The sequence below is a fragment of the Streptomyces sp. Tue6028 genome (assembly GCF_002300165.1).
Taxonomy (GTDB): domain Bacteria; phylum Actinomycetota; class Actinomycetes; order Streptomycetales; family Streptomycetaceae; genus Streptomyces; species Streptomyces siamensis.
Map to the genome: position 1 here is coordinate 39,378 of NZ_MLCE01000020.1, position 51,254 is coordinate 90,631.

Genomic DNA, 51,254 nt, shown 5'->3' on the forward strand with positions numbered 1-51,254 from the left:
CCGCGGCCTCCACCGGCCCGCGGCATCCCCGCCGCACGCAGCCCGGCCCGACAGCGTCCCTGCCGGCCCCTCGGCCTCCGCGGCGGGAGCCTGGCCCCGCCCCGCAAACGCAAGCGCCCCCCACGCACCCGCCAGAGCCGACCTACCCTTGCTGCCTTCCGGCCCTGGGGGAGTTCAGTCAGATAGCGCCACGTGAGGGGCTCCGCACAGGGTACAGGATCCTGACCGGGGGAACGAGTTCGCGAGCACTCCTCAACGTCTTGTATTGTTTGCCGCGGAGGATTCGCCTAGAGGCCTAGGGCGCACGCTTGGAAAGCGTGTTGGGGGCAACCCCTCACGAGTTCGAATCTCGTATCCTCCGCCAGTGCCTCACCGGGCACGATGTCGAAGGGCCCCACCGTTCGCGGTGGGGCCCTTCGACGTTGTCCGGCCGGGAACCGGGTCTCAGTTCGTGCAGCCCGCGATGGCGATGTTGCTGCCGGCGCAGTTGGTGGGCCGGTTGTTCCTGACCCAGGAAGAGATCAGGTTGACGGTACCGCTGATGTTGTTCGGCTCGGGGGTGCTGAGGACGCCGCCGGGCGCCACGTCGGCCGTGTTGGCGTTGACGTTGGTGTCCTTGATCGTCGTCGTGCCGCCGTCGATGTCGGCGACGCCGCCGGCCCTGTCGGCATGGTTCTCGTTGATGTCGGAGCGCACGATGTTCAGCGTGCCGTCGTTGGCCACTCCCCCGCCGACCCCGTTGCCGGACACGGCGCCGGCCGTGTTGCCGATGAGGCGGCTGTTGAGGATGGTCATGTTCCCGTCGTTGGCGACGCCGCCGCCGTTCACCTTGGCGGTGTTGCGCTGGATGGTGGTCCTCTCGATCCAGGTGGTGCTCCCGGAACCGCCGCCGATGGCGCCGGAGTAGGTGGCGTGGTTGTCGCGGAACACGCTGTCGGTCACGTGCAGCACGCCGCGGTTGGCGATGCCGCCGCCGAAGTCCGGGGCGTCGCCGTTGGTGATGGTGGCGTCGCTGATCGAGAGTTTTCCGCCGGAGGCGACGGAGAGGATGCCGAAGGAGGCCGTGGACGACCGTGTGAGGGTGCTGTGCCGGGCGTTGACGGTGATCGTGCTGGTGATGTCCGGCAGCGGCGTGGTCAGCGCGTAGGTGCAGCCCGGCGCCAGCACCAGGTCTCCGCCTTGCGCGCCGTTGGCGGCGGCGATGGCGGCGGACAGGGCGGTCGCACTGCACGGGACGATCGTCTGTGCCGACGCGGGAGTGGCGGTGACCACGACCGTCGCGACGGCTCCGGCACACATGGCCTGGGCGATGAGCGCTGACGACTTACGGGTGAACATGGGCAGGTCGCTCCTTCGAAGTCCCGGATCCGCAGGGTGCTCCCGGCATCGGAGCGGGCAGCGCCGCAGGCTCGGGGGAGCGGAGTCGATGTTCCCCCGCCGGTCTCCGGCGGTTACGGGCACGCGGGGCGCTCCCCCGGACGGTGCAGCCGTTTCCGTCCGACGGCCGACAGGAGCACGCCGTCGGGGCTCCTCGAAGTCGGCCGTCCTGGTGAGGCGTGTCACACCTTCGCGCGGCTCAGCCGATCTTCACGGACTTCTCGACCGTGACCTGGTCGATGTCGGTGGTGCGCACGGTGACCTTCATCGTCCAGGTGCCGGCGATCGGGAGGGTGACGCCGTCGGTTCCCCAGTAGCCGCCCTTGTCGGTGAGCTCCGCGTCGATGGGGCCGACCTGCTGCGCGGCGAGGGTGAAGGTGAGCCGCAGCTCGGGGACGGTCGAGATGCCGCCGTCGGGGCCGAGGACGACGGCCTGCACCGTGTTCTCACCGACCCCGGCGGGACTCATCTCGATCTGCACCTTGCCGTGCCCGCCCGGCGTGCCGACGTCGAAGGGCACGAGGGTCGTGGACGACGTCGGGCGGTCCGCGGCGACGGTCGCGGCAGCCGTCTCGGTGGCCGCCCGGCCGGGCTGCGTGCCCGTCAGCACGGTCGTGACGACCAGGACGAGGACGGCGACGGTGACCTCGGCGAGGACCGAGCGCCGCAGTCCGCGGCGGTACACGGCCGCCCGGTCGCCGGCGTCGGTTCCGTCCGGGGCGTCCGGGGCGGTCGTGGTGTCGGTGAGGGGCGGGCCGCCGACCGGCTCCGGCACCCGGGCGGCCGGGACCGTGGCCTTCGCCCCGGTGGACACGCGCTGCCCGGCCGCCGTCTCCTGGCCGTCCGTGAGTGCCCACCGTCGTGTCCACCGCCGCGAGTACGCCGCTCCCGCCAGCAGGAGCAGGACCGCGCACAGCTTGACGACGAGGAGCCGGCCGTACGACGTCGACGTCAGGGCGTCCCAGGAGCCGAGGCCGCGCCACGACTGGTAGAGGCCGGTCGCGGCGAGGACGGCGACCGAGCCGAGGGCGAGCCGGGAGAAGCGGGCGACGACCGTCCGGGGGAGGTGCTCGGCGGGCCGGTGGAGCGCGAGGAGCAGGGCGGTCAGTCCGCCGAGCCACACGGCCATGGCGAGCAGGTGCAGCACGGAGGACACCATCGCCGCGGGCACCTGGATGCCGGCGGACGCGTGTTCGGCGACGGCCCAGGTGACGGCGAGGCCGAGGGTGAGCAGCCCGCCGAGGACGACGACGGCCCGTTCCCTTCCGGGCGCGGATCCCGGCGCGGGACGCCGTGCGCCGCCCGTCCCCGCGTCCCCGGCGTCACCGGTGTCCGGGGCGTCCGCCGCGGTCCCGCGCAGGACCGCTCGGACGGGGAGGAAGGCCGCCGCGCCGAGCAGCACCAGCCGGACCACCAGTGCCACACCGGGCCGGCCGGTGAGCGTCGCGCGCAGCACGTCCGGGTCGAAGGCGGCGGCCGGGCCGATGCCGCGTTCGTACGGGCCGCGCAGCAGGAGCAGCGCCAGCGTGGCCGTCAGCAGGGTCCACCAGCCGGTCAGCAGCAGGCGCCGTACGTCGCCGGGGTAGCCGCACGCCAGCGTGAAGGCCGTCGCGCCGATGAGCAGGGCCAGACCGGTGTACGCGGCGTAGCGGGCGATGTCGTAGAGGGTCTTGGAGGCGGGGTTCTCGGTGGCCGGCAGCGCGACGGCCGTCTCGGAGGGTTTGCCGACGGAGAAGGTGAAGGCGCCGGAGACGGGGTGGCTGTCGGCGGAGACCACCCGCCAGACCACGGTGAACGTGCCGGTGCCCAGGCCGCGCGGCAGCGTCACCCGGGCGGTGTCGGACCGTCCGTCCGCGTGCCCGGTCCTGCCCGTGTGCAGGCGCCGGTTGTCGGGGCTCAGCACGCGGAAGGAGTCGTCGAGCAGACCGACGGACTCGCTGAACGTCAGGGTCAGCTGACGGGGCGCCGTCTTCAGGACGCTGCCGTCCCGCGGGTCGGTGCCGGTCAGCGCGGCGTGCGCGGACGCGCCGCCCACGCCGCCGAAGAGGACCAGCAACAGGACGCCGCCCAGCAGCGCCAGGCCCCGGACGAGGTGCCGCCGTCGGTCTCGCTGTCCGCTCACACGCCGTCTCCGTATCCGCGTTCACAGGCTCTCGGACAGATACGGACGCGTGCGGTGCGGTGCTCACCGCGGCGCCGGAGAACCCTCTCCGAAGGCCGCCGCCCGTGTCAGGAAGGCGAGTCGGGCGCGTTTCTCCGGCAAGTAGACCTCGGGAAGGTCGATTTCGGGAAGCACGATCTCCCCGGCGGGGACGAAGCCCTGCCGGGTCAGGCGGGCGATCGCCTTGGCGTTGCGGGCATCGGGTTCGACCACGATCCGCTGCCGGTCGAGGCCGATCAGCGCGTACGTCGTGAACGCGCCCAGCAGGGCGGCCGACCAGCCCGGCCGGCCGCCTCCGGGTCCCGCCGGCCCGATCAGCAGGTGGACGCCGATGTCGCCGGGCCGCACCTCGTAGCACTCGCTGACGCGGTCGGCCTCGGGTTCGTAGGTCTGGAAGAGGGCCGCCGGCACACCGTCCTTGACCATGAGGAAGGCGTGGTGGGTGTCGAGGGAGTCCAGGTGCAGATAGGTCTCCAGGACCTGCTCCTCGGTGAGCCCGTTCATCCCCCAGTGGACGGCCCGCTCGTGCGTGACCCAGCGGTGGACGACGTCGAGGTCGGCGCGCGGGTCGAGGGGCAGGACCCGCAGCGTGCCGAAGCCGTCGACCAGTTGCTCGTGCACGGCCTCGCGGTCGTCGCCGTACCGGTCAGTCATCGTGGTCCTCCGTGTTCTGCCGGGTCGTGCCGCCGTCCGCCATGAGCCGGTCCCAGTCCGTGCACACGGGGGCGAGTTCTCCCGCGATCCACAGGGGGAGCTGGTCGCGGTGGTGGTCCGAGCCGGGCACGCCGTCGGCGCCGAACGGCACCACCCAGAGGCTGTTGTCCCGGTCGGCGAGGTCCCACACGTACCGGGCGGCGGGGCCCCGGGCGCTCAGGTCGGTGACGCCGGGCACCGCCGACGTGCACAGCACGCAGTCGTGGTCGCCGGAGAGCCCCGGCTCGTCGTACGGGGTACCGGGGACGGCACGCCAGGGCGCGAGCCGGTGGGTGTCCCCCCAGGTGCGGGACGTCCGCCGGGCGGCCACCTCCTCCAGAGCCTCCCGGACCACGGCGTCGCGGTCGATGCCGTACAACTCCTGTGCCCGCAGCAGGTTCTCGAGGGCGAAGCCGACACGCGGGGTGAGGGCGAGCCAGGGGAGGAAGATCTCCGGGTACGCGGGCGGGTCGGCGAGGACGGCGAGCGCGGGGTGCGCGGCGAGGCGCCGTACGACCGCGTCGCGCAGCGCCGCGTAGGCCGCCGCGTCGGCGCTGCCGGCGTCCATGTGCCGGTCCCAGCGCAGGAGCCGGTCCCGCAGCGCGACCGCGTCGGTGCCGAGGTCCTCCCCGATGCCGGGCAGGCGGTCCAACAGGGCCGCGGCGGAGGCGAGACGGGTGTCCATGTGCACGGCGGGCATGTCCTGTGCGGACCACGTCCGCGCCCCGTCGAGGAGCTGCCGGATGCGGCGGGCGCGGTGCGGCGGGGCGAACTCCACGCCCAGCGGGGTGGCCGGGCCGCGCTGGTTCGCCATCACGGCGAGGCCGTCCTCGACCGGGCCGTACGGCATCTCGTGCCAGCCGTGCCACTCGTGTCCGGCTTCCCAGGCGGGCACGACCCGTGTGCGGTTGTCCTCGCCGCGGACCGGGACCCGTCCCGCGACCCGGTGCAGAAGACCGCCCTCGGTGTCGGCGGCCTGCACGACGTTCACGGGCTCGGCCCACCGCTCGAACGCCCGGTCCACGTCCGCGACCCGGCGGGCGCGCAGCAGGGGGAGGAGCGCGCTGAAACCGAGGTCCTCCGTCACCCGGGGCGGGCAGCGCAGACTGATGGTGTCCTCCGCGCCGACCCCGCCGACGACCACGGGCCCGCGCTCCGTCTCGATCACCTCGACCTCGACGGGCTCGCCGCCGGCCACCTCGACGATCTCCACGTGCCGCGCCACGGCCCGCCACGCGCCGTCCGGGCCCAGGGCCTCGACGGTCTCGCGGGGACCGGCGCCGGACGCCGCGTCCCCGTCGGCCGGGCCGCCGGGCGCCCGGCGCAGACGTTCGCGGTACAGGTCCTGGTAGTCGGCCATCGCGTTCGTGATGGCCCAGGCGACCGATCCGGTGTGGCCGAAGTGGGCGATGCCGGGCACACCGGGGACGGCGAGTCCGACGACGTCGAACTCGGGGCAGGCCAGACGGATCTGCTGGTAGACGCCCGGGGCCTCGACGAAGCGGTGGGGGTCACCGGCGATGACCGCGTGCCCGCTGACCGTGCGGGCGCCGCTCACCAGCCACCCGTTGCTCCCGGACGTGCCGGGCCCGTCCGTGGCGAACAGGGCGACCGCGTCGGCGCCGAGCCGCCGTACGACGTGCTCGCGCCACAGCTTCGCGGGGAATCCGGCGAACAGGATGTGCGTCCCCAGCCAGACCCCGAGCGGACTCCACGGTTCCCAGCGGCCGGGGGCGAGCCCCGTCGTGGTGAACTCCGGCGCCCTGCGCGCCCCTTCGGCGAGCCCTTCGTTGACCCCGGCGACGTACGCGCGGATCCAGTCGGCGGTATCCGGGTCGTTCTTCTCCAGGGCCGCGAAGCAGCGGCGCGCGGTGTCGTCGAGGCGGGCCTGCCGGGCGAGGCGGTCCCACGCGACGGCCTCGGCGCCGAGGAAGGCGGCCGAGGTGCCCCGCGAGCGGTGGCGTTCGACCTCCAGCTGCCAGGCCCGGTCCACGGCGGTGACGCGGCCCTGCGCGTGGGCGAGTTCTCGCACGCCGGTGGCGCGCAGATGGGGGATGCCCCAGGCGTCACGACGGATCTCGACGGTCACGGACCATCCCCACTTCCCTCAGGTTAGGCTAACCTAACTCATTCGCTGCGGAATCGTACGTGCGGGGTGGAGAGTGCGTGCGCCGGGGCCACGACCGCGCGGCCCCGCCGCGTACGCGGGATCATCGGTCCATGGACGTCACCCTTCACCTCGCCCAGCAGCCCGAGGCCGACGAACTCCTCGGCCGCAGCCCGCTCGCGGCCCTCGTCGGCATGCTGCTGGACCAGCAGGTGCCCATGGAGTGGGCCTTCGCGGGGCCGTACACCATCGCCCAGCGGATGGGGGCGGACGACCTCGACGCGCACGAGATCGCCGCGTACGGCCCGGAGGAGTTCGCCGCGCTGCTGTCCGCCAAACCCGCCGTGCACCGGTACCCCGGTTCCATGGCCAAGCGCATCCAGCAGCTGTGTCAGTACCTCGTGGAGCACTACGACGGCGACCCCACGGCGCTGTGGAAGGACGTCGCCACCGGCGACGAACTGCTCCGGCGCCTCAAGGACCTCCCCGGCTACGGGCCCCAGAAGGCGCAGATCTTCCTCGCCCTCCTCGGGAAGCAGCTCGGGGTGCGCCCCAAGGGCTGGCGCGAGGCCGCCGGCGCCTACGGCGAGGCGAAGTCGTACCGCTCCGTGGCCGACATCACCGGACCCGAGTCGCTCGCCAAGGTGCGCGCGCACAAGCAGGAGATGAAGGCCGCCGCCAAGGCCGCGAAGGCCTCCGGCAACTGAGCCCGGCGTCGTGACCCCCGGCGCCGGGCCCGACCACACGGTCGCCGGCGGCTGAGCCCCGCCTCGTGACCCCCGGCGCCGGGCCCGACCGCGCGACCCCTGCCGGCTGAGCCCGGCCTTGCGGCCCCGGCAGCTGAGCTGGAGTCCCGGGCGTCCGGATCCGCGGCCCGGATGCGGAGAGACGGCGGCCGCGGGGCCCGCAGGTACGCCAACAGGGCGGATCTGCCGCTCGGACCGGTGCGGTGACGGGGTCCGAGGGGGACATGACCTCTCATGAGTCCCTTCCCGCGCCCCCCGCACCCGCTGCGCCGGTGCGCGCGGGCGCGGGAAGGGACTCGGGCCCGCCGCTGCGCACGACTCCTCGTCCTGCTGGTCGTCGCGATGCTCGCGGCCGGACCCCACCCCGAGTCCCTCGCCGCCTCCGCGCCCAGCATCACCGCCGAACCCGGCGCCGCCGAGCACGACGTACTCGACACCGCTCTGCGTCCGCCGGTCCGCCAGGGACACGGCACGCTCTCCCCGCTGCGCGTACCCGCCGTCGCGGGACTCCCGGAGCCGGAGCACCGGCTCGTCCTCCTCCCGGCCCCCGCGCCGGCGTCGCACTCCCCCGCCCTGCGGTCCCTCCGCTGCGTGGTGCTGCGCTGCTGACGGTCCCGGCCCTCGACCGGTCGCCCACCAGCGCGAACAAGCACACACACGAAGGACTCAGGACACAGCCATGCCCAGCGACCCCTACGCGGTGCTGCGCGCCCTGCTGCGCGCGGAGGCCGTACGCAACGCACCGAAGCCGGAACCCCGGACCGAGCCGGACGCACAACTGCCGGACGGGCCACCCCCGCACACACCCCCTAAGGAACAGGGCGGCGACTGACCGAGCCGGCGGTCGCCCCTGCCCGACCCGGCGGTCGCCCTGCCCGGGGCGGCCGCCCTACCTACGGCGCCGGGCCGTCCCGAAGATCGACCGGGTGATCTCGCGCCCGATCTGCGTCCCCACCGACCGGGCCAGCGACTTGAACAGACCGCTGCCGACGACCTGTTCGACGACCGAGGCCTCCTCCTTCGGACGGCGTCCGCCGCCGGACCGCGCGGCCCGCGGCGCCTCCCGGACGGCGTCCCGCTCCGCCGCCTGCGCGGCCTGCGCCGCCGTGAGCTTCTCGTACGCCGACTCCCGGTCCACCGCCTGCGCGTACCGCCCGTACAGCGGCGACCCCTGCACCGCCCGGTCCAGTGCCCCGTCCTCGACCGGCCCCATCAGGGACCGCGGCGCCCGCAGCCGGGTCACCGCCACCGGCGTCGGCGCGCCCTTCTCGCTGAGCACGGTGACGACCGCCTCGCCGGTGCCGAGACCGGTGAGGACCTCCTCCAGGTCGTACGCGGAGTCGGGGAAGGTCTTCACGGTGGCCTTCAGCGCCTTCTGGTCGTCCGGCGTGAAGGCCCGCAGCGCGTGCTGGACGCGGTTGCCGAGCTGGGCGAGGACGTCGCCGGGGACGTCCTTCGGGGTCTGCGTCACGAAGAACACGCCCACCCCCTTGGAACGGATCAGGCGCACGGTCTGCGTGATGGAGTCCAGGAAGGCCTTCGAGGCGTCGTTGAACAGCAGATGGGCCTCGTCGAAGAAGAAGACGAGCTTCGGTCTGTCCGCGTCGCCGACCTCCGGCAGATCGTGGAAGAGGTCGGCGAGCAGCCACATCAGGAAGGTCGAGAAGAGCTGCGGCTTGTCCTGGACCGCGAGGAGTTCGAGCACGGACACGACGCCGCGCCCCTCGGACGCGGTGCGCAGCAGCTCGCTCGTGTCGAACTCGGGCTCCCCGAAGAACGGGCTCATGCCCTGCGCCTCGAACGCCGTGAGGGACCGGAGGATCACCCCGGCGGTCGCGGTCGACAGCCCTCCGATGCCCTTCAGTTCCTGCTTGCCCTCGTCCGACGTCAGGAAGGCGACGACCGCGCGCAGGTCCTTGAGGTCGACGAGCTCCAGGCCCTTCTGGTCCGCGTAGTGGAAGATCAGGCCGAGCGACTGCTCCTGCGTCCGGTTGAGCTGGAGCACCTTGGACAGCAGCACCGGGCCGAAGCTGGTGATCGTGGCGCGTAGCGGGATGCCGTGGCCCATGCCGCCGAGCGCGTAGAACTCGGCGGGACAGCCGGCCGGCGCCCACTCCTGGTGGACCTCGCTCGCACGCTCCTGGACCTTCGCGCCGGGCAGGCCGGGGGCCGAGACGCCGGAGACGTCGCCCTTGACGTCGGCGAGGAAGACGGGCACACCCTGGGCCGACAGCTGTTCCGCGATCAGCTGGAGCGTCTTGGTCTTGCCGGTACCGGTGGCGCCCGCGACGAGGCCGTGCCGGTTGAGCATCGGCAGCGGGACGCGGATCTGCGCGTCGGGCAGGCACCGACCGTCCCAGATCAGGGCGCCCAGATCGAGAGCGGGACCGGAGAACGCGTACCCGGAGGCGATCTTCAGGGCCTCCTCGGGGAGCGCGGGTGCGCCGCCGGTCGCCTCCGGGTGCCCCTCGGGAGTGGTGCCCGCAGTCCGGGGAGCGGCGTCCGGTGCGCCGCCCGTCGTCGCAGCGGCTGGGGCGGGATCCGTCCGGGGTCCGGTGGCCGCCGGCACGGTCTCACTGTCGCTCATATCGGACCCCTGTTCCCCATTTGCACGGATTTACGGCGCCTTTTCCAGCGTCGCACTCCGTCGCCATGGCTGCGCCCGGAAGCTCTTGGCCGGTAGGCTTTCCGTGTGATCTTCAAGCGCATCGGAAACGGCCGGCCGTACCCCGACCACGGCCGGGAAAGCACCCGGCAGTGGGCGGACGTCGCGCCGCGCCCGGTCCGCCTCGATCAGCTCGTGACGACCAAGGGCCAGCTGGACCTGGAGACCCTCCTCGCCGAGGACTCCACCTTCTACGGCGACCTCTTCGCGCACGTCGTGAAATGGCAGGGCGACCTGTATCTGGAGGACGGCCTGCACCGCGCCGTCCGCGCGGCGCTCCAGCAGCGCCAGGTGCTCCACGCGCGCGTACTCGAACTCGACTGACGCGACCGGCCGGTCCGGCGGGAGCGACTCGCCCCACGGACCGCTGCAGCCGACGGCCGTCCGCACCTCCCGGCCGATCCGGCCGCCCGGAGCGACACGGCCGCCGGCTCGGGTGCGCCCGTACGGCCCCGGAAAACCCCGCGTCGACCTGGCGCCGCTCCGAACATTGACCCTTTTGGGTTGGACTGAGCTCCGTATGATGATCGTTTAGTAGGCATCATGGTCCGGGCGCACTACGCTGCGCCCATGAGCATGCTGACTCCCCCTGGCATGGGCGGCCAGTACCGGATCACGGGGGACAAGTACCCGCGGATGCGCCGACCCCGAGGGCGCCGCAGGCTCGCCTTCCTCGTCGTCGCCTCCGTCACCGCACTCGGGCTGATCGGGTGGGGGACCCTGCAGCTCATCGACGTCTTCACGGGCGGCGACAAGGCCTCGGCGAGTTCCGCGGGCTGCACGAAGAAGACCGGCGCCGCGGCCGAGGCGTCCCCGGCCGCCCGGACCTCCACGACGTCCGCCGCCGCCGGGGCCGTGCCCGAGCCCGGCCGGATCACCGTGAACGTCCTCAACGCCACGCCCCGCAGCGGGCTCGCCAAGAAGACCGCGGACGAGCTGAAGAAGCGCGGCTTCAAGATCGGCGACGTGGGCAACGCGACGGCCGCGTACGACAAGAAGGTCAAGGGCCCCGGGCTGCTGCTCGGCTCGAAGGCGGCCTACGCCACCGTGCTCCCCGTCCTCGGCACCCAGCTCTCCGGCGCCGAGCTGAAGACCGACGGACGCGCGAAGGCCACCGAGGTCGACCTCATCATCGGTACCGCCTTCACCTCGCTGACGAAGAAGGCGGACGCCGACAAGGCCCTGGCCGTCCTGGCCCAGCCGACGCCGGCGCCCTCCGCCTCCAAGAAGAGCTGCTGATGCGAGAAGCCGCCGCCGGCCCGAGGGCCCGCGGCGGCTCCTGGAAACCCGCTGCCTACTCCGCGGCGCCGTACATCCGGTCACCCGCGTCGCCCAGCCCCGGCACGATGTAGCCGTGCTCGTTGAGCCGTTCGTCGACCGACGCGGTCACGACCGTCACCGGCGTGCCGGCGAGCTCGCGCTCCATGACCTCGACGCCCTCGGGAGCGGCGAGCAGGACCACGGCGGTGACGTCGTCCGCACCGCGCTTGATCAGCTCCTGGATCGCGGCGACGAGCGTGCCGCCGGTGGCCAGCATCGGGTCGAGGACGTACACCTGACGGCCGGACAGGTCGTCCGGCATACGGGTGGCGTACGTGGAGGCCTGGAGCGTCTCCTCGTTGCGCACCATGCCCAGGAAGCCCACCTCGGCCGTCGGCAGCAGCCGCACCATGCCGTCGAGCATGCCGAGGCCCGCCCGCAGGATCGGCACGACGAGCGGGCGCGGGTAGGAGAGCTTGACGCCCGTGGTCGAGGCGACCGGGGTCGTGATGTCGACCTGCTCCGTGCGCACGTCGCGGGTGGCCTCGTAGGCGAGCAGGGTGACCAGCTCGTCGGCGAGCCGCCGGAAGGTCGGGGAATCGGTGCGCCGGTCGCGCAGGGTGGTGAGCTTATGGGCGACCAGGGGGTGGTCGACGACGTGGAGACGCATGTCCACAACAGTAGCCGGGGTCCGGCACCCCGCCACTGCCCAGCCCGGCAAGGCCCCGCCCGTACGTTCGCCCGGATGCTGGCATCAAACCGCCCGTCGGAGGGAAAGTGGGAGGGACTGACCTGGGGTGGTGTGTCTATGCGGAACCGGGACGAGGAGCCCGCCGAGCAGCCCGAGACCGACGCCGAGCGCAGGAGGCGGCGCGCCCAGTTCCTCCGCGACCTGGCCGAGGCACGCGAGTTGCGCGACCGGGTCCAGCCCCGCCGCGCCAAGGCCGCACGACTGCGCCACGCCATGCGCATGCGCACCTTCCGCTGGTAGCCGACCGCTCCGAACCGGTGTCCCGCCCACGCCGTGTGACCTCGTGTCCGGACGAAGAGGTGCCCGCACGACGCCGAGGGCCGCGTACGATCCGCTGTTAGCGATCAAAAGAGGCAGACACAGCAGGCCGAAGACGTCCCCTGAACGCTCTGTTTCTGCCACGATTCCGAGTGGGTGGGGCTCGGAGCTGCACGCCCCGCCCACAGCCTCCGCCGGGGGGACCCCCAACCGGCACGCCTATGACCAGTGGGAGAGTCACGGTGTACTTCGCCGCACTGCTCGCGCGCACCGAAGACGGGTGGGAAGCGAGCGACACAGAGCTCGACGATGTGGAAACCCTGTCGGATCTGACCGACCTGGCCCGTGAGGCCTCGGACGAGGACACGGTTCTCGTGCTCATCGAGCAGGAGGACGCCTGGTTCGGCGTCGTCCGCGTGGACGGCGAGGAGGACCCTCGTATCTACGTCTCGGACGCCGCCGCGGCGTCTCGCAGCTCGTACGGCGAGATCCTGCTCACGGACGAACTACTAGGACGGGAGCCCGGCGACGACGACGCCGACCTGGACTCCCTCGACCTCGACGGCACGGAGGACGGCGAACCCGAGTCCTCCGACGACGAGGAGGAGGACGAGAACGAGGCCGGCGACGCCGTGTCGCACAGCCCCGTCGGGGACCGCGACATCCTCGCGGACCTCGGAGTGAGCGAGAAGGAACTGCTCGCCCTGGACGAAGGCGACGCGCTCAGCACGATCGCCGACGCCCTGGGAGCGGCCGAGGTCCTGGAGACCGTCCGCTAGGTTCCCCCGGTGAGCACCACTTATCAGGCACCCCGACCCGACCCCGTGCGCGACCGCTGGCGGGCCGCGATGCGGCTCGCCCTGGACGAGGCCCACCGGGCCGTCCGGGGCGGGGACGTTCCCGTCGGCGCCGTCGTGCTGTCCGCGGACGGTACGACGGTGCTCGCGACCGGGCACAACGAGCGCGAGGTCACCCACGACCCGACGGCGCACGCCGAGATTCTCGCGCTGCGCCGTGCCGCCGCCGAGGTCGGCGAGTGGCGGCTGTCCGGGTGCACGCTCGTCGTCACCCTGGAGCCCTGCACGATGTGCGCGGGCGCGCTCGTGCAGTCCCGGGTGGACCGGGTCGTGTACGGCGCCCGCGACGAGAAGGCGGGCGCGGCCGGCTCCCTCTGGGACCTCGTGCGCGACCGCCGGCTCAACCACCGCCCCGAGGTGATCGAGGGCGTCCTCGCGGACGAGTGCGCCCGGCTGCTCACCGAGTTCTTCCGCGACCGCTGACGGCTGATCGACGAGGCCCCGGAAACGGATTTCAGACCACGGCCCACCTTGGGGTAGTGTCTCCCTCGGTAGCGTGTCCGAGCGGCCGAAGGAGCTCGCCTCGAAAGCGAGTGTGGCGCAAGTCACCGAGGGTTCAAATCCCTCCGCTACCGCTTGAGAAGGGCCTCGTCGCAAGACGGGGCCCTTCGTGCGTCCCGCATCCCTTCGGCGTCCGGCCGCACACGCCGTGCCGTCGTGTCCGCGCCCGGGCCGTCGTACGGAAGAGCCCCGGCGCCGCTCAGTCGCCGGGGCTCTTCTTTCCCTCGCCCGAGGAGAACGGGGGAAGCGGCATCGGGGGGACAAGCCGCTTCCCCCGACGGAGAGGACCCACAAGTCCACGCCGCGCCATCGGGGAAGCGGCGGCGGGGACCCCGCAGTGGAGTCCGTCCCGGCCCCGCGGACTCCTGCTGGAACCGCCGGGCACCTTCCATCCTGGGCCGCGGCGCGCCCGGACCGGCCCGGCAAAAGGCCTGGACCAGCGGGCCGTTGGTCCTTAAAAGCGGCGTGAAGGTTACACTCGCCGCCGGCAACAGGGGGCCCACCGGGCGCAGAAGTCACAGGGAGGCCGCGATGGCGGTGAACTCGAAGAAGATCGCCATCTATGTGCTCGTGGTCTTCATCCTGTACGTGATCATCACCGATCCGGCCAAGGCCGCGGACTACGTGCAGATAGGGTTCGAGGGCATATCGAGCGCCGCTCAGGCCATCGGCGACTTCATGACGTGGATCGCCGACGGGGCGAAGAACTGAGAAGAACCGGGCCGACGGGCGGCGCACAGAACCGCACCACCAGGGAGTGCCCGTGATCCGCCATCTGGTCCTCTTCAAGCTCAACGAGGGCGTCGAGCGCGACGACCCGCGCGTCGTCGAGGGTGTCGCCGCTTTCCGCGCGCTCGGCGACCAGATCCCCGAGCTCCGGTTCTGGGAATGCGACTGGAACATCACCGACCGGCCCATCGCGTACGACTTCGCGATCAACTCCGCCGTCGAGGACACCGACGCCCTGAAGCGCTATCTGGAGCACCCTGCCCACCAGGCGGGTGTCACTCTGTGGCGTGAGTTCGCGACCTGGGTGATCGCCGACTACCCCTTCTGAGCCCTCCCGGCGGCCACGGCTCCCCGGCCGTGCTCCACCCACACTCCACCTCCTCCTCGGCCCCCTCGCCACCTCGTCGGCCCCTCGCCGCAACGGGCGGGGGGCCTTTCGCGTACCGCACCTCAACTCACCCTCAACACGGGGTTATGCGGTGCTTGCACACAGTGCACATGTCTTGTGATGCTATGACCGCTTTTGACGGAGAGTTGACGGATGAGTTGACGGATGAAGAGGTGGCGTTGACCGTGTCGGCCAGTACTGCGCCGCCCCAGGAGGGGGCCTCGGCTCCGGCCCAGGCGCCACCCCAGGACGTCACGCCGGAACGGCGCCGCGGCGCCGACACCCGGGCCCTCACTCAGGTCCTCTTCGGCCAGCTCAAGACCCTGGAACCGGGTACGCCGGAGCACAACCGCGTACGCGGGGCGCTCATCGAGGCGAACCTCCCGCTCGTGCGGTACGCGGCCGCCCGCTTCCGCTCCCGCAACGAGCCGATGGAGGACGTCGTCCAGGTCGGCACCATCGGGCTGATCAACGCGATCGACCGCTTCGACCCCGAGCGGGGCGTGCAGTTCCCGACCTTCGCGATGCCGACGGTCGTCGGCGAGATCAAGCGGTACTTCCGCGACAACGTCCGCACCGTCCACGTACCGCGCCGCCTGCACGAACTGTGGGTGCAGGTGAACAGCGCGACGGAGGACCTGACGACCGCCTTCGGGCGCTCGCCGACGACGGCAGAGATCGCCGAGCGGCTGCGCATCAGCGAGGACGAGGTGCTCTCCTGCATCGAGGCGGGGCGCTCGTACCACGCCACCTCCCTCGAAGCGGCCCAGGAGGGCGACGGCCTGCCGGGCCTGCTCGACCGGCTCGGCTACGAGGACCCGGCGCTCGACGGAGTCGAACACCGCGACCTCGTACGGCATCTGCTCGTACAACTGCCCGAACGCGAGCAGCGGATCCTGCTGCTGCGCTACTACAGCAACCTCACCCAGTCCCAGATCAGCGCCGAACTGGGTGTCTCGCAGATGCATGTGTCAAGGCTGCTCGCCCGCAGCTTCGCGCGTCTTCGATCCGCAAACAGGATCGAGGCGTAACCGACAAGAGCGAATCGCTCAACGGCGCCTTTTCCGACAGTTGAGTGCTGAAAAACCGTCAGACCCCCTCTTTCCAGGGCCGATTCACCTTCTCCATGTCGACATGTCACTACAGCGTGTTGCCGACATGTGACATTCTGCCGGAAGCGCGTTTGCCGCGGCCCCGCCTCCGGTATTCAGGTGGAGGCTGCGTTCCTCCGACGGGAGCGACTGCCGCGACCGTCCGCGACCCAAAGGGGGTGGCATGTCCGCAGACCAGGGCAGCTCGAAGGTGCTCACGCTCACGAAGAGCGAGGCAGCGCCCGAGGCGCACGACGCGCTTCACGACGTCCCTGCCGCCGAGGCCCCGGAAGCCGTCACGGCCCTCCCGGCCCCGGAAGCCATCGACACCCGCACCCTGTCCCGCTCCCTGTTCCTGCGGCTGAGCGCGCTCGACGAGAACAGCCCCGAGCGCGCCTATGTCCGTGACACCCTCATCGAGCTCAACCTCCCGCTCGTGCGGTACGCGGCAGCCCGCTTCCGCTCCCGCAACGAGCCGATGGAGGACATCGTCCAGGTCGGCACCATCGGCCTGATCAAGGCGATCGACCGCTTCGACTGCGAACGCGGCGTGGAGTTCCCGACGTTCGCGATGCCCACGGTGGTAGGCGAGATCAAACGGTTCTTCCGCGACACGTCGTGGTCGGTCCGCGTCCCGCGCCGCCTCCAGGAGCTGCGCCTGGCTCTCACCAAGGCCAGCGACGAGCTCTCGCAGAAGCTCGACCGCTCCCCGACCGTCACCGAACTCGCCTCCGTGCTGGGCGTGTCCGAGGAGGACGTGGTCGACGGTCTCGCCGTCGGCAACGCGTACACCGCCTCCTCCCTCGACTCGCCGGCCCCCGAGGACGACGGCGGCGAGGGCTCCCTCGCCGACCGCCTCGGCTACGAGGACACGGCTCTGGAGGGCGTGGAGTACCGCGAGTCGCTCAAGCCGCTGCTGGCCAAGCTGCCGCCCCGCGAGCGCCGGATCATCATGCTGCGCTTCTTCGCCAACATGACCCAGTCGCAGATCGGCGAGGAGGTCGGCATCTCGCAGATGCACGTCTCGCGACTGCTGACCAGGACCCTGGCGCAGCTGCGCGAAGGCCTCATCTCGGACTGAAGCCCCGACCGAGGGTTCATAATTGACGGATCGTCAGCCACACTGGCGCGATGCGTCGAGAGTCGATACGCGGTCGCCGTGGTGCCCTTGTGGCCGCCTCGGCGACCGTGGTCTGCCTGGGTGCCGTCCTGGCCGCCTGCGGGAGCGGCGGGGACGGTGACGGATATGTCGCCGTAGGGGCTGCCGGAGGGACGCCCGGTGCGTCCGGGGCCGTCGTGGCCCCCACGGGAGACGTGTCGCTGATGCCGCTGGACGGCGCGGCCGAGGGTTCCGGGACGGCCGGCGGCAAGCGGAGTGCGGAGTCCGGGGGAGCGGAGGCCACGGCATCGGCCCCGGGCTCGGGCTCGTCCGGCGCGCTTCCGGGCCCCGCCGCCTCCGGTCACTCCGGGAGCACACAGACCCCGCCGTCCGGGACCGGCGGACCCGGACGTACGGGCACGGGTTCGGGCGGGACTTCGAGCCACGGCCCGTCGTCGCCCGCCGCGCCCCCGTCCGGATCGTCCACGGCACCCGCCGGCCCCGCGGCACTCGACGTGGGCGATCCCAGGCGCGAGGCCACCGATCGGCGGTGGTGCGAGAAGGTGACCGTCTCCTTCCGCAACACCGGTGGGACAGCGGTGCGTTCGGGCACGGTGACCTTCGGGACGCACATCATCGGGGCACTCGGGATCGACTGGGCGACGATCGAGTCGTCCGACGACCTCCCCGCGCCGATCGCCGCCGGCGCGAAGAAGGACAAGACGTGGACGGTGTGCGTCGACGCCTGGCGCGTGCCCCTGGGCATGCACATCGAGACGCAGGACGTGTCCGTCCACTGGAAGTAGGCCGAGGCGGGCCCGGCCGCACGCCAGGCCCGGCCGTCAGGGCGCGAGTGCGCGCCCGGGCCGTTGCGCAGCCCTCCCCGGGCCGTCCGTCCGGCCCGGGACGGCTGTCGGCCGGACTACTTGAGCGCGAGCCACGCCACGGCGGCCACGACCACCACGGCGAGGACGACGCCGACGATCAGACCGACGCGGGGACCCGCCGGAGCGGCCGCCTGCTGCTGCCGGCCCTGGGGGGCCTCGTCGACGAAGGCGCGGAACATCTGGGTGCTGCCCGCGGGGTCGTAGTTGCCCTCGGGGCCCTGGGTGTTAGCCATGAGCCAGGACCCTAGCGAATACGCGGGGCCTGCCCAAGTGCCGGGTTCCCCTTCATCGCACGTGACGCGCTTCCCGGCCCTGGCGCCGGCCGCCCCGTCCGCCGGGACGGCCCGCCGGGCCGCCGGTGGGGCCCACAGCGGGGCCGAACGAAGGCACCCGGCCCCACCTGCGGGTTTACGTTCGCCAATACTTGCCTTTGCCAAGTTTTTATCCCGGTGGGCCCCATTTAGTTTGCCTGCGGCAACCAACCTTCTTATGGTTGCCCTAAGCAACGAATACGGGAGGTGCGATGGCCGAGCAGGAGCAGTACGAGGAATTGGCTCGTCAGCTCAGCGCCATCGGTGCCGTGAAGAGGGACATGGGCCGCATCCTGCCGCCCGACTGCCCAGGGGGGTCCGCAGCCGTGCTCACCCTGCTCGGACACAACGGCGAGATGCGGATGAGCCGGCTCGCGGAGCTTCTCTCCGTGGACATGTCGGTGACCAGCCGCCATGTCGCGCACGTCGCCGACCGGGGCTGGATCGAACGGTTCCCCGACCCGGCCGACAAGCGCTCACGCATCCTGCGCCTCACCGTCGCGGGCCAGGAGCAGCTCGACGAGCTGTCCCTGCGCACGTCACGACTCCTCGCCGACCGGCTGAGCGACTGGTCCGACCACGAGGTCGGACTGCTCATCGCACTCATGGGCCGGCTGCGCGAGAGCTTCGGCGACTGCCGGGCCACCCCGCGGCCTCCGCACCCGCATGCGACAGACGCAACAGAACTGACCACCCGTACACCCGCGTAAGTACGTAAGAAAAGGAAGCCCATGGCAACGACCACACCAACCGGTGTGCGGGGCTCTCACGCCAAGCACGGAGGCGCCGCCGACGGCGCTCCGATGACGCACCGGCAGATCATGGAGGCGCTCTCCGGGCTGCTGCTCGGCATGTTCGTCGCGATCCTGTCGTCGACGATCGTCTCCAACGCGCTCCCCGAGATCATCGGTGACCTGGGCGGCGGCCAGTCCGCCTACACCTGGGTCGTCACGGCCGCCCTGCTGTCCATGACCGCGGCGACGCCCCTGTGGGGCAAGCTCGCCGACCTGTACAGCAAGAAGGCGCTCGTCCAGATAGCACTGATCATCTATGTGCTGGGCTCGGCCGCGGCCGGTCTCTCCCAGAACGCCGGCATGCTCATCGCCTGCCGTGTCGTCCAGGGCATCGGCGTCGGCGGTCTGTCCGCCCTCGCGCAGATCGTGATGGCCGCGATGATCTCCCCGCGTGAGCGCGGCCGCTACTCCGGCTACCTCGGCGCCACGTTCGCCGTCGCAACCGTCGGCGGCCCGCTGCTGGGCGGTGTCATCACCGACACCAGCTGGCTCGGCTGGCGCTGGTGCTTCTACGTCGGTGTGCCCTTCGCGGTCATCGCGCTGATCGTGCTCCAGAAGACCCTGCACCTGCCCGTCGTGAAGCGCGAGGTCAAGGTCGACTGGGGCGGCGCGTTCTTCATCTCCGCCGCGGTCTCGCTGCTGCTGGTCTGGGTCACCTTCGCCGGTGACAAGTACGACTGGATCTCGTGGCAGACCTACGCGATGGTCGGCGGCGCGGTCGTCCTCGGCCTGCTGTTCATCCTGGTCGAGTCGAAGGCCAGCGAGCCGATCATCCCGCTGCGGCTGTTCCGCAACCGCACCATCACCCTGTCCTCCCTCGCGTCCCTCTTCGTGGGTGTCGCGATGTTCACCGGCACGGTCTTCTTCAGCCAGTACTTCCAGCTGGCCCGCGACAAGTCCCCGACGATGTCGGGCGTCATGACCATCCCGATGATCGGCGGCCTGTTCGTCTCCTCCACGGTCTCCGGCCAGATCATCACCAAGACCGGCAAGTGGAAGGTCTGGCTGGTCTCCGGCGGCCTCCTGGTCACGGCGGGCCTCGGCCTGCTCGGCACCATCCGCTACGACACGACCTACTGGCACATCGCGATCTTCATGGCGCTGCTGGGCCTCGGCATCGGCATGATGATGCAGAACCTGGTGCTCTCCACGCAGAACCAGGTGACGCCGGCCGACCTCGGCGCGGCCAGCTCCACGGTGACGTTCTTCCGTTCCCTCGGCGGTGCGATCGGCGTGTCCGCGCTCGGCGCGATCATGGCCCACCGGATCACCGACTACGTCAAGGACGGCCTGACCGACCTCGGCCCGAAGTACGCCTCCCTGGCCGGCTCCGGCTCCGACGCGAGCATCCCGGACATGGACAAGCTGCCCCGGCCGCTGCGCACCGTGATGGAGAGCGCGTACGGCCACGGCATCGCGGACGTCTTCATGATCGCCGCGGGCATGGCGCTGATCGCCTTCCTGATCGTGCTGTTCATCAAGGAGGTCCCGCTGCGGACCTCGGGCGCGCTGGCCCAGGCCGCGGCCGAGCAGACCGGCACCCCGGCCGCCGAGACCCCGGCCGCCGCTGCGGCGCCCGCCGTGGAGGCCCCCGCCGAGAAGATCCCGAGCTGGGCGTCGGCCGTCGCCGGGTCGGATGCGGAGACCGCCCTCGAGGGCACCCAGCGGCTCGCCGCCGTCGCCACCGCGACGCAGGGGACCACCCCGCTGCCCGCGTCCGGCGGCATCCCGGTCCGCGGCTACGTCCGCGGCGCGGAGAGCTCCCCCGTCCCGCAGGCCGCCGTCACGCTGATCTCGCTCGCGGGACGCCAGCTGGGCCGCTCGGTCGCACAGCTCGACGGCTCCTACGCGCTCGACGCTCCCGGTGTCGGCTCCTACGTCCTGATCGCGTCCGCCGACGGCTTCCAGCCGCAGGCCTCGACGATCGTCGTACACGACGAGCCGGTCGCCTACGACATCCTGCTGAGCGGCACGAGCGGGCTGAGCGGTGTCGTGCGGGCCGCCGACAGCGGCACCCCGGTCAAGGACGCCATGGTCATCGTGACCGACGTGCGTGGTGACGTGCTGGCCACCGGCACCACCGGCCAGCAGGGCGAGTTCACCTTCGCCGAGCTGGTCCCGGGTCCGGTGACCATCGCGGTGAACGCGGCGGGCCACCGTCCGCAGGCCCTGCCCGTCGAGGTCGGCGGCACCGGGGTCACCCGGGTCGAGGTCGAGCTCAGCGCGGGTGCCCAGGTCCAGGGCGTCGTACGGGCGCCGTTCGGTCCCCTCGCGGACGCCCGCGTGACCCTGGTGGACGCGGCGGGCAACGTGGTCGGCACGGCCAGGACCGGTGCGGACGGCGCGTACGCCTTCACCGACCTGGACGGCGGCGAGTACACCGTCATCGCCACGGGCTACCCGCCGGTGGCCACGGCGCTGACCGTCAACGGCTCCGGCGTCGACGACCACACCATCGAACTCGCCCACCCCGGCGAGTAGTTCGAACCCCGGCCCGTGGGGACGCGCGCACTCTGAGCGGAGGAGCGCCCCCACGGGCCGGTCTCATTGCTGGATCGCAAGGAGTTTGACCATGGGACTGACCGCGAAGATCCGTACGCGGGACGGATGGGCCGTGTCGCACGCGGTCGTCACGGTGACCGACACGACGGGCAGCCAGGTGGTGCGGGCCGAGGCCGACGCGGACGGAGCCGTGCAGGACACCACCGCCCTGGCCCCCGGCGCCTACACCGTGATCGTCACCGCGGTCGGATACGCGCCCGCCGCGTCCAGCGCCATCGTCACGGCGAGCGGCCGCGCCGAGATCGGTCAGGTCACCCTCGCCCGGCAGGGCGGCACCGAACTCCCGCCGCCCGGCCCCTGGACCATCGACCCGGCCCACTCCTCCGTCGGCGCGGTGGCCCAGCACCTCGGGATCTCCAGCGTCCACGGCCGCTTCACCGACTTCTCCGGCACGATCGAGATCGCGCCCGACCACGTGGCCGGGTCCCGGGTCGAGGCGACGATCTCCGCCGCCTCGATCGACACCGGCAACGGCATGCGCGACGGGCACCTCAGGTCACCGGACTTCCTCGACGTCGAGCAGTACCCGGTGATCACCTACCGGTCGGTGGGGGTGAGCCCCGCCGGCTCCGACCGCTGGACGGTGCACGGCGAGCTCACCATGCACGGCGTCGTCCGCCCGGTCGATCTCGACCTCGCCTACCTCGGAACCGGCGCCGACCCCTGGGGCGGCACGCGCGCCGCCTTCCGGGCCACCGCCGAGCTCCACCGGGAGGACTTCGCCATGAACTACAACCAGGTGGTCCAGGCGGGCATCTCGGCGATCGGTACGACGCTCAAGGTGGAGCTGGACATCCAGGCGGTGCAGGGCGAGTCGCTGCCGGCCGCCTGAGCCGCCGGGCCCGGCTCACGCGTCGCCCCGGCCCGCGTCGACGATCCGACGAGCCAGTTCGCGCAGCTTGACGTTCTCCCGCTGGGATATCCGCACCAGACTGTCGAAGGCCTCCGCCGCGTCGGTGTCGAGGCGCTCCATGAGGATGCCCGTGGCCTGCCCGATCAGGTCGCGGGTGCGCATGGCCTCGGTGAGCTGTTCGCGCACCGTCGCCGACTCCAGGGCGATGCTGACGTGCGCGGTGAACAGCCGGCCGATCCGGGTGGCCGAGTCGTCGAAGGCCCGCGGCTCGCGCGCGTACGCCGTCAGTACGGTGATCCGGCGCCGGTCGGCACGCAGCCGCAGCGACAGCACCGAGCGCAGCCCGAGACCGGAGAGCCCGAGCTCGTCCGTGGACGCGCTGTCCTCGATGCTGGCGACGGGCGCGGTCCACAGCCGGCTCCAGTACGGATGGTCCTCCCGGCCGGTGTTCAGGGAATCGGCCAGACGCACGACCTCGTCGGTCCACACGAGGGTCCGGTGCGTGTCGCGCTCGATGACCGAGATCCCGGCGTGCTCGGCGCCGGGCAGCAGGTGCACGGCGAGCCGGGCCGCGGTGCGCAGGGTGCCGTGGGGGCTCGGCGTCTCGTGCAGTCGCTGAGCGGCCGCCGTCAGCGCATCGGCCAGCTCAACACCCGCCGTAAAGCGGGACAATTCAGAAAACTCGGACGCAGTCACCACGAACCTCTTCGGCATGCACGGCCGAACGGCCGTGCGCAGGAGAGCTCCGCAGCACATTCCTGACTGCGAGCATTAGGACGAGCAGCACTTTAGCTGTTCCGACGCGGCTGGGCGCGACCCGCCGGGTGGCTGCCACGGCCGCCGTCCACGCCCGCGCCGTAGGCTGTCCGCATGGCTCCCAACATCGCGACGAACACCGCTGTCTCCCGGGACGAGTTGCTGGACTTCGTGCGTCCCCGGCACCGCGCCATCCTGCTCACCCGCCGTGCCGACGGAAGCCCGCAGGGCTCGCCTCTGACCTGTGGTGTCGACGACTCGGGCCGTATCGTCGTGTCGACCTACCCGGAGCGGGCCAAGACCCGCAACGCGAAGCGTGACGAGCATGTCAGCCTGATCATTCTGAGCGACGAGTGGAACGGTCCCTGGGTCCAGGTCGACGGTACGGCCGAGGTGATCGACTCCCCCGACTCCGTCGAGCCTCTCGTCGAGTACTACCGGAACATCGCGGGGGAGCATCCGGACTGGGACGAGTACCGCGCGGCGATGCGGAAGCAGGGCAAGTCGATCATTCGCGTCACCCCCACGCGCTGGGGACCGGTGGCGACGGGCGGTTTCCCCGCGCACCTGTCCCAGGACTGACCCCGGGTTCCTTCGCCCCCTCCGCCCCTACCCGACCCGAACCCCCGGGGGCTCCGCCCCCGGACCCCCGCTCGGCCTGAACGGCCTCGTCCTCAAACGCCGGACGGGCTGGGGCACTGCCCCCAACCCCGACTACGACGACCCCGGGGGTGGGGAAATCGGCCTGGACGGCCTCGTCCTCAATCGCCGGACGGGCTGAGAGGTTGCTCTCTGCCCTCAAGACGGGGCGGGGCGGGGATTGCCCCCGGCGGGAAGGGAGTTGCCGCCCGGCGGGCCAGCGGTCAGGTCCCAGCCCCCTCGCACCCGCAGCCGCTATCGCACCGAAGGGGCCGTGCCGGTGCATCACATGCCCGTTGCGGACGGCAACACGACCCCACCGCACTGACCCACCGGACCACACAAGGGCTGCAACGGGCGGATCACCGGCACGGCCCCGACCCACCCACCGGACCGGCGACGACCCACCCACCGAACCGAAGGCGGCGAAACAGTCACGCTCAGCCCCGGGCGACCATCGTCTCGATCCCGGCGACCAGCATCTCCAGCGCGAACGTGAAGTCCCGCTCGCGCATCTCCTCGACCGTGTCACCGCCCCGCGCCTCCATGAGATCGGCGGCGCTCTCCAGGTTGGCGGCGAACTGCGGCTGTTCGCTGATCGTGCTCATGGCCTGCCGGAAGTACTCGTCCTGCGACATCCCCGCCGAGGCGCAGCGCTGCACGAAGTGCCCCTCGATCGTGCCGAAGCCGTAGACGAACTGGAAGACGGCCGAGAGCGCCCCCATCTGCCCGTGCGGCGGCAGCCCGGTGTTGCGGACCACCTGCTGCACACAGAGCGAGAAGGACATCGAGCACGGCCCGATGTTCAGGAAGTTGCCGATGAGCGGCGACACCCAGGGATGACGTACCAGCAGCGCCCGGTACCCGACCGCGAGCGCGCGCAACTGCTCCCGCCAGTCCTCGCCCGACTCCGGATCCGGCAGCCCCAGTTCACCGAAGACGGCGTCGAGGGCGAGTTCGAGCAGGTCGTCCTTGGTGTCGACGTACCAGTACACGGACATCGCGGTGACGTTCAGCTCCGCCGCCAGCCGCCGCATGGAGAACTTCGCCAGCCCCTCCGCGTCCAGCAGTCGCACCGTGGCCTCGGTGATCCGTTCCCGGTCGAGCCCCGACGGCTGACCGCCACCGCGGGCCGACCCGCCCCGGGACGCCTTGCCCTCCAGCCAGACACTGGTCCGCGCCGGACGCTTGGCCCGGTCGGCTGCCCTCACCATGGCGCACCTTCCTCGGAGCTCGTACCGCGGGACGGTCCGGAATTCCCCGGTCCGCCCTCCCACATGATGCTAAGCGCGCGTTTCGGAGAAACCGCTACGGAGACCGCGCAGCGCCACACGGAGAGCACCTCGCGAGGAGCGCCACGCGAGAACGCTACGCGGAGACCGCCACCGCGGAGTCTGCCCTCTCCGCCCGCCGCAGCAACGCGGCCGCGAGCAGTCCGCCGAGAAGCACCGCGACCGCACCGACCAACTGGCTGGTCTCCAGCCCCGACGAGAACGCGTCCGTGATCCGCTCCCGCTCGTCCCCCGAGCCCGCCGAGGCGAGCGCGGCCGGCAGCGACGTGGCCGCGACCGGAATCAGCGCCGCGAACCGCGAGTTGAGGATCGCGCCGAGCACCGCCACCCCCAGCCCGTTGCCGAACTCGGCGAGCGTGCCGTTGATCCCGGCGCCGACGCCCGCCTTCTCCCGCGGGATCGCACTCATGATCGCGTGCGCCATGGCGGGGTTGGCCACCGCACAGCCCGCGCCGATGAGCAGCAGCCCGAGCAGCGTGCCGCCGTAGCCGTGCCCGGCGAGCGTCGCGATGGACACGAGTCCGCCCGACATCAGCACCATGCCGAGCGCGATGGACAGGGGCGTGCCGAGCCGGGCCGTCCACTTCGCGGAGAGCCCGGTGAAGTTCAGCGCGACGACGGACAGTGCGAGCGGAGCCGTCCGCAGTCCGGCCTCCAGCGGCCCGTACCCGAGGACGAACTGGAGGTGCTGCGTGAGCAGGAACAGCGCACCGCCCATGCCGAAGGTGATGAGCACGGCGCCCGCGACGGCGCCGGTGAAGCGCCGGTCCCGGAAGAAGTGCAGGTCGAGCATGGGGTGGGGAATCCGGGACTCCCAGTAGGCGAAGCCGCCGAGCACCAGGAGCGCGATCGCCGCGGTCAGCAGCACCCGCCCCGAGGTCCAACCGTGCTCGGGCCCGGAGATGATCGCGTAGACGAGCGCGGTCATACCGATGGTGGACAGCAGGGCACCGAGCAGGTCGGGGCGGTCACCGCGAGGGGCCTTGGACTCCGGCACGAGGGCGACCACGGCGGCGAGGCCGAGCGCGGCCACCGGCAGGTTGATCAGGAAGATCGCCCCCCACCAGAAGTGATTGAGCATGAAGCCGCCGAGCAACGGCCCCGCGGCGAATCCGAGGGCGTTCACCGCGCTCCAGATGCCGATCGCCTTGGGCTGCTCGTCGGGCGTGAAGATCTGCATCGCGACGGCGAGGGTGGTGGTGAGCAGCAGCGCGCCACCCACGCCCATGCCCGCCCGCGCGGCGATCAGCTGCGGGGTGGAGTCGGCGAGTCCGGCGACGAGCGAGCCCAGGCCGAACAGCGCGAGGCCCGCGATCAGCATCTTCTTGCGGCCGTAGCGGTCGGCCGCGCTGCCCGCGGTGAGCAGCAGCCCGGACTGCACCAGCGAGTACGCGTTGATCATCCACTGGATGTCGGAGGTCGCCGCGCCGAGCTCCCGGTTGAGGGAGGGGATAGCCACGTTCAGGACGGTGTTGTCGAGCAGCACGGTGAGCTGCGCGAGACAGATGACGCCGAGGATCAGCCATCGCTGGGGGTGGCCCTGGGGAGCCGGCACGGTTGACATGCTTTACACCGTAGAACAAGACCCATACACCGTACAGCCGGTTTTTTCCGCCCGCCACAAAGCCCCCGCACCCCGCCGGAACCCACCACACACAGACCGGTGGCCCGGAGCAGAATCGCCCCGGGCCACCGCCCGACCCCGCACACGGCCAGCGATCAGCCGTTCCGCTGCGTCAGGTCGTAGAACGTCGCGGACCCCACCGTCACCTTCTTGAAGTTGGCCGTGACCCAGGAGCTGATCTGGGACGAGGAGCCGGAGCCACCGCCCATTCCGCCGCCCATTCCGCCGCCGGAGATGAAGTAGTGGATCTTCCCTGCGGCCACGTACTTCTTGAACTGGGCCAGGGTCGGAGACGGATCGGTGCCGTTGAAGCCGCCGATGGCCATCACGGGCCTGCCGGTCGCGAGCTGATAGCCGGCGGAGTTCTGGGAGCCGATGGCCGCGGCGGCCCAGGTGTAGTCGTCCGCGTTCTCCTCCAGCAGCTTCTTGGCCGCGGAGCTGACGCTCGCGCCGTTCAGCAGCCCGCCGGCACCGCCGCCTGCGCCCATCGGGCCCTCGCCCTGGACCATGCCGCCCGCGCCGGGACCGCCCTGCTGGTTCTGCCCCTGGCCGCCCGCGCCGTTGCCGTTCTGCGTGTTGCCGTTGCCGTTCTGTCCCGGCATGCCGCCGCCGGGGAAGCCGCCGGTCGGAGGCTGTCCCGTACCGCCGCCCTGCTGGGTGTTGCCGTTCCCGTTCTGCTGGTTCTGGCCCGGCATGCCGCCGCCGAAGCCGCCCCGCATGCCACCGCCGCCACGGCCGCCACCGGGACCGCCCATCATGCTCGCGCCGGCGGGACCGGCCGTCACGATGGAACCGGTGTGCCCGGTGTCCACCGTGGAGAGCGTGTACGCGGTCGGACCCGCGACCGAGGCCACCACGCTCAGCCCCACCGCCGCGAGGGCGAGCGGGCGTCCGATCCGGGTGACGAAGATCAGGCCGAGCGCACCGGCCAGTCCGCCGACCAGGACCAGCCACTTGAGCCAGGGCAGGTAGTCGGGCGTCCGGTTGAGGAGGACGTACCCCCAGGCGGCGGTCGCGGTGACCGCGCCGGCCAGGCTCAGCGAGGCCCAGATCCTGGACCGCTCCTCCCACAGGACCGTCGCGCCCATGCCGACGACGGCGGCGATGTAGGGGGCGAGGGCCACCGTGTAGTACTGGTGGAAGATGCCGGCCATGTAGCTGAAGACGACCGCGGTCATCAGCAGCGCGCCGCCCCACGCGAGGAACGACCCACGGGCCAGGTCGGTACGCCCGGCGCGGGCGACGGTCCCCTCGCCCGGACGGAACCGGGAACGGGTGAGCACGAGCCCGGCGACCAGCAGGATCAGCGCGGCGGGCAGCAGCCAGGAGATCTGGCCGCCGATCTCGGAGTTGAACATCCGGTCCCAGCCGGTCTCGCCCCACTGACCGGTCCCGCCGCCACCGCCACCGCCGCCGACGCTGCCGGTCTCGTCGCCGTTGATGCGGCCGAGGCCGTTGTAGCCGAAGGTCAGCTCCAGGAAGGAGTTGTTCTGCGAGCCGCCGATGTACGGGCGGGAGGACGCGGGCCACAGCTCCACGATCGCGACCCACCAGCCGCCGGAGACGACCATGGCGAGCGCGGACAGACCGAGCTGCCCGAACCGCTTCTTCAGGGAGACGGGTGCGCAGACCGCGTACACCAGCGCGAGCGGCGGCAGGATCAGGAAGGCCTGGAGCGTCTTCACGAGGAAGGCGAGGCCGACCGCGGCACCCGCCCACACCAGCCACTTGGTCCGGCCGTCCTCAAGACCGCGGATGACGCAGTAGACGGTGACGGTCATGAGCAGCGCGAGCAGCGCGTCCGGGTTGTTGAACCGGAACATCAGCGCGGCGACGGGAGTGAGCGCGAGCACCGCGCCCGCGATCAGGCCGGCGGCGGGGCTGAAGCGACGGCGCACGGCCGCGTAGAGGACGCCGACCGTGGCCACGCCCATGAGGACCTCGGGCACGAGGATCGCCCAGGAGCTGAGGCCGAAGATCCGGACCGACAGGGCCATCGGCCACAGCGAGGCCGGGGGCTTGTCGACGGTGATGGCGTTGGCGGAGTCGAGCGAGCCGAAGAAGAAGGCCTTCCAGCTCTGGCTGCCGGCCTGTACGGCCGCGGAGTAGAACGAGTTGGCGTACCCGGAGGCGCTCAGGTTGTACAGGTAGAGGAGCGCGGTGGCGGCCAGCAGGCCGAGGAGGGCAGGTCGCACCCAGCGCGGGTCCTCGGGCCGGCCGCGCCAGAGGCGACGGTGGAACGGCTGCCGGGGCTCACCCGAGCCGGAACCGGAGTCGGAGCCCGGGCCGGGAGCGGGAGGCGGAGCGCCGGCGGGCAGGCCCTGCTGCTGCGGGGCCGTCGCCGTGGGCGGCTCCCACGAGGGACTCACACCCTGTGGACGGGTCGTGTCGGGCTGAGTGGTCATCGTGCGTTCCTCGGGTCGTGATCGTGCGGGCGCACCGCCTGCAACTGCATGGTCGAGTCCCCCCAGGTGCGGTCCGCGGCCTCACCGGCGCGGAACTGGGTCGTGTCGTACGGGGCTTGGTCGTGCGGGGCTTGGTCGTGCGGGGCGGGGCCGTGCGGGGCCGGTACCTGCGACGCCGGGCCGTACGGGGCGACCGGGCCGTGCGAGGTCGGGTCGTACGAGGCCGGACGGTGCGAGGCCACGACGTGCGACGTCCGCTCGTCGCGCCGGTCCGGGAAGACCCAGGCCCGGAACAGCAGGAACCGCAGCACGGTCGCCGCGAGGTTGGCGGCGATCAGTACGGCCAGCTCGGTGGAGTGCGAGGGGTCGCTGCTCGCCGCCTTCAGCGCGGCGAGGGAGCCGCTGGTGAGAGCGAGGCCGATGCCGAAGACGACCAGGCCCTGCGCCTGGTGGCGGACGGCGCCGCCCCGGCCGCGCACCCCGAAGGTCAGCCGCCGGTTGGCGGCCGTGTTGGCGACCGCGGAGACGAGCAGGGCCAGCGCGTTGGCGATCTGCGCCCCGGAGAAGGAGCGGAAGGCGCTGTAGAGCAGCAGGTAGAACAGGGTGGACAGGCCGCCGACGACGCAGAACCCGACGAGCTGGCGGGCCAGACCGCCCGGCACGTCGGTGAGGTCCCGGTCGCGCGGATCGTCCCCGAAGGGCCGGCCGAGCCGGTCGAGCGGCAGCGAACCGGTGGCGAGGGCGCGGCCCACCCGCCACACCCCCTTGAGGTCGTCGGTCGCGGTCTTCACGATGTGCACGGTCGAGTCCGGGTCGTCGACCCAGTCGACGGGCACCTCGTGGATGCGCAGTCCGGCCCGCTCGGCGAGCACCAGCATCTCCGTGTCGAAGAACCAGCCGGTGTCCTCGACCAGCGGCAGCAGCGCCTGGGCGACATCACGGCGGATCGCCTTGAAGCCGCACTGCGCGTCCGAGAAGCGGGCCTGCAGCGAACCGCGCAGGATCAGGTTGTACGAGCGGCTGATGAACTCCCGCTTGGCGCCGCGCACCACCCGGGAGCTCCGTGACAGCCGGGAGCCGATCGCCAGGTCCGAGTGGCCGGAGATCAGCGGCGCGACCAGCGGCAGCAGGGCGTTGAGGTCGGTGGACAGGTCCACGTCCATGTAGGCGAGGACCGGCGCGTCCGACGCCGACCACACGGCCCGCAGCGCCCGGCCGCGGCCTTTCTGCTCCAGCCGGAAGGACCGGACCTCGGGGATCTCCGCCGCCAGCCGCTCGGCCACCCGAGGGGTGCTGTCCGTGGACGCGTTGTCCGCCACCGTGATGCGGAACGCGTACGGGAACGTGCGCTCCAGGTGCTCGTGCAGTCTGAGCACACATGGCTGGAGGTCCTTCTCCTCGTTGTAGACGGGGATCACTACGTCCAGGACAGGCGTACCGGCGTCTGTGGCCGGGAGGTGCTCCCGCGCCGGCAGATTGCCGGGAGAAGGGTCGGTTCGCATGCGAACGACTCTCGTCAAGCGCCCTGTTGCGCCCATGTGGTGGTGCTGTGCTGCGCCTGTGAGTGCGATGACCACGCCGCTTCGGGTGCGGGCCGCGGCACGGCGGGGCCGAGCGCGGGCAGATGCAACGTGAACACGGTCCTGCCGGGCACGCTGTCGACGGTCACGGCACCGCCGTGCGCGGTCGCGACCGCCTGCACGATAGCGAGCCCCAGACCGGTGGATCCGGTGGCCCGGGACCGCGCGGAGTCCCCGCGCGCGAACCGTTCGAAGACGTGCGGCAGCAGTTCGGACGAGATGCCCTGGCCGTTGTCCTCGACGTCGATGCACATCCACGGTCCGCGCCGCTGGACGCGCGCCGTGACCGTCGTGCCCGGCGGGGTGTGCTTGCGGGCGTTGCCCAGCAGGTTGACCAGCACCTGCTGGATGCGTGCCGCGTCCCCGGCCACCAGGGCCGGTTCGTCGGGCAGGTCGAGACGCCAGTTGTGGTCCATGCCGGCCGCGCGCGAGTCGCTGATGGTGTCCACCACGAGCGGGACGAGGTCGGTGTGCTCGAACTGGAGGGGGCGGCCCGCGTCCAGGCGGGCGAGCAGCAGCAGGTCCTCGACGAGCAGCGTCATCCGGCCCGCCTCGGATTCGATCCGGCCGAGCGCGTGCCGGGTGTCGGGCCCGACCTGCTCCCTGCCGCGCCGGGTCAGTTCGGCGTAGCCCCGGATGGAGGCGAGGGGGGTGCGCAGCTCATGGCTGGCGTCCGCGACGAACTGCCGTACCCGCGTCTCGCTCTGCTGGCGGGCGTGCAGGGCGCCGTGCACATGGTCGAGCATCCGGTTCAGCGCGGCACCGACCTGGCCGACCTCGGTGTGCGGGTCGGTCTCGGACTCCGGGACACGTTCGCTGAGGTTCACCTCGCCGCTGTGCAGGGGGAGTTCGGAGACGCGGGTGGCGGTGGCGGCGACCTTGCGCAGGGGGCGGGTGGCGAAGCCGACCAGGACGTAGCCGGCGATGGCGGCGGCCACCAGGCCGGCGGCGGTGACACTGATCTCGACGAGGATCAGGGTGTTGACGTTCTCGTCGGTGTCCTCGGTCGGCAGGCCGACGTAGTACGAGTCGCCGCCGTCCCGGCTCGTGGCGTACTCGACGAAGTAGCTCCCGAGACCCGGGAGATCCACGGAGTGCCCCTTGCCGTCCTTGGGCACGGTGGCGAGCGCCGTCTTCTGCGCCGTGGAGAGCTCGGCGGCGTTCATCGTCTTGAAGATGCCGTTGGTGTCGTTCTTCTGCTCCGCCACCGCCGCGCTGGTGATCTCGCCGTCCGCCACGTACGCGGCGATGGTCCTCGGCTGGGTCGGGCCCTTGGTGACGAAGTCCCGGACCTTGCCGCTCGGCGTGGTGCTGTCGTCGAGGGCGCCGCTGTCCCCGATGGGGGCGCCGGGACCGCCGCCCAACTTGTCCGGCAGGCGGCCGCCCACCGCGCGCATGGCGGTCTCGTGCAGCTTGTCGCCCAGCTGGTCGTACAGGTGCGAGCGCAGCGCGATCGTGGTGACGGTGCCGATCACCGCGCACACGACGGCGATCAGCGTCACGGACGCGACGACGAGCCGCGTCCGCAGGGTGCGCGGCTGTCCTCGCCTCTTCTGCGTACGCGGCCGTCGTCGTCCGCTCATGACGCGGCGGGCTTGATCAGATAACCGGCACCGCGCCGGGTGTGGATCATCGGCTCGCGGCCCGCGTCTATCTTGCGTCGCAGGTAGGAGATGTAGAGCTCGACCACGTTGGCCTGGCCGCCGAAGTCGTAGGACCACACCCGGTCGAGGATCTGCGCCTTGCTGAGCACCCGGCGCGGATTGCGCATCAGGAAGCGGAGCAGTTCGAACTCGGTCGCGGTGAGGTGGATGTTCTCGCCCGCCCGCGACACCTCGTGGCTGTCCTCGTCCAGGGTGAGGTCGCCGACCACCAGCACGGAGTCGGAGCGGCGGTCGGCCGCGCCGGAACGGCGGATCAGTCCGCGCAGCCGCGCCACGACCTCTTCGAGGCTGAACGGCTTGGTGACGTAGTCGTCGCCGCCGGCGGTCAGGCCCGCGATGCGGTCCTCGACGGCGTCCTTCGCGGTGAGGAACAGCACCGGCACGTCGGGCAGTTCGCGGCGCAGCCGGCCCAGGACGGCCAGTCCGTCCATGTCGGGCAGCATCATGTCGAGGACGACGGCGTCGGGCCGGAACTCGCGCGCGGTCTGCACGGCGCCCTGTCCGTCGCCCGCGCTGCGGATCTGCCAGCCTTCGTAGCGCAGGGCCATGGACAGCAGCTCGGTGATCGACAACTCGTCGTCCACCACAAGCACTCGGACGGGGCTCCCGTCCGGCCTCAGCAGTTCGGTGCGCCCCTGGGGCGAGGTCGTGGTCATAGCGGACACCTTGCTGGGCGCCGCTGAGAGCATCCTTTCGGGAACCTGTGATTTGTCTGAGAAACCCACAGGAGTCTCTCAGGGAACTCCTGGGAAGATCATCGGCTGTTCCGGGCGGCGCGGATCACGGGTCGATCGCGAAGAGGCGTGCGCCGTTCTCCCAGCAGACCGCGCGCAGCCACACCTCGCCCAGTCCGAGCCGTTCCAGGGCGTGCAGCTGATGGGCGTACGGATAGGGGATGTTGGGGAAGTCGCTGCCCAGCAGCACCCTGTCGCCGAGGGCGGCGAGGCGGTCGCGTGCCCGGTCCGGGAAGGGGGCGAGCCGTTCGGCGAAGTCGGTGAACGCCATGGTCGTGTCGAGCCGCACCTCCTCGTACCGCTCCGCCAGGTCGAGGAAGTCCTCGTACTCCGGCATGCCCATGTGCGCGACGACGAGCCGCAGCCTCGGGTGGCGCGCCAGGACGGCCGCGACCGGACCGGGTCCGGTGTGCTTGCCGGGCGAGGGCCCGGACCCGCAGTGCATCACGACGGGCACGCCCGCCTCGGCCAGTGCCCCCCACGCCGGGTCGAGGAGCGGGTCGCCCGGGTCGTACGCCCCGACCTGCACGTGTGCCTTGAAGACCCGTGCGCCCGCGTCCACCGCCTCCCGTACGTACCTCTCCACGCCCGGCTCGGGGAACAGGGTCGCCGTGTGCAGGCAGTCGGGGGTGCGGCGGGCGAAGCCGACGGCCCAGGAGTTGAGCCATTCGGCCATGCCGGGCTTGTGCGGGTAGAGCATGGCGGTGAAGGCCCGCACTCCGAACGCCCGGATCACGGCGAGCCGTTCGTCCTCGTCCGCGCGGTAGGTGATCGGCCACTCGACGCCGCCGGTCAGCGGGCCGAGTCCGTCGAAGTAGTCCCACACCTTGCGCAGCACGCGGTCGGGCATGAAGTGGGTGTGCACGTCGACGAGACCGGGCAGGCCGAGGCGCCGCCAGAACCGTGTGACGTCGGCGGCGTCGGCCGGGGCGGCGGAGCCGTCGCCGGGACCGCCTGCCGGGAGTCCGCTGTCGTCGGCCGTACCGTCGCCCGGTGTGCCGTCGCCGGCCCGCTGCCCGCTACCGCTCGGCACGCTCGAACCCGTGGCTGTGTTCGACCTTGGCGATGTGCAGGGTGTAGCGCGTGTACCAGTGGTCGCGGCCGTGCTTCTTCGCCGCCCGGTGCTCCATGTGGTTCCGCCATGCGTCGATGGCCACCTTGTCGCGGAAGTAGGCGACGGTGACCCCGAGTCCGCCGGGTGTGCGGGCGGCGTCCTCCCCGAGGAAGCCCGGGATCTCCTTCACCAGCTCGCCCAGCCGCTCGCCGGTCTCGTCGTAACCGTCGTTGTCCTCCGTGAGCACGGAGGTGAACACGACGGCGTAGTAAGGAGGTTCATGTGCGGCGACAGGCGCAACGGAGTGATCGCTCATGTCGCCACTCTCGGGTCGGGCGCCCGGCTCCGTCCAGCGCCTTTCCGTACGGGACCCAAAAGGGATCGAAGTCTTGACCATTCCCCCGCCCGGTCCGCCCCGGTCCGTCCCGCCCCTGCCGGATCCGCCGGAGTCCCGCCCCTGGGCTCTCCTCCCCTTGGCTCCCTGGGCTCCGGCTCCCCTTGGTTCCCTGGGCTCTCGCTCCCCTTGGCCCCCTGGGCGCTCGCTCCCCTTGGCTCCGGCTTCGCCGCTCGTCGGCCCCCGCTGCCCCTCGTCGGCTCCGCTCCGCCGCTCGTCAGAACAGGCCGTCCTGCACCCCGTCGTCCTTCAACTCCCGCACGGGAACGCGCAGTCCCGTCTCCCCCTCGGGCGCGGCGGTCAGTTCCCAGCCGGTCATGAGCCGGGTGTCCAGCACGGCGACCCCGCGCTCCGTCGCGAGATGCAGGTCGGGTCCGGCGGCGGCGAGCAGCTCACCGCTCACCACGCCCCCGGCGACCAGCCCGCTCACGACGGCTTCCGCGCGCGGAAGCCCCGCGAGCCCGAACACGCCGGTGTGGTCGACGGGCTCGAACGGCAGGCGCCGGAGCGACTCTGGCCAGGCGTCGAGCCGCCCCGCCCGCTCGTGCAGCTCGCGGATCTCGGCCACCCGCTCCTCGGGCCCCGGCAGCGCCGACCGCACCGCCCGCTTCTCGGCGTACGGAATCCGGTCGGGCACCTTGAGCGCCGCCCGCAGCAGTTCCTCCGTGCGGCGTGCGGACATCAAGGGTCCCTGCCCCAGCCAGCCGAACGTGACGGCGCCCTGCTCCAGGAGGCGCGCGGTGCCCCGCTCGACCCTGGTGATCCCCACCTTGACGAGTCCGGGGCCGAACCACGCCAGATACACGTGGTACGGCCGCGGGTCGTCGGCCATCGTGTCCGCGGCCACGGAGTGCGACCGCTCCAGCCGGGCGCACTCCTCGCACCGGGCGCCCGTGCTCCGCCCCGGCACGACCGCCCTCACCGGGCACGCGTGGCCCCGGGCCCCCACGCATGTGCGCGCGGCGTCGTCCGGCACGGCGAACGCCACCCGCCGACCGCGGACCAGTGGGCTCCCCTGCCCACCTCCCCACATCAGCACGGGCCCGTCCGCCGACCACCGCAGACCCGAACATCTCCACACCCGCCGCACAGGAACGACAGTAGAGGCCGCCACTGACACCGGCCCCGGCCCGCCCGTCAGAGAGCGGACTCGGTCACGGCCTCACCCGTGCCGTCCCGGCCCGCGTCGCCGCTCACCCGCGTGGGGACCCCCGCGGGCCGCCCTCGTCCCGCCAGCCGGCAGCCGAGGCACCCGGGGTGCCCGTCCCGCGCGCCGAGGTCCCTGACCCGCCAGCCCCACTCGTCGACGGGCCGACGGCCGGGCGGCTTGCCCCAGCCGGCCAGATGCAGCGCCCACGTGGTCAGCACGCCGATCAGCACGACGCCCAGCCCGCCCCACAGCCCCAGTGCGCTGCCGGTGCAGAGGCCCAGCCCGCTGCCCGTCGCACCCACGGTGGCGATGGCGAACCCGGTCCATCCCGCGAGCGTGTGCCCCTCGTCCCACTGGCTCATCCGCAACCCCCTCATGCCGTGACGACTAAACTCACACCTACCTCACTACCTAAGCAATTTAGCACCTAAACCTCTCACGATGTAAGGGAATTTCGATGGCTCAGGGCACGCCGCGCCCGCCCGCGACACCGGCCCGGACCCTCTCCGCGATGGACCACCTGATCGCGACGAGCATGTTCGGCCAGCAGGAGATGGCCCAGCGGCTGAACCTGAACGTCACCGACCTCACGTGCTTCGCGTTCGTCCTGGAGGCGGGCGACGACCTGCTCACGGCGGGCGACCTCGCGGAACGCGCCCATGTCACCACCGGCGCCGTCACCGGCATCCTCAACCGCCTCGAACGTGCCGGCTACGTCGCCCGCCGCCCCGACCCCGCCGACCGCCGCCGCGTCCGCATCGCCGCACAGCCCGACGCCGTCGCCCGCGTCACGGCGCTCTACGAGCCGTACTACACGCGCCTGAACGCGCTCCTCGCCGAGTACACCCCCGACGAACTATCCCTGCTCGACGACCTGTTCACCCGCACGGGCGAGCTGATGAGCGACTACCTGGAAGAGCTGCGCGAGCCGAACGGCTGACGGCTCCTACGACGACAGCGGCCACAGCGGCGGTCCGTACCGCCCGGGGCGCTCCTCGGCCAGGAGCCGCCGGAGCTCGTCGTGCCGCGCTCCGCCGAGGCCCAGCACCTCGGCGAGACGGCCGAACGTCGCATGCGTGACCCCTCGGTCACGCGCCTGCGCCTCGAACCGGTCCAGCCGGTCGAGCAGGACGCGCGCGTCGAGCTCCTCCGCCGGCTCCTCGTCGAGCCGTGCGGCGTTCTCCCGCTCACGGTCGATCTCCGAGAAACCGCAGATCTCCCGGCTGCTCGCCTCGACCTCGCGCAGGGTCTCCGTCTCCATGATCGCGCTGCCCAGCCGGCTGCGGGCGAGGGCGGCGTCCAGGTCGGCCACGTGGACCGTCGGGCCCTCGTCGGTGAGGGGCACGGCGCGCCCGGCGCCCACCGCCTCGCAGACGCCGCGCACTCCGCGGGCGGTCGCCGCGAGCATCGCGGCCGCTTCGGAGGGGTGCCATTCCAGGACCGTGCCGACCGCCTCGACGTCCTCGGCCGTGAAGGTGTGGACGACAGGGCCGAGCAGGTCGCGCAGTTCGTCGGGCGGGAGTTCGCCGTCCAGCCCGGGGCCCGCCACCAGGAGCCGTACGGACGCGTTCACCTGGCAGCACGCCGCGAGGGTCAGCGCGTCCGCCAGGGGACTCTGCAGCGTCGGCTCGTCGCCGCGGGCGAGGATGTCCCCGCCGACGTCCAGAAGATCGATCGAGTCCGGCTCCAAATGGCTGATCAGCTCTTCGACTTGGCGGGTGATGCCCTCGGCACCGTGGTCCGGGTCGATCAGGGCGAACGTCTGCGGGAGGGCGGCCGCCAGGCGCGGCAGCGTGGAACCCGCCGGGGCGATCGGGCGGGCCCCGCCCGGCACGGTCCGGACCGCCGGGGTGAGCCGTTCGAGGCCGGTGAAGCGGCCCGGCCCGCGGGGGCCCGGCACCGCATCGCTCAGCAGGCGGTCCCAGGCGTAGGTGAGGATCACCGTCCGGTCCCCGTCGCCGTGCAGAGCGCCGTCGAGCATCGCGGCGGCGACGGCGTCACCCCCGCCTCCCGCTGCGACGATCAGCCTCGTCATGACTTCAGCCTACGAGCAGTGCGGCCCGGCCTCCACGGCTCGGCGCCACTTGTCCGGGGACCCGCACCGGCAATCCCCGCGGCGCACCGGCACTGCCGGGGGTCCGCATCCGCGCTCCGTATTCCGGGTGCCGCGGTCCCGGCGGTTCCCGCCGCGCTTTCCCACCGACTGCACGCTTTCCAGCCGACCCGCCGCACGGCGGATCACCGAAACGCAAGAGGCCCCGGATCTCTCCGGGGCCTCTTGTCCATGTGCACTCGGCAGGATTCGAACCTGCAACCTTCTGATCCGTAGTCAGATGCTCTATCCGTTAAGCTACGAGTGCTTGTTCTGTTGTGCTTTCGCCTCCGCTCCCCGGCCTTTCGGCCCGCTCGCGGCGACAGGAAGAACATTACATGACTGCCGCCGCCATGTGAAATCCGTTTGCCGCACCCCTTGTGAGCTGGGCAAACGCCCTTCCGGACCGTTTCGCCGGCCCGCCGGGGCCATGGTCGGGGGCGCATGAACGCCGAAGCCCCGGTCCAACTGGACCGGGGCTTCGGATCTTGAGGCGGAGGCGGAGGGATTTGAACCCTCGATGGGCTTTAAGGCCCAAACCGCATTAGCAGTGCGGCGCCATAGACCGGACTAGGCGACGCCTCCCGCACAGCCGCCCGCGCGAGCGCGAGTGGTGCGTGCAGATGATGACACAGTCGAGCGCGGTGTCACCAATCGCCCCCCACGGTACTAGGCAGGCGGGCCGCAGGGCAAAGCCCGTATGAGGTGGACACGGGTGTCGCGGCGAAGAACCGGGCGGGGCCGGGAACGGACACCCGGCGGGGCCGGCCGCGGACGCCCGGCCGGGTGGCGGCCGGCCGCGTGACCGGATCGGCGCGCAACCGTGCGGGGCGCCCGGCGTTAGACAGGGCATGCTCCACCGAATCGTTCTCACCGCCGCGGCGTCCGCCGCCGCGCTCTCCACCGCACCGACCGCCTCCGCCGCCGTACCGGCCGTGCCCGCGGCGTCCGCGGTGCCGGCCGTCGCGTCCGCGCCCGGCCCGGTCTCGCACGGCACACCGGTCCACGTGCGGCCGGTCCTCATGCCCCCGCCCGCCCGGGACGAGGACTCCGGGGACCGGCTGACCGTGACCGTCCACGGCGCCGGCGGCGACGCGGACGGGACGTACGAACTGCGGTGCCACCCCAGCGGCGGCAGTCATCCGGACGCGGCCGAGGCCTGCGCCGAGCTGGACCGGAACACCACGTGGGGCAAGGACCCCTTCGCCCCCGTGCCGCCCGGGACGATGTGCACGATGCTGTACGGCGGTCCCGCCACCGCGCATGTCACCGGGACCTGGGCCGGACGGCCCGTGGACGCGCGCTTCGACCGCACGGACGGCTGCGAGATCGCGCGCTGGGACGGTCTCGTACCGCTGCTGCCCAGCCTGGGGCCCTAACCGGAACCCCGGTCCGGCGTCCGCCGGACCCACGGCCGGTCCGGGCGGGCGAGGGACGACCGGAGCCCGGACCGGAGCGGGAGCGCCGGTGGAGTGGGAGCGCCGGTGGAGTGGGAGCGCCGGTGGAGTGGGACGAAATGCGTGGTCACAGGTTCTACGTCTCTTCTGCGTCTGTTCTGCGTGCGACCTCCCTCTCATCCGGCGTCGCGAGCGCAACCACTGCCCGTAGACTCCCTCGCGTGACACGCTGCGGGCCGGTTGGCAAGATGGCATCCGCGGTCGGCAAGGTGCGGTAACAGGGAGGAAGCGTCTCGTGAGCAGCAGGCCATCCCGAGGCGCTGCTCGCCTCGCAGCCATACTGGACGCGCTGCCCGATGCGTTGGTGCTGGTCAACGCAAATGGGACCGTCGTCAACGCCAACACCATCGCCCTGGAGGCCTTCGAGGCCCCGGGCACGGCTCTGGTGGGCCGCGGACTGCTCGACCTGCTGCCGCAGTTCGACTCCCGGCTGATCCCCGGCTCGATGCGACGGCCCGACACCATCGACCAGAGCGGGCGGACCAAGCCGACCAGGATGATCGCGCGGCGGACCGACGGGAGCGAGTTCCCGGTCGAAGTCACCAGTGCGAATCTGGAGAACGGCCAGCAGGCCTACGACAGCTACGGCTACACCGCCGACGAGCTGCTCATGCTGGTGGTCCGCGATCTGTCCGGCACGGTCGACACCGAGGCCGAACTCGCGCGTTCGCAACGGCAGACCGAGATGATCCTGCGGGCCGCGGCCGAGGGCGTGGTCGGCACCGACACCGAGGGCCGCGTCGTCCTCGTCAACCCGGCCGCCGCCCAGATCCTCGGATACCGGGCCAGCGACCTCGGCGGCCAGGACCTGCACGCCCTCATCCTCCACTCGCGCGCCGACGGAGAGGGCTTCCCGTACGAGGAGTCCCCGCTCGCCGACACCCTGCGCTCCGGGCGCAAGCACCGGGTGCGCGGGCAGGTGCTGTGGTCGAAGTCCGGGGACAAGGTGCCCGTCGACCTGACGACCGCTCCGGTGCGTGACGGCGACCAGCTCGTCGGCGCCGTCATGACCTTCACCGACCGGCGGCCCTACGACACGCTCGCCGAGGAGAAGGACGCCGAGGCCACCCGGCACGCCGAGGAGCTCGGACAGCGTGCCGAGGAGCACGCCGAGGAGCTCGGGGCGCTGCGCGAGCAGCACGCCGCCGAGCTGGCCGAGCAGCAGGAGCGGCACACGGAGGAACTGGCCGCGGGCGACGAGCGCTACGCGGCGCTCGGCGAGCGCGAGAAGGACCGGTACGAGGCGCTGGCCGCCCGCCACGAGCAGCTGCTCGCCGTGCTCGGCCAGTCCCTGCGCGGCCCCCTGGACCAGCTGCGCGGCGAACTGTCCAAGCTCGCCGCCGACGACGCCGGCCAGCTGTGGCCGGAGGCCAACCAGGTCCTGCACCATCTCGCCGCGGGCTACTCGCGGATCACGACGCTCGTCGACAACGTGCTCGGCTACCAGCGGCTCGACTCCGGGGCCGAGGAGGTCGCCCGTACGAAGGTGATGCTCGACGCGGTCGTCGCGGCCGGGGTCGAGGGCGCCGTGGACCTGATCGGGCCCGGCCGCGTCCAGTTCGCCGTGCACGCGCCGCCCATCGAGGCGGAGGTCGACCCGACCCGGCTGGCGAACGCCCTCGCGCACCTCATCGCCGATGTGGCCGGGGTCGACGCGACGGGCAACGCGCCGGTGTCGGCGGGCGGTTACATGGACAACACCGTCGTGGTCGCGGCGGCGCAGCGCGGTGAGGTCGTCCGCATCGAGGTGCGCGGCCCGTACGCCGGGGGAGACCCGGTGCACGAGCCGATCGTCCGCGGCATCGTCCGCGCGCACGGCGGTGTGCTCCAGACGCACGAGGTGCCGGGGATGAGCGGCAGCGCGTTCGTCCTGGAGGTGCCGATCGGCGGTGGCGCGGGGGCGGTTCCGGCCGGGCGGGTCGAGGACGCGCCCGGCGCCGAGGTCGCCATTCCCGAGCAGGCCGCGCCCCAGGGCGGCGGCAGGCGGCGGGCCCGGCGGTCCTCCGTGGACGCCTTCCTGGAGAGCGAGGTGGCGGGTTCCGCACCCGCGGCCGAGGCCGGCGACTCCGCCCCCACCGGTCGCCGCCGCCGGCGTGCGGCCGAGGGGCAGGAGGCCGGCGAGGTGTCCGTTCCCGCGCAGGGGACGGCGGTCGAGGATTCCGGTGACGCCGGTGCGGCCGGTTCCGGCGGTACCGGGCGGCGACGCGGCCGGCCGAGTTCCGCCGAGGGCACGGGCGGTGGTACGGGCCCGGGCGCCACGGACGACGTCTCGGAGGGCGCGGTCGTCACCGCGGCCGAGCACGCGGCGGGGACCGCCGCCGCGGGCACGGGGCTGGGCGGGACGGTGCCTCCGCAGGGTGTGCCCGTGCCCTCGGGGCGGCGCGCGCGCCGGGACGGCGAACAGCACGCGCTTCCCGCGGCGTTGCCCGCGGCGCCGAGCGCGCCCGCCGCCGCGGCCGCGCAGGAGCCGGCCGCCACGGACGCGGCGCAGCCGACCGGACGGCGCCGTCGTGCGCTGGCCGCCGCGGCCGAGCGTGCCGCCACGCAGGACGCGGGCGCCCGTACGGTGTTCGCGCTGCCGCCCGCGGAGGCGGACCGCTCTCCCGAGTACGTCCAGGCCGAGGCCCAGGCGCAGGCGCAGTACGCCGCGAGTGTCGCCGCCGGTCACACACAGGCCGACGACGGCCGTCATGACGTGATGGCGCACGACCCGGCCGACGATCACACGCCGCCGCAGCCGCACCCCGTCTCCGCGCCCACGGGCCGGCGGCGGGCCCGTCCGGCCGCGGACCGGCCGGAGCCTACGGGGACCCCGCCGCAGGGCGTTCCCGCGCAGGGCGTTCCGGCCCAGGTGGCTCCCGGGCAGGCCGTGCCGGTGCCGGGTGTTCCCGCGCAGGGCGTTCCCGGGGCGGTGCCTGCCGACGCCGCCGGGCAGCCGGTTCCCGCACAGAGGCCGCGGACCGCTGCCGCCCAGGCCACTCCCGCCGCGGGCACCGCAGCCCGGCCGCAGCCCGCCACGGCGGTGCCGGGCGCTGCCCCGCAGGCGTGGCCCGACGCGCACGCCGACGACGCCGCGGGCACTCCCGCCGGCGGCACCCCGGTGCAGCCCGCGCCTGAGGCGCTCCCCGCGCCGGACGCGGCCCGTGCGACCCCCGCCGCGGGCACCCCGCTGCCCCCTGAGCGCCCGGTCCAGCCGCGCGCCGCCCAGCCGCTGCCCGCCGAGGCCGCGGCACCGGTCGACCCCAACTCGACGCAGGGCCGCGCCATAAGCGTGCGCACGCTCGGTCAGGGCGTCCCGTTCACCCGGCAGCCCGCGCCGAGCCAGCCGGGCCCCCAGGCGCCGGCGCCGTCCCAGACGGCCACGCCGCCCCCGCACCAGACCAACGGCTCGGGCCGCCGCCGCAAGCTCGGCACACCTCCCGAGCCCGCCGCGGAGCGTCCGGAGACGGGCGCACGGCCTCATCCGCAGGGCGGCCAGGGCTCGGCGGCCCCCGGGTCCCGGCGGCCCGGAGCCACCGAGGGTGCCGGACGGTCCTACGCCATAGGAGCACCGGACGAAAACGCCGACGAGGGCCCCGAGCCGCTCGACGGCCCGGGCGGTGCGGTCGAGATCGCCGACCCGCCGCAGCCGCGGCCGATGGACGACGAACTGCCCCCCGAGCCGCTGGACAACCCGCGCCGGCTGCTCGTGTGGCCCGCACCCGACGTCACCACCCAGCAGGCGCTGAGCGACCGCGGCTACCGGCCCGTCGTCGTGCACTCCCGGGAGGAGGTCGACGCGCAGATCGCCGCCTTCCCGGCCGCGCTCTTCGTGGACCCGCTGACCGGGCCGATCACGCGGACGGCGTTGCAGTCGCTGCGTCAGGCGGCCGTCGCCGCCGAGGTGCCCGTCCTCGTGACCGCCGGGCTCGGCCAGGCGACGCGGGAGGCGGCCTACGGCGCCGATCCCGCCGTGCTCCTCAAGGCGTTGGCGCCCCGGGACTCCGATCAGCACCCGCCGCGCGTGCTGCTGATCGAGGAGCACGCGGAGATAGCGCTGGCGCTGACCGCGACGCTGGAGCGGCGCGGCATGCAGGTCGCCCGGGCGTCGACGGACGCGGACGCCGTCACGCTGGCCTCGCAGATGCGGCCGAACCTCGTGGTGATGGACCTGATGCAGGTGCAGCGGCGACGCGCCGGGATCATCGACTGGCTGCGCGCCAACGGCCAGTTGAACCGCACTCCGCTCGTCGTCTACACCGCCGCCTTCGACCAGGCCGAACTGCCGCGCCTGGCCGCGGGCGAGACGGTGCTGTTCCTCGCCGAGCGCTCGACGAGCGCGGAGGTGCAGGACCGGATCGTCGACCTCCTCGCGAAGATCGGCACCAACTGACCGTCGGGCGGCCCGCACCGACTGACCGTCCGGCGGCCCGCACCGACGGGCCGCCGAGCCGACCAGGACATGCGCAGGCCGGGACACGACGCAGGCCGGGCCGGGAGTCGTGACTCCCGGCCCGGCCTGCGTCGTGCGTGTCAGAGCTTGGTCACGTCCAGCTCACCCTCCGCGTACTGCCTGCGGAGCACCTTCTTGTCGAACTTGCCGACGCTGGTCTTCGGGACCGACTCGATGATCGTCCAGCGCTCGGGGAGCTGCCACTTGGCGATCTTCCCCTCCTCGGCGAGGAAGCCGCGCAGGGTCTCGAAGTCGGCGGTCGAACCCGCCTTCAGGACGACGGTGGCCAGCGGCCGCTCGCCCCACTTCTCGTCGGGGACGGCGACGACGGCGGCCTCGGCGACGTCCGGGTGGGACATGAGGGCGTTCTCCAGGTCCACCGAGGAGATCCACTCGCCGCCCGACTTGATGACGTCCTTGGCGCGGTCGGTGAGGGTCAGGAAGCCGTCCGCGCTGATCGTGCCGACGTCACCGGTCTTGAGCCACCCGTCCTCGCTGAACTTGTCGGCGGGACGCAGCGGTTCGGCGCCCTGTCCGCCGTAGTACGCGCCCGCGATCCAGGGGCCCCGCACCTCCAGCTCGCCGGCGGACTCGCCGTCCCAGGGGAGCCGTTCGCCGCCGGGGCCGGTGAGGCGGGCCTCGACACCGGCGGGGAAGCGACCCTGGGTGAGCCGGTAGCCGAACTCCTCGTCCGTGCCGACGGCGTGCGCCGGGGGCCGGGCGATCGTGCCGAGCGGCGAGGTCTCGGTCATGCCCCAGGCGTGGCAGACCCGCATGCCGAGGTCGTCGAAGGCCTTCATGAGCGAGGGCGGGCAGGCGGAGCCGCCGATCGTGACCTGGGTGAGCGAGGAGACGTCGCGGGGCTTGGCCCGGAGTTCAGTGAGCAGGCCCTGCCAGATGGTGGGGACGGCCGCGGCGTGCGTCGGCTTCTCGCTCTCGATCATCTCGGCGAGCGGCCCCGGCTGGAGGAAGCGGTCCGGCATCAGCATGTTGATGCCGGTCATGAACGTGGCGTGCGGCAGACCCCAGGCGTTGACGTGGAACTGCGGGACCACGACGAGCGAGGTGTCGCGGTCGGTGAGCCCCATCGACTGGGCCATGTTGACCTGCATGGAGTGCAGGTAGATCGAACGGTGGGAGTAGACGACGCCCTTCGGGTCCCCGGTGGTGCCGGAGGTGTAACACATCGCCGCGGCCTGCCGCTCGTCGATCTCCGGCCAGTCGTACGTGGTCGGCTTCCCGGCGATCAGCTCCTCGTACTCGTGCACCCGCACGTTCGCGCCGTCGAGCAGCGAGCGGTCGCCGGGCCCCGAGACGACCACGTGCTCGAGGGTCGGCAGGTGGGGGAGGAGCGGGGCGAGGAGCGGAAGCAGCGAGCCGTTGACGATGACCACGCGGTCGGCGGCGTGGTTGACGATGAAGACGAGCTGCTCGGCGGGGAGGCGGAGGTTCAGCGTGTGCAGGACCGCGCCCATGGAGGGGATCGCGAAGTACGCCTCGACGTGCTCGGCGTTGTTCCACATCAGCGTCGCGACCCGCTCGTCGCCCGTCACACCGAGGTCGTCGCGCAGGGCGTTGGCGAGCTGGACGGCACGCGTACCTGCCTCACGGAAACTGCGCCGCTGGGGTTCGCCCTCCCCCGTCCAGGTCGTGATCTGCGACGTCCCGTGCACGAGTACTCCGTGCACGAGAATGCGGGTCACGGTCAGCGGTACGTCCTGCATCGTGCTCAGCACGGCGTCCTCCCGGGGGCGACATTGCCTACGCGGCAGTAAGGGTTGCGCTGATTCTGCGCACATACCGCGCGGTATGTCACTAGGTCCGGGCGATCGATCGCGTCACGTATTGGTCGCGCGCCTCCTGTCAGCGCACCGGGCTGAGCTCGGGGTCCTCACGCAGCTTGCCCAGCGCGCGCGACACCGCCGACTTGACCGTCCCGACGGAGACTCCGAGCACCTCCGCCGTCTGGGCCTCGCTCAGGTCCTCGTAGTACCGCAGGACGACCATCGCCCGCTGCCGCGCCGGCAGCTTGGTGATCGCCCGCCACATCGCGTCGTGCAGCGCCTGCTGTTCGGCCGGGTCCCCCGTGGGCAGCACCTCCGGCTCCGGCAGTTCGTCGCAGGCGAACTCGTCGACCTTGCGCTTGCGCCACTGCGACGTCCGCGTGTTCAGCAGCGCGCGCCGCACATAGCCGTCCAGCGCCCGGTGGTCCTCGATCCGGTCCCAGGCGACGTACGTCTTCGTCAGGGCGGTCTGCAGCAGGTCCTCCGCGTCGCTCGGGTTCGCGGTCAGCGAGCGAGCGGTACGCAGCAGCACCGGCTGGCGGGCCTTCACGTACGACGCGAACGACGGGTACGGCGCGTACGGACGGGTCTGCCTCGCCGGTGTGGCGGCGTCCGAAGCGCTGGTGCAGACGGGTGTGGTCATGGCTCCACGCTAGGTTCGCCCCCTACTCCCGCGGATCGGCCGCAGGTCCCGAAGCCGTGTCCGCCTCAGGTTGTAGGAGTGGGGCTGACCTCACCTCCTGAAGGTGGACGAGCAGGCACACCCCCTGAGGGTTCATCCCTGAGGGACGACTCCGCCCGCAGTACGGGAGCGCGGTGCGCGCCCGCGCCCGTGGGCCGTGCGCCGGGCCCCGGACCTGCCCCGATGTCACCTCGCGCCGGGCACCCCCATCGCGGGGCGTGCCCCGGCGGCCCCCTCAGGTGTCCGTACTCAGGATCAGCCCCGAGGTCGGGACCCCGGTCCCGGCGGTGACCAGGACACGGCCCGCCCCCGGTATCTGGTTCACCGAGGTGCCCCGCACCTGCCGGACCGCCTCCGCCACTCCGTTCATCCCGTGCAGATACGCCTCCCCGAGCTGCCCGCCGTGCGTGTTCAGCGGGAGCCGCTCCTCGGCGACGAGATCCGCCGCCTCACCCGGTTTGCAGAACCCGAACTCCTCCAGCTGCATCAGCACGAACGGCGTGAAGTGGTCGTACAGGATCCCCACGTCGATGTCCGCGGGATTCAGCCCGGCCGTCCGCCACAACTGCCGGGCCACCACGCCCATCTCCGGCAGCCCCGTCAGGTCGTCCCGGTAGAAGCTGGTCATCTGCTCCTGGGCCCGGCCCGCGCCCTGGGCGGCGGCCGAGATCACCGCCGGGGGACGTGAAAGGTCGCGGGCGCGCTCCACGGAGGTGATCACCAGCGCCTGGCCGCCGTCCGTCTCCTGACAGCAGTCCAGCAGCCGCAGTGGCTCGACGATCCACCGCGAGGCCGCGTGCTCGGCGAGGGTGATCGGTCTGCCGTGGAAGTACGCCGCGGGGTTCGTCGCCGCGTACTTGCGGTCCATCACGGCGACATGCCCGAACGCCTCGGGCGTCAGCCCGTACGCGTGCAGATACCGCTGGGCCGCCATCGCCACCCAGGAGGCGGGCGTGAGCAGTCCGAACGGGAGGGACCAGCCCAGCGCGGCCCCCTCCGCGGAGGGCTCCCGCTGCTGCACCCCGGACCCGAACCGCCTGCCCGACCGCTCGTTGAACGCCCGGTAGCAGACCACCACCTCGGCCACCCCGGACGCCACGGCGAGCGCCGCCTGCTGGACGGTCGCGCAGGCCGCCCCGCCCCCGTAGTGGATCCGTGAGAAGAACGACAGCTCTCCCATGCCGGACGCCTGGGCGACGGTGATCTCCGGGCTGGTGTCCATGGTGAACGTGACCAGGCCGTCCACGTCGCCGGGCGTCAGGCCGGCGTCGTCGAGCGCGGCCCGCACCGCCTCCACCGCGAGCCTCAGCTCACTGCGCCCCGAGTCCTTGGAGAACTCGGTGGCCCCGATCCCGACGATCGCCGCCCGGCCGCCGAGACCGTCCCGTCCGCGCACACTCACGACACCCCTCCCTCGGAGACCGGGGCACCGGCGGATCCGGGGCCGACGTCCGGGCCAGGGCCGGGTCCGACGTCCGAGGTCGTGCCGGTGCCCGCGGCGGTGTCGGTGCCCAAGGCCGTACCGCTGCCCGGGCGGCCGGTCTCGGGGAGCGTCACGGTCACCGTGCCGGTGACGTGCTTGCCGATGCCGTTGGCTCCGACGACCGTGATCGTGGCGGTGTCGCCGTCGACCTCCTCGACCGTGCCGGTCAGCACCATGGTGTCCCCCGGGTAGTTGGGTGCGCCGAGACGTATGACCACCTTGCGCAGGACGGCGGACGGACCGAAGTGGTCCGTGACGTACCGTCCGACCAGGCCGTTGGTCGTCAGGATGTTCATGAAGATGTCCGGCGAGCCCTTCGCCCTGGCCAGCTCGGCGTCGTGGTGCACGTCCTGGTAGTCGCGGGACGCGATGGCGCCCGCGACGATCAGCGTGCGCGTGATGTCGATCTCCAACGGTGGCAGTCGGTCGCCGCTCTTCATCCCTCTCCCTCCCCGTCTCCCACGGCCCGCGCGGCCTGCACTCCCTCGGTGGCGATCAACTCGCCCAGTTCCTGCAGCACTTCGCCGCCACATCCCAGATACGCGTCCAGCTGGCGCCCCCACAGGAAGTGCCGGTGGACGGGATGCTCCACGTCGGCCCCCGCCCCGCCGTGCAGATGCTGGCCCGTGTGCACGACCCGGTGGCCCGCCTCGGACGCCCACCACGCGGCGGTCAGGGCGTGCGTGGCGTACGCCAGTCCCGCGTCCCGTCGCCAGGCCGCCTCGTACGCCGTCACCCGTATCGCCTCGGTGTCCATGTGGGCGTCGGCCGCGCGGAGTTGCACGCCCTGTCTGGCGGCTAGCGGACGGCCGAACTGCTCGCGCGCGTTGGTGTGCTCCACGGCACGCGCCAGCGACCCCGCGCAGACCCCGGCCTGAAGACCGGCGAAGGCGGTGCGGGCCGTGGCGAGCATGTCGTCGTACGCGCCCTCGCCGCCCAGTCGCTCGCCCTGGGTGCCGTCCAGGATCAGCCGCCCCGCCGACCAGGGCGCCGTCAGCTCCACGGGACGGCACCGGGCATCTGCGGTGCGCACCAGCCACAGCCGGCGCCGGTCGTCGGCGACCAGGACATGGGTGGCGTCCCGCAGCCAGGGCACGACCGGGACGACCCCGGCCAGCCGCCCTGCCGCCTCCCGCACGGCCGAGGGCCCGGAGAGCGCGCCGGCCACCACCACCGTCCCGTCGGCGACGGCCGGCAGCAGACGGTCGCGCTGTTCCGTCGAACCGTGCGCCATGACCGCGAGGAGCCCGTGGACGCAGCTCGCCGCGAACGGCACCTGGGCCGTGGTGCGTCCCTGCTCCTCCAGCAGGAGCACCAGGCCGAGCAGTCCCGTGTCCCCGACGGCCGCCACCAGTCCGGCCGCGCACAGCTCCTTCCACAGTTCGGGATCGCTTCCGGTCCCGGCCGCGGCGAGCCGCTCGGGGGTGGCCAGGTCGGTGAAGATCCGGGCGGCCAGGTCACGGGCGGCCGTCTGCTCCTCGGTGGGCGCGAAGTCCATGTCAGCGCCCCCCGCCGGCGGTCACAGCGCCACGGAACGCTCCGTCGCCGGCCACGGCGCCGTCGACCGCGTCGGCCCGGAAGACCGGCAGCTCCAGCTCCTCGTCACAGCGCTGGAACTCGAGCCGCACGGGCATTCCGATCCGCACCTGGTCGTGCGGAACGCCCACCACGTTGCTGACGATCCGTACTCCCTCGGCGAGCTCGATCAGGCCGACCGCATAGGGAGGGTCGAAGGCCGGGAAGGGCGGGTGGTGCATGACGACGTACGAATAGACGGTCCCCTCGCCGCTCGCCTCGACCGTGTCCCACTCCGGGCAGCCGCACGCGTTGCATCCCGGCAGCCAGGGGAAGCGCAGCGCGCGACAGCCCGTGCACCGCTGGATCAGCAGGCGGTGGCGCCCGACGCCCTCCCAGAACCCGGCGTTGTCCCGGTTCACCACCGGTCGGGGGCGCCTGCCCTTCGGTGTGCGGCGGGCGGGCGCGTACTTCAGGATGCGGAACCGGTGTGTCCCGGCGGGGTCGCCTCCCGCCCTCACATCCATCCGGGTCGTGACGAAGTGGCCCGTCCCCAGCCTGGTCGTCTTGCGCTCGGAGACCGACTCGATCACCGCGTCGAAGGTGATCTCGTCCCCGGGGCGCAGCGGACGCAGATACTCCTGCTCGCAGTCGGTGGCGACCACCGAGGTGTACCCGGCGTCGTCGAGCAGTCCGAGCAACTCGTCGAACGCTTCCGAGCGACCCGTGTGCCCGGACAGGCCACCCATCGTCCACGCCTGGAGCATGGTGGGCGGCGCGACGGCGTCCGGCCCTTCGTACGCCGGGTTGGTGTCGCCCATCGCCTCGCACCAGTGGCGGATCATCGCCTCGTTGACCCGGTCCTTGCCGACGGCCGCGACGGCGGCCACCCGGCCCTCGTACGCCTTGAGCCGCCCGTACAGCTCGTCCGGACCGTCCGCACGCTCCGGGACGGCAGGCACCGGACCGTCCGATCGGGCCGGCGCCACGGCCTGGGGACCATCCGACCGAGCGCGTGCGACGGGCTCCGGACCGTCCGTCCGGTCCCCTGCCCGCGACTCGGCCCACTTCCCCTGCCCCTGCTCCCCGCTCACCGCCGCCCCCTCTTCATCCCGAGCCGCATCGTCGCCACGATCTCCCGCTGCACCTCGCTCACCCCGCCCCCGAACGTGTTGATCTGCGCCGCCCTGTTCATCCGCTCCAGCCCGCCGTCCCCGAAGGCCCCTGGCGAGCCGGAGCGCACGAGCGCTCGCTCTCCGACGATCTCCTGACACATTCGGTACACCGCCACCGCGGATTCGGTTCCCATCACCTTCACGCCGCTGGCGTCGCCGGGGGCCGGTCCGCCGGCCCCCACATCCCCCACCAAACGCCAGTTCAGCAGGCGTGTCGCCGCCAGCCGGGCATGCACCTCGGCCAGCCTCGACCGCACCCACGGCTCGTCAATCCGGCGCCGACCGGTCACCGGATCGGGCGTACGCGCCGCCTCCAGCGCCGCCGTGTAGAAGTCCTCGGCCTGCATCCCGATCGCGGCGAGCGCGACACGTTCGTGGTTGAGCTGGCTGGTGATCAGCGCCCAGCCGCCGTTCTCCTCGCCGACGAGGTTCGCGGCGGGCACGCGGATGCCGTCGTAGTACGTGGCGGTGGTCGTCTGTCCGCCCACCGTCTCGATCGGGGTCCAGGAGAAGCCGGGCGCGTCCGTCGGCACGAGGAGGATCGAGATGCCCCGGTGCTTGGGGGCGTCCGGGTCGGTCCGGCAGGCGAGCCAGATCCAGTCGGCGTTCTGGGCGTTGGAGGTGAAGATCTTCTGTCCGTCGACGATCCAGTCGCCGCGGGCCTCCCCGCGCCCGTGGACGCCGTCTTCCCCGGCCGCACGGACACCGCTGTCTCCCGGTCCGGGGCTCCCGGCCCCCTCCACCCGCACGGCCCGCGTGCGCAGGGAGGCGAGGTCCGTCCCCGCCGAGGGCTCCGAGTAACCGATGGCGAAGACGAGGTCGCCGCTCAGGATGCGCGGAAGGAAGTAGGCCTTCTGTTCCTCGCTCCCGTACTTCATGAGCGTCGGTCCGACCGTGTTCAGGGTGACCATCGACACGGGCGCGCCGGCACGGTAGGCCTCGTCGAAGAACACGAACTGCTCGTCGGGGCCCCGCCCCTGCCCCCCGTACGCGGCCGGCCAGCCGAGCCCGAGCAGTCCGTCCGCGCCGATGCGGCGCAGGAGGGCCCGCTGCCGTCCGGGGTCGTCCGCGGGCGGTGGCCCTTCGGGCATCAGGTCCCGGAAATACGTACGGAGTTCGGCGCGCAGCCGCTGCTGGCGCTCGGTGGGGGCGAGGTGCACGGCGGCTGCCCTCCCGGGCCTCGCACGGACAAGGGTTTCTGACTGTCCGTCAGATACTGCGGGGTGTCAAGGCCGGGAGCAGGACGTCCGGG

45 protein-coding genes, 4 tRNA genes, 1 other RNA gene and 1 pseudogene are annotated in these 51,254 nt (G+C 72.4%); 22 read left to right on the top strand and 29 right to left on the bottom strand.

Going from position 1 to position 51,254, the window contains the following annotated elements; translation table 11 throughout:
• Positions 1-106: 106 nt before the first annotated feature.
• Positions 107-205: signal recognition particle sRNA small type (gene ffs / locus BKI49_RS18075), an RNA gene on the bottom strand.
• A 71-nt stretch (positions 206-276) separates the two neighbouring features.
• On the opposite strand from ffs, the gene BKI49_RS18080 reads away from it, so the two are divergent.
• Positions 277-364 (top strand) — tRNA-Ser (locus BKI49_RS18080).
• Between the two features lie 80 nt (positions 365-444).
• Here the strand turns inward: BKI49_RS18080 and BKI49_RS18085 are convergent.
• The 4 genes from BKI49_RS18085 to BKI49_RS18100 all read right to left on the bottom strand — a co-directional run bounded on the left by BKI49_RS18085 (position 445) and on the right by BKI49_RS18100 (position 6,320).
• Entirely contained in the window at positions 445-1,338 is an 894-nt protein-coding gene (locus tag BKI49_RS18085; RefSeq protein ID WP_095935318.1) for a hypothetical protein, read from the bottom strand.
• Positions 1,339-1,576: 238 nt separating this feature from the next.
• Positions 1,577-3,499: a copper resistance CopC/CopD family protein gene (locus BKI49_RS18090; protein WP_095935319.1), complete on the bottom strand. Its 1,923-nt coding sequence runs from the start codon at positions 3,497-3,499 to the stop codon at positions 1,577-1,579.
• Positions 3,500-3,562: 63 nt separating this feature from the next.
• Positions 3,563-4,192 carry a GNAT family N-acetyltransferase gene (locus BKI49_RS18095; RefSeq protein ID WP_095935320.1) on the bottom strand — a complete coding sequence of 210 codons (630 nt, stop codon included), beginning with the start codon at positions 4,190-4,192 and terminating at the stop codon, positions 3,563-3,565.
• The gene (locus tag BKI49_RS18100) at positions 4,185-6,320 is read right to left on the bottom strand and encodes a penicillin acylase family protein (protein WP_095935321.1); all 2,136 of its coding nucleotides are present in this window, start codon (positions 6,318-6,320) and stop codon (positions 4,185-4,187) included. Before BKI49_RS18100 ends, BKI49_RS18095 begins: the two co-directional genes overlap by 8 nt.
• A 131-nt stretch (positions 6,321-6,451) precedes the next feature.
• Here BKI49_RS18100 and BKI49_RS18105 point away from each other — a divergent pair, with 131 nt between their 5' ends.
• The 3 genes from BKI49_RS18105 (at position 6,452) to BKI49_RS35340 (ending at position 7,916) form a co-directional block, all read left to right on the top strand.
• Entirely contained in the window at positions 6,452-7,045 is a 594-nt protein-coding gene (locus BKI49_RS18105) for an HhH-GPD-type base excision DNA repair protein (protein WP_095935322.1), read from the top strand.
• Positions 7,046-7,318: 273 nt separating this feature from the next.
• Positions 7,319-7,693, top strand: a complete 375-nt coding sequence (locus BKI49_RS18110) for a hypothetical protein (RefSeq protein ID WP_143658468.1) — start codon at positions 7,319-7,321, stop codon at positions 7,691-7,693.
• A 70-nt stretch (positions 7,694-7,763) separates the two neighbouring features.
• Entirely contained in the window at positions 7,764-7,916 is a 153-nt protein-coding gene (locus BKI49_RS35340) for a hypothetical protein (protein WP_179332488.1), read from the top strand.
• A 57-nt stretch (positions 7,917-7,973) separates the two neighbouring features.
• On the opposite strand, the gene BKI49_RS18115 is transcribed toward BKI49_RS35340, so the two are convergent.
• Positions 7,974-9,671, bottom strand: a complete 1,698-nt coding sequence (locus BKI49_RS18115) for a helicase HerA-like domain-containing protein (RefSeq protein ID WP_095935324.1) — start codon at positions 9,669-9,671, stop codon at positions 7,974-7,976.
• A 105-nt stretch (positions 9,672-9,776) separates the two neighbouring features.
• On the opposite strand from BKI49_RS18115, the gene BKI49_RS18120 reads away from it, so the two are divergent.
• Complete coding sequence (locus tag BKI49_RS18120; protein ID WP_003999914.1) at positions 9,777-10,073, top strand: type II toxin-antitoxin system VapB family antitoxin; 297 nt, start codon at positions 9,777-9,779, stop codon at positions 10,071-10,073.
• Between the two features lie 270 nt (positions 10,074-10,343).
• Positions 10,344-10,988 (top strand): LytR C-terminal domain-containing protein, encoded by a 645-nt coding sequence (locus tag BKI49_RS18125; RefSeq protein WP_095935325.1) that lies wholly within the window; start codon positions 10,344-10,346, stop codon positions 10,986-10,988.
• Positions 10,989-11,043: 55 nt separating this feature from the next.
• Here the strand turns inward: BKI49_RS18125 and upp are convergent, their stop codons facing one another.
• Entirely contained in the window at positions 11,044-11,679 is a 636-nt protein-coding gene (upp, locus tag BKI49_RS18130) for a uracil phosphoribosyltransferase (protein WP_095935368.1), read from the bottom strand.
• Between the two features lie 138 nt (positions 11,680-11,817).
• Here upp and BKI49_RS18135 point away from each other — a divergent pair, with 138 nt between their 5' ends.
• From BKI49_RS18135 to BKI49_RS18175, 9 genes are all read left to right on the top strand, one after another.
• A complete protein-coding gene (locus BKI49_RS18135; protein WP_095935326.1) occupies positions 11,818-12,000 on the top strand; it encodes a hypothetical protein in 183 nt (60 codons plus the stop codon).
• Between the two features lie 260 nt (positions 12,001-12,260).
• A complete protein-coding gene (locus tag BKI49_RS18140; RefSeq protein WP_095935327.1) occupies positions 12,261-12,797 on the top strand; it encodes a tRNA adenosine deaminase-associated protein in 537 nt (178 codons plus the stop codon).
• Between the two features lie 69 nt (positions 12,798-12,866).
• Complete coding sequence (gene tadA, locus BKI49_RS18145) at positions 12,867-13,298, top strand: tRNA adenosine(34) deaminase TadA (RefSeq protein WP_095935369.1); 432 nt, start codon at positions 12,867-12,869, stop codon at positions 13,296-13,298.
• 67 nt (positions 13,299-13,365) lie between these two features.
• Positions 13,366-13,450: transfer RNA gene (locus tag BKI49_RS18150), tRNA-Ser, on the top strand.
• Between the two features lie 457 nt (positions 13,451-13,907).
• Positions 13,908-14,087 (top strand): hypothetical protein, encoded by a 180-nt coding sequence (locus tag BKI49_RS18155; protein WP_028804500.1) that lies wholly within the window; start codon positions 13,908-13,910, stop codon positions 14,085-14,087.
• Positions 14,088-14,139: 52 nt separating this feature from the next.
• The gene (locus BKI49_RS18160; RefSeq protein ID WP_095935328.1) at positions 14,140-14,433 is read left to right on the top strand and encodes a Dabb family protein; all 294 of its coding nucleotides are present in this window, start codon (positions 14,140-14,142) and stop codon (positions 14,431-14,433) included.
• A gap of 185 nt (positions 14,434-14,618) precedes the next feature.
• Complete coding sequence (locus BKI49_RS18165) at positions 14,619-15,524, top strand: RNA polymerase sigma factor SigF (RefSeq protein WP_179332489.1); 906 nt, start codon at positions 14,619-14,621, stop codon at positions 15,522-15,524.
• Positions 15,525-15,768: 244 nt separating this feature from the next.
• Positions 15,769-16,665: an RNA polymerase sigma factor SigF gene (locus BKI49_RS18170; RefSeq protein ID WP_095935330.1), complete on the top strand. Its 897-nt coding sequence runs from the start codon at positions 15,769-15,771 to the stop codon at positions 16,663-16,665.
• Positions 16,666-16,754: 89 nt separating this feature from the next.
• Positions 16,755-17,489 (top strand): hypothetical protein, encoded by a 735-nt coding sequence (locus BKI49_RS18175; protein WP_306453557.1) that lies wholly within the window; start codon positions 16,755-16,757, stop codon positions 17,487-17,489.
• A 116-nt stretch (positions 17,490-17,605) separates the two neighbouring features.
• Here the strand turns inward: BKI49_RS18175 and BKI49_RS18180 are convergent, their stop codons facing one another.
• Positions 17,606-17,803, bottom strand: coding sequence for a hypothetical protein (locus BKI49_RS18180; RefSeq protein WP_028804495.1), 198 nt, complete (start codon positions 17,801-17,803; stop codon positions 17,606-17,608).
• Between the two features lie 290 nt (positions 17,804-18,093).
• Between BKI49_RS18180 and BKI49_RS18185 the strand changes: the two genes are divergently transcribed.
• The 3 genes from BKI49_RS18185 to BKI49_RS18195 all read left to right on the top strand — a co-directional run bounded on the left by BKI49_RS18185 (position 18,094) and on the right by BKI49_RS18195 (position 22,069).
• Positions 18,094-18,591: a MarR family winged helix-turn-helix transcriptional regulator gene (locus BKI49_RS18185; RefSeq protein ID WP_095935332.1), complete on the top strand. Its 498-nt coding sequence runs from the start codon at positions 18,094-18,096 to the stop codon at positions 18,589-18,591.
• A 21-nt stretch (positions 18,592-18,612) separates the two neighbouring features.
• Positions 18,613-21,156 (top strand): MFS transporter, encoded by a 2,544-nt coding sequence (locus BKI49_RS18190; protein WP_095935333.1) that lies wholly within the window; start codon positions 18,613-18,615, stop codon positions 21,154-21,156.
• A gap of 91 nt (positions 21,157-21,247) precedes the next feature.
• On the top strand, positions 21,248-22,069 hold the full coding sequence (locus BKI49_RS18195; RefSeq protein ID WP_095935334.1) for a YceI family protein: 822 nt from the start codon (positions 21,248-21,250) through the stop codon (positions 22,067-22,069).
• Positions 22,070-22,084: 15 nt separating this feature from the next.
• On the opposite strand, the gene BKI49_RS18200 is transcribed toward BKI49_RS18195, so the two are convergent.
• On the bottom strand, positions 22,085-22,804 hold the full coding sequence (locus BKI49_RS18200) for a GAF and ANTAR domain-containing protein (protein ID WP_095935335.1): 720 nt from the start codon (positions 22,802-22,804) through the stop codon (positions 22,085-22,087).
• Between the two features lie 156 nt (positions 22,805-22,960).
• On the opposite strand from BKI49_RS18200, the gene BKI49_RS18205 reads away from it, so the two are divergent.
• Positions 22,961-23,428 (top strand): PPOX class F420-dependent oxidoreductase, encoded by a 468-nt coding sequence (locus BKI49_RS18205; RefSeq protein ID WP_095935336.1) that lies wholly within the window; start codon positions 22,961-22,963, stop codon positions 23,426-23,428.
• A gap of 497 nt (positions 23,429-23,925) precedes the next feature.
• On the opposite strand, the gene BKI49_RS18215 is transcribed toward BKI49_RS18205, so the two are convergent.
• The 10 genes from BKI49_RS18215 to BKI49_RS18260 form a co-directional block, all read right to left on the bottom strand.
• On the bottom strand, positions 23,926-24,699 hold the full coding sequence (locus tag BKI49_RS18215) for a TetR/AcrR family transcriptional regulator (protein ID WP_095935337.1): 774 nt from the start codon (positions 24,697-24,699) through the stop codon (positions 23,926-23,928).
• 154 nt (positions 24,700-24,853) lie between these two features.
• A complete protein-coding gene (locus BKI49_RS18220; protein WP_095935338.1) occupies positions 24,854-26,341 on the bottom strand; it encodes an MFS transporter in 1,488 nt (495 codons plus the stop codon).
• A 155-nt stretch (positions 26,342-26,496) separates the two neighbouring features.
• Positions 26,497-28,806 carry a glycosyltransferase family 39 protein gene (locus BKI49_RS18225; protein WP_095935339.1) on the bottom strand — a complete coding sequence of 770 codons (2,310 nt, stop codon included), beginning with the start codon at positions 28,804-28,806 and terminating at the stop codon, positions 26,497-26,499.
• Entirely contained in the window at positions 28,803-30,308 is a 1,506-nt protein-coding gene (locus BKI49_RS18230) for a bifunctional glycosyltransferase family 2/GtrA family protein (protein ID WP_095935340.1), read from the bottom strand. Before BKI49_RS18230 ends, BKI49_RS18225 begins: the two co-directional genes overlap by 4 nt.
• A gap of 14 nt (positions 30,309-30,322) precedes the next feature.
• Positions 30,323-31,969, bottom strand: coding sequence for a sensor histidine kinase (locus tag BKI49_RS18235; RefSeq protein WP_095935341.1), 1,647 nt, complete (start codon positions 31,967-31,969; stop codon positions 30,323-30,325).
• Positions 31,966-32,706, bottom strand: a complete 741-nt coding sequence (locus BKI49_RS18240) for a response regulator transcription factor (RefSeq protein ID WP_179332490.1) — start codon at positions 32,704-32,706, stop codon at positions 31,966-31,968. Before BKI49_RS18240 ends, BKI49_RS18235 begins: the two co-directional genes overlap by 4 nt.
• Before the next feature lie 124 nt (positions 32,707-32,830).
• Entirely contained in the window at positions 32,831-33,667 is an 837-nt protein-coding gene (locus BKI49_RS18245; protein ID WP_257004853.1) for an amidohydrolase family protein, read from the bottom strand.
• Positions 33,668-33,803: 136 nt separating this feature from the next.
• Entirely contained in the window at positions 33,804-34,154 is a 351-nt protein-coding gene (locus tag BKI49_RS18250) for an antibiotic biosynthesis monooxygenase family protein (protein WP_095935344.1), read from the bottom strand.
• A 295-nt stretch (positions 34,155-34,449) separates the two neighbouring features.
• Positions 34,450-35,322: a DUF2797 domain-containing protein gene (locus BKI49_RS18255; protein ID WP_095935345.1), complete on the bottom strand. Its 873-nt coding sequence runs from the start codon at positions 35,320-35,322 to the stop codon at positions 34,450-34,452.
• Between the two features lie 47 nt (positions 35,323-35,369).
• On the bottom strand, positions 35,370-35,744 hold the full coding sequence (locus tag BKI49_RS18260; protein WP_095935346.1) for an HGxxPAAW family protein: 375 nt from the start codon (positions 35,742-35,744) through the stop codon (positions 35,370-35,372).
• Between the two features lie 95 nt (positions 35,745-35,839).
• Here BKI49_RS18260 and BKI49_RS18265 point away from each other — a divergent pair, with 95 nt between their 5' ends.
• Positions 35,840-36,322: a MarR family winged helix-turn-helix transcriptional regulator gene (locus BKI49_RS18265; protein WP_095935347.1), complete on the top strand. Its 483-nt coding sequence runs from the start codon at positions 35,840-35,842 to the stop codon at positions 36,320-36,322.
• A gap of 6 nt (positions 36,323-36,328) precedes the next feature.
• Here BKI49_RS18265 and BKI49_RS18270 read toward each other — a convergent pair whose 3' ends face one another.
• From BKI49_RS18270 to BKI49_RS18280, 3 genes are all read right to left on the bottom strand, one after another.
• Positions 36,329-37,417, bottom strand: coding sequence for a DUF1152 domain-containing protein (locus BKI49_RS18270; protein ID WP_095935348.1), 1,089 nt, complete (start codon positions 37,415-37,417; stop codon positions 36,329-36,331).
• A 252-nt stretch (positions 37,418-37,669) separates the two neighbouring features.
• A tRNA-Arg gene (locus tag BKI49_RS18275) sits at positions 37,670-37,742 on the bottom strand.
• 226 nt (positions 37,743-37,968) lie between these two features.
• A tRNA-Ser gene (locus BKI49_RS18280) sits at positions 37,969-38,059 on the bottom strand.
• Positions 38,060-38,325: 266 nt separating this feature from the next.
• On the opposite strand from BKI49_RS18280, the gene BKI49_RS18285 reads away from it, so the two are divergent.
• Both BKI49_RS18285 and BKI49_RS18290 read left to right on the top strand, forming a co-directional pair.
• Positions 38,326-38,853 carry an SSI family serine proteinase inhibitor gene (locus BKI49_RS18285; RefSeq protein ID WP_179332491.1) on the top strand — a complete coding sequence of 176 codons (528 nt, stop codon included), beginning with the start codon at positions 38,326-38,328 and terminating at the stop codon, positions 38,851-38,853.
• A gap of 313 nt (positions 38,854-39,166) precedes the next feature.
• Positions 39,167-43,303 (top strand): PAS domain-containing protein, encoded by a 4,137-nt coding sequence (locus BKI49_RS18290; protein ID WP_095935350.1) that lies wholly within the window; start codon positions 39,167-39,169, stop codon positions 43,301-43,303.
• A gap of 140 nt (positions 43,304-43,443) precedes the next feature.
• Here BKI49_RS18290 and BKI49_RS18295 read toward each other — a convergent pair whose 3' ends face one another.
• From BKI49_RS18295 to BKI49_RS18325, 7 genes and pseudogenes are all read right to left on the bottom strand, one after another.
• Complete coding sequence (locus BKI49_RS18295) at positions 43,444-45,099, bottom strand: long-chain fatty acid--CoA ligase (protein WP_179332492.1); 1,656 nt, start codon at positions 45,097-45,099, stop codon at positions 43,444-43,446.
• 127 nt (positions 45,100-45,226) lie between these two features.
• Complete coding sequence (locus BKI49_RS18300) at positions 45,227-45,790, bottom strand: SigE family RNA polymerase sigma factor (protein WP_095935351.1); 564 nt, start codon at positions 45,788-45,790, stop codon at positions 45,227-45,229.
• Positions 45,791-46,064: 274 nt separating this feature from the next.
• Positions 46,065-47,231: a lipid-transfer protein gene (locus tag BKI49_RS18305; protein ID WP_095935352.1), complete on the bottom strand. Its 1,167-nt coding sequence runs from the start codon at positions 47,229-47,231 to the stop codon at positions 46,065-46,067.
• Between the two features lie 143 nt (positions 47,232-47,374).
• Positions 47,375-47,752: pseudogene (locus tag BKI49_RS18310) on the bottom strand (MaoC family dehydratase); the annotation flags it as partial.
• Entirely contained in the window at positions 47,749-48,810 is a 1,062-nt protein-coding gene (locus BKI49_RS18315; protein ID WP_095935354.1) for an acyl-CoA dehydrogenase family protein, read from the bottom strand. The pseudogene BKI49_RS18310 and the gene BKI49_RS18315, both read right to left, overlap by 4 nt.
• 1 nt (position 48,811) lies before the next feature.
• Positions 48,812-49,789: a bifunctional MaoC family dehydratase N-terminal/OB-fold nucleic acid binding domain-containing protein gene (locus BKI49_RS18320; RefSeq protein WP_095935355.1), complete on the bottom strand. Its 978-nt coding sequence runs from the start codon at positions 49,787-49,789 to the stop codon at positions 48,812-48,814.
• A gap of 128 nt (positions 49,790-49,917) precedes the next feature.
• Positions 49,918-51,162 carry an acyl-CoA dehydrogenase family protein gene (locus tag BKI49_RS18325; RefSeq protein ID WP_095935356.1) on the bottom strand — a complete coding sequence of 415 codons (1,245 nt, stop codon included), beginning with the start codon at positions 51,160-51,162 and terminating at the stop codon, positions 49,918-49,920.
• Positions 51,163-51,254 lie beyond the last annotated feature (92 nt).

Excerpts from the sequence above, each read along its gene's own strand:
- BKI49_RS18085 (WP_095935318.1), bottom strand. The coding sequence starts at position 1,338 with ATGTTCACCCGTAAGTCGTCAGCGCTCATCGCCCAGGCCATGTGTGCC.
- BKI49_RS18095 (WP_095935320.1), bottom strand. The coding sequence starts at position 4,192 with ATGACTGACCGGTACGGCGACGACCGCGAGGCCGTGCACGAGCAACTG.
- BKI49_RS18105 (WP_095935322.1), top strand. The coding sequence starts at position 6,452 with ATGGACGTCACCCTTCACCTCGCCCAGCAGCCCGAGGCCGACGAACTC.
- BKI49_RS18110 (WP_143658468.1), top strand. The coding sequence starts at position 7,319 with ATGAGTCCCTTCCCGCGCCCCCCGCACCCGCTGCGCCGGTGCGCGCGG.
- BKI49_RS35340 (WP_179332488.1), top strand. The coding sequence starts at position 7,764 with ATGCCCAGCGACCCCTACGCGGTGCTGCGCGCCCTGCTGCGCGCGGAG.
- BKI49_RS18115 (WP_095935324.1), bottom strand. The coding sequence starts at position 9,671 with ATGAGCGACAGTGAGACCGTGCCGGCGGCCACCGGACCCCGGACGGAT.
- BKI49_RS18125 (WP_095935325.1), top strand. The coding sequence starts at position 10,344 with ATGGGCGGCCAGTACCGGATCACGGGGGACAAGTACCCGCGGATGCGC.
- upp (WP_095935368.1), bottom strand. The coding sequence starts at position 11,679 with ATGCGTCTCCACGTCGTCGACCACCCCCTGGTCGCCCATAAGCTCACC.
- BKI49_RS18135 (WP_095935326.1), top strand. The coding sequence starts at position 11,818 with ATGCGGAACCGGGACGAGGAGCCCGCCGAGCAGCCCGAGACCGACGCC.
- tadA (WP_095935369.1), top strand. The coding sequence starts at position 12,867 with ATGCGGCTCGCCCTGGACGAGGCCCACCGGGCCGTCCGGGGCGGGGAC.
- BKI49_RS18155 (WP_028804500.1), top strand. The coding sequence starts at position 13,908 with ATGGCGGTGAACTCGAAGAAGATCGCCATCTATGTGCTCGTGGTCTTC.
- BKI49_RS18165 (WP_179332489.1), top strand. The coding sequence starts at position 14,619 with ATGACCGCTTTTGACGGAGAGTTGACGGATGAGTTGACGGATGAAGAG.
- BKI49_RS18170 (WP_095935330.1), top strand. The coding sequence starts at position 15,769 with ATGTCCGCAGACCAGGGCAGCTCGAAGGTGCTCACGCTCACGAAGAGC.
- BKI49_RS18180 (WP_028804495.1), bottom strand. The coding sequence starts at position 17,803 with ATGGCTAACACCCAGGGCCCCGAGGGCAACTACGACCCCGCGGGCAGC.
- BKI49_RS18185 (WP_095935332.1), top strand. The coding sequence starts at position 18,094 with ATGGCCGAGCAGGAGCAGTACGAGGAATTGGCTCGTCAGCTCAGCGCC.
- BKI49_RS18190 (WP_095935333.1), top strand. The coding sequence starts at position 18,613 with ATGGCAACGACCACACCAACCGGTGTGCGGGGCTCTCACGCCAAGCAC.
- BKI49_RS18195 (WP_095935334.1), top strand. The coding sequence starts at position 21,248 with ATGGGACTGACCGCGAAGATCCGTACGCGGGACGGATGGGCCGTGTCG.
- BKI49_RS18200 (WP_095935335.1), bottom strand. The coding sequence starts at position 22,804 with ATGCCGAAGAGGTTCGTGGTGACTGCGTCCGAGTTTTCTGAATTGTCC.
- BKI49_RS18205 (WP_095935336.1), top strand. The coding sequence starts at position 22,961 with ATGGCTCCCAACATCGCGACGAACACCGCTGTCTCCCGGGACGAGTTG.
- BKI49_RS18215 (WP_095935337.1), bottom strand. The coding sequence starts at position 24,699 with ATGGTGAGGGCAGCCGACCGGGCCAAGCGTCCGGCGCGGACCAGTGTC.
- BKI49_RS18220 (WP_095935338.1), bottom strand. The coding sequence starts at position 26,341 with ATGTCAACCGTGCCGGCTCCCCAGGGCCACCCCCAGCGATGGCTGATC.
- BKI49_RS18225 (WP_095935339.1), bottom strand. The coding sequence starts at position 28,806 with ATGACCACTCAGCCCGACACGACCCGTCCACAGGGTGTGAGTCCCTCG.
- BKI49_RS18230 (WP_095935340.1), bottom strand. The coding sequence starts at position 30,308 with ATGCGAACCGACCCTTCTCCCGGCAATCTGCCGGCGCGGGAGCACCTC.
- BKI49_RS18235 (WP_095935341.1), bottom strand. The coding sequence starts at position 31,969 with ATGAGCGGACGACGACGGCCGCGTACGCAGAAGAGGCGAGGACAGCCG.
- BKI49_RS18240 (WP_179332490.1), bottom strand. The coding sequence starts at position 32,706 with ATGACCACGACCTCGCCCCAGGGGCGCACCGAACTGCTGAGGCCGGAC.
- BKI49_RS18250 (WP_095935344.1), bottom strand. The coding sequence starts at position 34,154 with ATGAGCGATCACTCCGTTGCGCCTGTCGCCGCACATGAACCTCCTTAC.
- BKI49_RS18260 (WP_095935346.1), bottom strand. The coding sequence starts at position 35,744 with ATGAGCCAGTGGGACGAGGGGCACACGCTCGCGGGATGGACCGGGTTC.
- BKI49_RS18265 (WP_095935347.1), top strand. The coding sequence starts at position 35,840 with ATGGCTCAGGGCACGCCGCGCCCGCCCGCGACACCGGCCCGGACCCTC.
- BKI49_RS18270 (WP_095935348.1), bottom strand. The coding sequence starts at position 37,417 with ATGACGAGGCTGATCGTCGCAGCGGGAGGCGGGGGTGACGCCGTCGCC.
- BKI49_RS18285 (WP_179332491.1), top strand. The coding sequence starts at position 38,326 with ATGCTCCACCGAATCGTTCTCACCGCCGCGGCGTCCGCCGCCGCGCTC.
- BKI49_RS18300 (WP_095935351.1), bottom strand. The coding sequence starts at position 45,790 with ATGACCACACCCGTCTGCACCAGCGCTTCGGACGCCGCCACACCGGCG.
- BKI49_RS18315 (WP_095935354.1), bottom strand. The coding sequence starts at position 48,810 with ATGGACTTCGCGCCCACCGAGGAGCAGACGGCCGCCCGTGACCTGGCC.